The following is a 57,141-nucleotide window of genomic DNA, read 5'->3' as shown; positions in this document are numbered from 1 at the left end:
CGGCTGCTCCAGGCGGCGAGCGACATCTTCCTGGGCTGGATGACCGGCCCCCAGGGACGCGCCTACTACTGGCGGCAGCTGCGGGACATGAAGGGCTCCGCCGACGTCGCCGGCATGACCCCCCGCGACCTCACCGCCTACGCCCGGCTCTGCGGCACCGCCCTGGCCCGCGCCCACGCCCGCTCCGGCGACCGGATCGCCATCGCCGGCTACCTCGGCGGCACCGACACCTTCGAACGCGCCGTCGCCGACTTCGCCCTGTCCTACGCCGACCAGACCACCGCCGACCACGCGGTCCTGCGCGCGGCGGTCGCGGCCGGAGTGGTCACCGCGGCACCCGACGTGTGAGACGCCCGTGCTTTCGCCGACTGCGGAGGTGCTCCTCCTACGTCTGCGCGGGCGCGCACTCCATGGAGGAACCGGCCTCGAGCGCCGCACGGTCGGCGTCGCGGTCCCGGACGGCCTCGACGAGCCGGGCGTGGTCCTGGAACTGCTCGGGGCGCAGTGTGTCGCCGAAGTGGGCGAGGAGCGAGTCCCGGATCACCTCGCCGAGGTCCGCGTGCAGCTCGGCCAGGACCGTGTTGTGGGAGGCGGCGACGACGGCCAGGTGGAACGCCGCGTCCGCGTTCGCGAAACCGACCGGATCCCCGGCCGACCACGCCCGCTGCCGCTGCTCCAGGGCCAGGCCGAGCCGCTCCAGGTCCTCCGTGGTGCGGTGGGCGCAGGCCAGGCGCGCCGCACGGACCTCCAGGGCGGCGCGGACCTCGGTGACGTCCTCGGCCGGGGTGCCGGCGAACCGGGTCCGCATCACGCCGGCCAGCTCACTGGTGGCCCGCACGTAGGAGCCGGAGCCGTGGCGGATGTCCAGCAGGCCGGTGTGCGCCAGGGCCCTGACCGCTTCGCGCACGGTGTTGCGGGCCACGCCGAGCTGCTCGACCAGCTCCGTCTCGGTGGGGATGCGGGAGCCCACCGGCCAGGCCCCGGAGGTGATCTGCCGCCGCAGCCGGGCGATCACCTGGTCGGACAGGCCTTGACGGCGCACGGGGTCCAGAGTCACCCCATCAGTCTATGACATGGACCTCTGGACATAGAGTCATGGGATGAGTCTACGATTGGCTCATGCGATCTGTGGGGGAGAAGGAGCCGGCCCGGACCGTGCGCCCCGGCGCCTCCCCGCGGGCACGCCGGCTGGCGGTCGCGGCGCTCGTCCTCGCCGCGCTGAACCTGCGCCCGGGCGTCACCAGCCTCGGACCGGTCCTCGAAGAGGTCCGTGCCGGCCTGGCCATGAGCGGCACGCTCGCCGGACTCCTGACCTCCGTCCCCGCCGTCTGCTTCGCCCTGATCGGCTCGACGGCCCCGGCCCTCGCCCGCCGATTCGGCGCGGCCGGCACCGTCGCGGCCGCCGGCCTGGTCCTGACGGCCGGCCTCGCACTGCGCCCGTTCGCCGCCGACCCCGCCCTGTTCGTCGCGCTGACCGCCCTCGCCCTCGTCGGCATCGCCGTCACCAACGTGCTGCTCCCGGCGGTCGTCAAACAGCGCTTCCCCGACCGGGTGGGCACGATGACCGGGCTGTACTCCATGGCGCTGAACGCCGGGGCCTCGAGCGCCGCCGCCCTGACCGTCCCCCTGACCGAGGCGTTCGGCGGCGACTGGCGCTACGGCCTGGGCACCTGGTCCGTCCTGGCCGCCCTGTCGGTACCGCCCTGGCTGGCCCTCGCCCGCCGCCGGCCGGACGAACGCCCGGCGGTCTCCGACGCCGGCACCCCCCAGGACCGCCCCCGGGTCCGGCTCTCCCGCGACCGGACCGCCTGGGCGCTCGCCGCCTACTTCGGACTGCAGGCGAGCTCGGCGTACATCGTCATCGGCTGGCTGCCCCAGATCTTCCGCGACGCCGGACTGCCCGCCGCTGAGGCGGGCCTGCTGTTCTCCACGACCTCCCTGCTCGGCGTCCCGCTGTCGTTCGCCCTGTCGGCCATGGCGGGGAAGCTGCGCCACCAGAGCGGGATCGCGGCGGTGATCGGCGTGTGCGCCCTGGCCGGATTCGCGGGCCTGTGGGCCGACCCGGCCGCCGCGCCCTGGCTCTGGGCCGTCCTGCTGGGCGTCGCCAACTGCTCCTTCCCCCTCGCCCTGACCATGATCGGCATGCGGGGCCGCGACAGCGCCACCGTCGCCCGGCTCTCCGCCTTCGTGCAGAGCCTCGGCTATCTGCTGTCCATCCCCGGCCCCGTCGTCGTGGGCGTCCTCTACGACCGCGCCGACGGCTGGCGCCCGCCGCTGGCGTTCATCCTGCTGCTGGGTCTGGCCCAGATCGCGGCCGGCCTACGCGCGGGCCGCGACCGCCGGGTCGGCTGAGTACCGGAGGAAAAACAGATGCACGGGGAGTGACGGCATCCCTACCCTCGATGTCATGGGCACCATCGTCATCACCGGGACCTTCGTCCTGGTCGTCCTGGGATTCGGAAACCACCTGTACTGGCTCGCCGCGATCGCCGCGCTCTACCTCTACGTGCAGTACGGCAGCGGCTCGTCCTCCTCGTCCTCCTCGTCCTCCTCCACCCCCGGCTCCACCCCGGGCACGGGTCCGGCGCCGACGACGTACAAGGCCTACCGCGCACGCCGTGACCTGCAGGCCAAGTGGGAGCGCCGCTACGAGCGCGAGCGCGGCAAGTAGGCGCGGCTCCAGCGGCGCCTCGGCGCGGTCGGCGCGGTCGGCGCAGGCAGGCTCAGAGGCCCGGCGCCCCCCACAGCGGGAACCAGCGGCTCAGGTCCTGTTCGATCCGCAGGTCGTTCGCCAGGGCCGCCTTCACCTGGAGTTCCAGCGCGTTGTCGCGCCGCTGCCCCCGCTCGGGCAGCGGCGCGAACGGGTAGAAGGTGCCGCGCTTGTAGAGGTACACGAGGGCGAGGGGACGTCCGGCGGGGTTCTCGAACCCCGCCAGGGAGCACAGCAGCTGCGGCCCGAAGCCGTTGACCTCCATCGCGCTGTTCACCGCGTGCAGATCGTTGACCAGGGCGGACAGCTCGTCGGGGGCACGGCGGGAGAGCAGCCAGGAGTAGCCGTAGTCGTCGCGCAGAAGCTGCACCGGGGGACCGGTGCGCTCGGTGTCGGCGTCGAGGAGGGCCTGGACCTCGCGGTGCGTCTGCTCGAAGGCCGCGCCCTCGACGGTCGCGAAGCAGACGGCGCCCTGCCCGGTCGGGGTGAAACCGGCCGCCGCCTCCAGCGTCACCGCGGCCGACGGCAGCGCGAACAGTTGGTCGAGGTCCGGTACCACCGGTTTCGTCCGGCCGAGCAGGATGTCCAGCAGCCCCACGCGTCAGCCTTCCTTCCCGGGCCGGGCCGCCTCGCCCAGCTCGGCTGAGATCCGTCCCAGCTGGTCGAGCCGCTGCTCCAGGCTCGGGTGGGTGGAGAAGAGGGTGGCGAACGAGGGCTCGGAGCCCAGCGCCGGGGTGAAGTAGAAGGCGTTGAAGGCCTGCGCCGTCCGCAGGTCCTTCGTCGGGATCCGCGCGATGTCGCCGGAGACCTTCGTCAGCGCGGAGGCCAGCGCGGAGGGCCGCCCGGTGAGCAGCGCGGCCGCCCGGTCGGCGGCGAGCTCCCGGTACCGGGACAGCGCCCGGATGAGCAGGAAACTGATCGCGTACACGGCTGCCGACACCCCCATCACCGCGGCGAAGACGACGGCCGTGTTCTGGTCCCTGCGCCCGCCGCCGAACAGCTGGGAGTAGAAGGCGAACCGCACGATCAGCCCGGCGATCACCCCGAGGAACGACGCGACCGTGATCACGGCGACGTCCTTGTGCGCCACGTGCGACAGCTCGTGCGCGAGCACACCCTCCAGCTCCGCCGGTTCCAGCCGCCGCAGCAGTCCCGTCGTCACGCACACCACCGCGTTGTCGGGGTTGCGCCCGGTCGCGAACGCGTTGGGCATGTCCATCTCGGACACGGCGACGACCGGCTTGGGCATGTCCGAGATGGCGCAGAGCCGGTCCACGACGGCGTGCAGCTCGGGATACTCCTCCCGCTCCACGACCCGACCGCGCATCGCGAACAGCGCGATCCGGTCGGAGAACCAGAACTGCGCGACGAACATGACCGCCACGAGCGCCACGACCAGCAGCCAGGACTTCAGCAGCACGATCAGCGCGGCGACGAAGGCCACGTACAACAGTCCGAGCAGAAACAAGGTGACCGTCATCCGCACGGTCAGCCCCCGGTCGCTCCGGAATCGGCTCCGCATCTGCATCACCCCGCAGGCAGTCAGGCACTCGCCCCACTGCCAGTGTGCACCCGGGCCCACCCATGAAGCGGTCGTGATCGGCCCTAGGAGCAGCAAAGGCTCAGGACACCCGGGCGTCGAGCAGACGCCGTGCCCGCCCCAGCAGCTCGCCCACCTCCGCCGCCGCCCCGGGCGGCACGCCGACCGGGGCGTACCGGCTCCGCACGGACCGGCGGGCCCGGTCCCGGATCCGCTCGTCCGGGTCGTCGAGCGCCGCGACCGCCGCCCGCAGCCGGACCACCCCGCCCCGCGCGTCCAGCAGCCGGAACGCGGCGGCCCGCACATGCCGCGGCCGACTCCGCGGCCACCCCGCACCGAGCCGCTCGATCAGCTCCTCCTCGGGCACGGCCTCGGCCGAGGGCAGCAGCGCGGCAGTCACCTCACGCACCACACCGGGCGCCGGATCGTCCAGCAACGGTCGCAGCCGCCGTACGTCCGTCACGTCCAGGACCCGCAGCCCGGCGACGGCCCGCGCCCGCACCCCCTCCACGGGATGCCCGAGCAACGCCCACAACACCTCGGCGTCACCCCGCTCCCCGCACTCGGCCAGCCCGATCACGGCCCCCGGCGGCAACCCCTCGGGCTCGGCACACCGCTCCCGGTACCAGGGCAACGGATCCATCCCGCCCTGCCGCACGACATACCGCGCACAGGCCCGCACCAGCCCGGCCCGGTCCGCCAGGAACTCCACCGCCCGCGCCGCCCGTCCCGCCCGCCGCAGGGCGGTGACCCCGGCCGACCTGACCACCGGGCTGCGGGCGCCGAGCAGCGGTTCGAGTACGTCGTCGCAGGCGTCGTCCGGCACGGCGGCCAGGGCGGCGTCGGCGCACAGATTCTGGACGACCGTGTCGGCGTCGCCGGCGGCGGTACGGGCCAGCTCGGCGGGAGAGAGGAGCCGGTGTTCGACGGTCAGGTGGTAGGCGAACCGGCGTAGGGAGCGGTCGCTGCTCCGGAACAGGGTCGCGAGGTCGGCGCGGGGCGCCCGGGGCAGGACCCCGGCGAGCAGCTCGGCGGCGAAAGCCCCGCGGCCCCGGCGGCCGACCAGCAGGATCACCGGCGCGAGCGCGACGGCGTCGTCCGGCGTGAGCATCTCCCGGAGCAGGTCCCGGGCCCGCTCCCGCACCGGGTCCACCCAGTCGGCACAGCGGATGACGACCAGCGGCAGCAGCCGGGGGTACCGGGCCGCGCTCCGCAGCGCCAGCGCACGCGTCCGGCCGTCGCGGTGGCAGAGGGCGAGGGCCAGCCGGCCCTCGTCGAGCCGGCTCAGGTCGGCGGGCAGCGGCGCGCTGCGTTCCCACTCGGAGCGGGCCTGCTCCCGGTACCAGGACCAGCCCACTTCTCGCACCCCGATGTCCAGCGCGAGCCACGACCCGGGGTCGGCGAGGGCGAGCGCGGCCTCCAGGGGCGCACCCCCGGCCAGCCTGACCGCCGCCGCTGCCCCGTCCTGTGTGGTGACCGTGTTCATGTCTAGTACGGCTCTAGTACGGCGCCTGGAACCGGGCGTATCCCAGCACCAGGATCACCGCCGCCACGCACCCCAGTACGATCGTCGTCGACACCCATGACGACCTGCGCGGCGCGACCGGATCCGGGTCGCCCCGGAACGGCACCGGCTCCGGCGGGTTCTCCTTCCAGCGCGCGGCCAGCATCCGGGCCCGCGCCGAGGGCTCCTTGTGTTCGGCCCGGTCCGCCCACCTGAGGTCGAACTCCCGCTGGTCGTCGTCCTGTTCGGCCATCGCCGTATCCCCCGTCATCCGTTGTCGAACAGCTGTGCCGGAAACCATACGACGGCGCCCCCGCCCTGAGAAACAGGAAACGGGGGCGCCGGACGGCTCACGCGTGCTGCGCACGCGGTCCGATCACACGTCGAAGTAGAGCTCGAACTCGTGCGGGTGCGGACGCAGCTGCAGCGGGGCGATCTCGTTCGCGCGCTTGAAGTCGATCCAGGTCTCGATCAGGTCGGACGTGAAGACGTCGCCCGCGAGCAGGAACTCGTGGTCGCGCTCGAGGGAGTCGAGGACGGCCGGGAGCGAGGTCGGGACCTGCGCGACGTTCGCGTGCTCCTCGGGAGCCAGCTCGTAGAGGTCCTTGTCGATCGGCTCGGCCGGCTCGATCTTGTTCTTGATGCCGTCGAGGCCCGCGAGGAGCAGGGCCGAGAAGGCCAGGTAGGGGTTGCCGGAGGAGTCGGGCGCGCGGAACTCGACGCGCTTGGCCTTCGGGTTGGAACCCGTGATCGGGATACGCATGGCCGCGGAGCGGTTGCGCTGCGAGTACACCAGGTTGATCGGCGCCTCGAAGCCCGGGACCAGACGGTGGTAGGAGTTCACCGTCGGGTTGGTGAAGGCCAGCAGCGACGGGGCGTGCTTGAGGATGCCGCCGATGTAGTAGCGGGCCGTGTCCGACAGGCCCGCGTAGCCGGCCTCGTCGTAGAACAGCGGGTCGCCGTTGCTCCACAGCGACTGGTGCACGTGCATGCCCGAGCCGTTGTCACCGAAGATCGGCTTCGGCATGAAGGTCGCGGTCTTGCCGTTGCGCCAGGCCACGTTCTTCACGATGTACTTGAAGAGCTGCAGGTCGTCGGCGGCGGCGAGCAGGGTGTTGAACTTGTAGTTGATCTCCGCCTGGCCGGCGGTGCCCACCTCGTGGTGCTGGCGCTCGACCTGGAGACCGGACTTGGCCAGCTCCAGGGAGATCTCGGCGCGCAGGTCGGCGAAGTGGTCGACCGGCGGGACCGGGAAGTAGCCGCCCTTGTAGCGGACCTTGTAACCGCGGTTGTCCTCCAGCGCACCGGTGTTCCAGGCGCCGGCCTCGGAGTCGATGTGGTAGAAGGACTCGTTCGCCGAGGTGGCGAAACGGACGCTGTCGAAGACGTAGAACTCGGCCTCGGGACCGAAGTACGCGGTGTCCGCGATACCGGTCGACGCGAGGTAGGCCTCGGCCTTCTTGGCCACGTTGCGCGGGTCACGGGAGTACTGCTCGCCCGTGATCGGGTCGTGGATGAAGAAGTTGATGTTCAGCGTCTTGTCACGGCGGAACGGGTCCACCCGCGCGGTCGAGAGGTCGGCGCGCAGGGCCATGTCGGACTCGTGGATGGCCTGGAAACCACGGATCGACGAACCGTCGAACGCGAGCTCCTCGTCCGGGTCGAACGCCTCGACGGGCAGCGTGAAGTGCTGCATGACGCCCGGCAGGTCGCAGAACCGGACGTCGATGAACTTGACGTCCTTGTCCGCGATGAACTTCTTGGCCTCGTCGGCGTTCTGGAACATCCAGCTCCTCCTACTCCCGGCCGTTCCCGTGCCGGGGTGGTAGTTCGTTCGTGCGGCCAGTGCGGTGGCACACGCTCCCCCCGACCCTAGGGACGGGTGATTTCTCGGGCGTGACCCATTTGTTTCGCACAAGTTAACCGGACTCCGTCCGATTCACCCACCTGTCCGGATCGCGAAACGGGGGCAGTACCGTGGACGCGTGGACAAGAGGGAAGCAATCGGATCGTGGCTCTCGGGCCCCCGCGCGGCCGCAGAGGACGCCGGTGTCGACTTCGGATACAGGGGCGAACAGCTCGGCCTGCCCGAGGAGGGTCCGGGCTCGATCGCCCGCCCCGGCCGGCGGCTCGGAGCACTGGCCGTGGACTGGGGCCTGTGCCTCCTGATCGCATACAGCTTGATCACCGACGGCTACACCCCCTCCACCAGCAACTGGACCCTGCTGGTCTTCCTCGTGGTCAGCCTCCTCACGGTGGGTACGCTCGGCTTCACCCCCGGCAAGCGCCTCTTCGGCCTGCGGGTGGTGTCCCTGGAGACCGGCACCGTGCGGCCCCTGGGCTCGCTGATCCGCACGGTCCTGCTGTGCCTGGCGCTCCCGGCCCTGATCTGGGACCGCGACGGCCGGGGCCTGCACGACCGGCTGGCCCGCACGGTCGAGGTGCGGATGTAGAGCAGCTCCTATGCCTCTGTAGGGCAGCCCCTATGCCTCGCGATACGACGATGGGGGCGCCCGGAGATCTCCGGGCGCCCCCATCGTCGTATCCGTACGAGCGCGGTCAGCGCGCCTTCGGCCCGCCCTTCGGCAGGCGCATCCCCTTGGGCATGGGCCCCTTCGGGAGCGGCATGTTGCTCATCAGGTCGCCCATCGCGCGCAGCCGGTCGTTGGTCGCCGTGACCTGCGGGCCGGTGAGGACGCGGGGGAACTTCAGCAGGGTGGTCCGCAGCTTCTTCAGCTCGGTCTGGCCCTCGCCCGTGCCGACGATCACGTCGTGCACCGGGACGTCCGCGACGATGCGGTTCATCTTCTTCTTCTCGGCGGCCAGGAGGGTCTTCACCCGGTTCGGGTTGCCCTCGGCGACCAGCACGATGCCCGCCTTGCCGACGGCGCGGTGCACCACGTCCTGGCTACGGTTCATCGCCACCGCGGGGGTCGTCGTCCAGCCCCGGCCGACGTTGTCGAGCACGGCCGCGGCGGCGCCCGGCTGGCCCTCCATCTGGCCGAAGGCGGCCCGCTCGGCGCGGCGCCCGAACACGATCGCCGTCCCGAGGAAGGCGAGCAGGAAGCCCAGGATGCCCAGGTAGACCGGGTGGCCGATCAGGAAACCGATCGCGAGAAAGACACCGAAGATGAGGAGGAAGACACCCGCGAGCACCAGACCGATCGTCTTGTCGGCTTTGCGGGTCATCTTGTACGTCAGGGCGATCTGCTTCAGTCGCCCGGGGTTCGCGGCGTCCGCCGCGCTGTCACTTCTCGCCATGCCACGAAGTCTACGTGGCCCCGGAAGTGCCGACGACGGCAGTGTCCGGGGGGAGCGGTGGGGAGGGGTGTGGGGTGGGGAGCGGTCGAGCGGGTCGGTCAGGAGGAGCGGGCGGAGGTGACCGCTTCGAGCACGCGCTGCGCCTCGACACGGTCCTTGGCGCGACGGCGGTCCTCCAGCACGGAGGTCCAGGCGTTGCGGCGGGCGGTGCGCTGTCCGCTGCTCATGAGGAGCGACTCGACGGCGCGCAGGGCGGTGGTGAAGGACGGGATCGCGGTGGCGCGAACGGGCGCGGCCTGCATGGGAAGGTCCCCCTCGGGCGGCTTCGGATGGAGGTGTACGTGGTGTGATACCAGCGTCACTGTTCGGTGTTACCAGGGCGTGACCGACCGGTCAAACGCCAATGAAGCCTTGATGTGGGGCATTCGGGGGGCGTGAAACGCCGAAGCGGTCCCGACCGGGGCCCTCATCTGCGAGGACGGTCGGGACCGCGTCGTTTCGGCCGTTACTGGCCAGTAGCTCCTTGTGCGCGAGTTCACACGCTTGCCCCGCGCCCGTATGGCGCAAGGCGGTTGGCGGATGTCGCCCAGGTCACACGGCCTGCGAGGCCACGAAGGCGCCTCCCCGCTGCGGAGCAGCAGAATGTCGCTGCTCCACGGCCATCCGGTACAGCCGGCCGGCGCGGTACGAGGAGCGGACCAGCGGACCGGACATCACACCGGAGAAACCGATCTGCTCGGCCTCCTCCTTCAGCTCCACGAACTCCTGCGGCTTCACCCAGCGCTCGACGGGGTGGTGGCGCACGGAGGGGCGCAGGTACTGCGTGATGGTCACGAGCTCGCAGCCGGCCTCGTGCAGCTGCTTCAGCGCCTCGCTGACCTCCTCACGGGTCTCGCCCATGCCGAGGATCAGGTTGGACTTGGTGACCAGGCCGTAGTCGCGGGCCTCGGTGATGACCTTGAGCGAGCGCTCGTAGCGGAAGCCGGGGCGGATCCGCTTGAAGATCCGGGGGACCGTCTCGACGTTGTGCGCGAAGACCTCGGGGCGGGAGGCGAAGACCTCGGCCAGCAGCTCGGGGACCGCGTTGAAGTCGGGGGCGAGCAGCTCGACCTTGGTGCGGCCGGCCTCGCGGGAGGAGGTCTGCTCGTGGATCTGGCGGACCGTCTCCGCGTACAGCCAGGCGCCGCCGTCCTCCAGGTCGTCGCGGGCGACGCCGGTGATGGTGGCGTAGTTCAGGTCCATGGTGACCACGGACTCGCCGACCCGGCGCGGCTCGTCCCGGTCCAGCGCCTCGGGCTTGCCGGTGTCGATCTGACAGAAGTCGCAGCGCCGGGTGCACTGGTCGCCGCCGATGAGGAAGGTCGCCTCCCGGTCCTCCCAGCACTCGTAGATGTTGGGGCAGCCGGCTTCCTGGCACACGGTGTGCAGCCCCTCGCTCTTCACGAGGTTCTGCATCTTGGTGTACTCGGGGCCCATTTTCGCCCGGGTCTTGATCCACTCGGGCTTGCGCTCGATGGGGGTCTGGCTGTTGCGGACCTCCAGGCGCAGCATCTTGCGTCCGTCGGGTGCGACTGCGGACACGACCGGCTCCCTAGCGATTGATTCTTCGGCGTGCTCAAGGGTACGCCCGTTGATTTGAAAGCCCGCTGCCCGTGTCAGGCCGCCGGTGTCTTCTCGATCACCCTCGGCTTCAGCTCCGCGTTCTCCAGGATGTCCCGCAGATGCCGCTCCGCCACCGGCAGTACGTCGTCGATGGTGACGTCCCGCCCCAGCTCGCTTGCCAGGGAGGTGACGCCGGCGTCCCGGATGCCGCACGGGATGATCCGGTCGAACCACTTGGTGTCCGGGTTCACGTTCATCGCGAAGCCGTGCATCGTGACGCCCTTGGCCACCCGGATGCCGATCTGGGCCAGCTTGCGGTCCTCGCGGCGCTGCCCCGCGTTGGACGGCGCGTACTCGGGGCCGTTGAGCCGCGGGTCGAACTCCTCGTCGGTGAGCCGGGGGTCGAAGTCCAGGGAGAGTCCGCCGATCAGCGGCCGCTGCTCCACCGGGTCGCCCAGCACCCACACCCCGCTGCGCCCCTCGACCCGGGTGGTCCGCAGGCCGAACTCCGCGCAGGTGCGGATCAGCGCCTCCTCCAGCCGGCGTACGTGTGCGACGACGTCCACCGGGCGCGGCAGCTTCTGGATCGGGTAGCCCACCAGCTGGCCCGGCCCGTGCCAGGTGATCTTGCCGCCGCGGTCCACGTCGACGACCGGCGTGCCGTCGAGGGGGCGCTCGTTGTCGGCGGTGCGGCGGCCCGCCGTGTAGACCGGCGGGTGCTCCAGGAGCAGCAGGGTGTCGGGGATCTCGTCGGCGAACCGGGCCGCGTGCACCCGGCGCTGTTCGTCCCAGGCCTCCTGGTACTCCACGGCCTCGGCACCGAAACCCATACGGACGAACCGCAACTCACCCACGGCAAGCGCCTCCCTGGAAGGTCGTAAGGCACGAAACGCGCCCAAGCCACTGTACGTCCGCGCGCTCCGCGTCAGCCGCACGGGCAATCCTCACACGATCGGATGAATGAGCGTCGAGATGTGCGATCGGCTGCTTACGCTCCGCTACATTCGCGCCGTTCACGAGGCATCAGGCCTGATCACAGCACTCAGGGCACTTCATCCGGGCACGTCAGAGGCCCGGGAGGCAGGAGACCGCACCGCAGATGACGGAACGACCCGCGCAGCGCACCCCCAACCGCCAGCTCGCCGCGCTCATCTCAGAAGCAGGGTTCTCCAACGCGGGTCTGGCCCGTCGCGTCGATCAGCTGGGTCTCGAACACGGGCTGGATCTCAGATACGACAAGACCTCCGTCACCCGGTGGCTGCGCGGGCAGCAGCCCCGGGGCACCACCCCCGCCCTCATCGCCGAGGTCTTCACCCGCCGTCTGGGCCGCCGGCTGACCGCCCAGGACCTCGGCCTGGACGCCTGTGCGCCGGTCTACGCGGGCCTGGAGTTCGCCGGGACCCCCGAGGAGGCCATCGACATCGTCGGCGGGCTGTGGCGCAAGGACTCCGGCAGCCACGCCGAGCTGCGCAAGATCGCCTTCACGCCGGCGGGGCTCGTCGTCCCGAGCCGTGACTGGCTGATCGGGCGGGCCGACGAGAAGGTGGCCCGCGGCGAACAGACTCCCCGGGTGCCGGTCCAGAGCCGTCCGGCGCCGCCCCGGACGACGGGCCTGAAGACCGCCCCCGCGGTCCCGCTCGCCGTGCCCCGCCAGCGCGGCCAGGGCAGCGAACGCGGCCCCGGCCAGCGGGTCACCGGCGGCGACATCTCCGCGCTCCGCTCGGTGGGCGAGCTCTTCCGCAGCCTCGACAACATGTACGGCGGCGGCCACGCCCGCCAGGCGCTCGTGCGCTACCTGGAGCACGAGTGCGAGCCGATGCTGCGCGGCACGTACGGCGAACAGACCGGCCGCCGGCTCTTCGGCGCCGCCGCCGACCTCACCCGGCTGGCCGGCTGGACCTCCTTCGACATCGCCGCGCACGGCCTCGCCCAGCGCTACTTCGTGCAGTCCCTGCGCCTCGCCCAGGCGGCCGGGGACCGGGCGTACGGCTCCTTCGTCCTGGTCACCATGAGCCGCCAGGCCGTCTATCTGGGACACGGACGCGAGGCCGTCCAGCTCGCTCGGGTCGCCCAGCAGGGCGTCGGCACCGGCGCCCCGCCCGTCGTGCAGGCCCTGCTGCACGCGGCCGAGGCGCGCGGGCACGGCGTGCTCGGCGAGGTGCGGGCCTGCACGGCCGCCCTGGTGCGGGCCGAGCGGGCCCTGGAGGCGGCCAGGGCGGGCGACGAGGTGCCGTACTGGGCGCGGTTCTTCGACGAGGGGCAGCTGGCCGACGAGTTCGGGCACTGCCACCGCGACCTCCAGCAGTTCCGGGCCGCCGCGCAGCACGCCGAACGCTCCCTCCAGCTGCGTCCCGTCGCCTACGCCCGCAGCCGGCTCTTCTGCCGCGTCGTCCTCGCCTCCGCCCGCCTGGGCCTCGGCGAACTCGACCAGGCCTGCCAGCTGGCCGCCGAGGCGGCCGTGCAGGCGGCGGAGATGCGGTCGGTCCGGGCGGTGGAGTACGTCAAGGACTTCGAGCGCCGGCTGGAGCCGTACAAGGACGCGGCGCCGGTGAGGAGTTATCGCGACAAGGTATCGACGCTCGGCTGAGGCGCCCTGAAGGGGCGCGGGGAACTGCGCGACCAGCCACGACGGCGCCGCAGCCGAACCACGACGTCAGGCAGCCTGTGCAGCAGCACCTCGTACCGGATCCGCACGGTGCATGGATCCCCCCGCCCCCAGATCGGAGAGAATCGCCGCCGCCGCCCGGTGTGCCGAGTGCAGGGCGCCCTGGACGGTGCTGGTGTCGCGGTGGTCGCCGCACACGTACAGGCCCGCGAGGAGCCGTACCGCCCGCCGCAGATCGTGCGGCGGGCGCATCGCGGGAACCGCTTCGGTGGTGCGGTGGACGGCGAGGGTCTCCCAGCGGGCGGTGGCGGTGCCGTAGAGCCGGGCGAGGTGCATGCGTACGGCGGTGTCGACGTCGTCGGGCGGGGTGCCCAGGACCGTGGAGGAGATCAGGGCGCGGCCCTCGGGCGCGCGGGACGGGTCGACGGCGCTGACCACCGTGGTGTGTGCGACCGGACCGCCGCGGTCGGCGTCCAGCAGCAGGGACGCGCCGGTCGCCGGGGGCTCGTCCGTGGTGTGGTGGACGACCGTCACGGGGTGGAAGTCGGGCACGCGCAGGCCGGGCAGCAGTTCGGCGGCGGTGCGCGCGTCGGTGGCCACCAGGACCGCGCGGCAGCGGAACTCGCCGTGCTCGGCGGTGGTCACCGAGGTCGTGGAGACCGAGGTGACCCGGACGCCGGTGTGCACGGTGCCCGGCGGCAGGGTGCGCGCGAGCAGCTCCGGCAGCACCTCGGCGCCGCCCTCGGGTACGCACAGCCGGCCCGCCGCGAAGGCCCGCAGCGCGAGGTCCGCGCAGCGGCTGGAGGTGGTGAGGTCCGGGTCGCAGAGCAGGGCGGCGAGCAGCGGGCGCAGGAAGCCGTCGATCGTGCGGGCGGGCAGCCCGCGCGCGGCCAGCGCCTCGGCGGCCGCCGACTCCGGGCGGCGCAGCAGCCGTTCGGCGGGAGTGGCCGCGATCCGGGTGAGCGCGGCGCCCAGGCGGGCCTGGTCCACGGCGGTCCCCAGCGGGGCACCGGGCCGGACCCTGGGCGGCGGGACGGGCTGCCAGGGCGCGCCCGACCGGCCCCCGGGCAGGGACACACCCCGGCCCCCGGGCAGGGGCACGGCCCGGCCGCCCGGCAGCGGTACCGCCCGGGAGGCGCCCGTCCGCGGCCGGGGCAGCGCGCCCGGCCGAGGGGCGCTCGCCAGGGCGCGTACGGCGTGGAGTGCGCCCCTCGCGCTCCCCACGCCCGCCTGCGCGCCGGCGCGGTGGTGGCGCCCGTCGCTGTGCAGCAGGACGCCGGGGGCGAAGGGGCGCAGCACCAGCGCGTCGAGCCCCGGGGTCAGGCCCAGTTCGGGATACGCCGTGGACAGCAACTGCCCGATGCGGTCGAGCCGGAAGCCGTCGACCTTCTCGGTCGACATGCGGCCGCCCACGCCATGGGCGGCCTCCAGGACTGCGGTCGTTATTCCTGCGCTGGTCAGCCGATGTGCGGCGGAGAGTCCGGCGACTCCGGCTCCCACGACGACGACGTCTGCCTGGTACGCGGGCTCAAGCACGTGCCCCTCCTCGAGGATTGCGCGGCCGGTGGAGACGTCATGCCCCCAACTGGCGTCCGGGATACCCGAGTTCGGATCGAGGGTAGGGCCGTGATCGGTCAGGAACAGTCGCGCATGGACAGGGCACGGTCGCACAGCGGTCGCATACGGTCGCCGGGGGTGGGCACACCCGGTCGCACGCCCCCGTACGGGACCTCTCACGCCGCACACCCGGCGGCTCACGCCGCGCGGATGGCGTCCTCGATCCCGGGGAACGCGAACGTGAACCCGGACTCCAGCAGCCGCTTCGGCACCACCCGCGCACTGCCCAGCACGTCCCCGGCCATCTCGCCCAGCACCGTCCGCAGCACCGGTGCCGGCACCGCGAACAGCGTCGGACGGCGCAGCACCCGCCCCATCGCCTCGGTGATCTCACGGTTCGTCAGCGGCTCCGGCGCGGTCAGGTTGAACGGCCCCGACAGATCGTCACGGTCCATCAGATGCCGGATCGCCGCGACCTCGTCGTGCAGCGCGATGTAGGACCAGTACTGCCGCCCGTCGCCCATCCGCCCCCCGAGACCGGCCAGGAACAGCGGGAACAGCCTGCCCCAGGCCCCGCCCCCGCGCGCCACGACCAGACCGGTCCGGGGGAACACCGTCCGCACGCCGGCCTCCTCGGCGGGCGACGCGGCCGCCTCCCACTGCACGCACAGCTCCGGCAGGAAGCCGGTCCCGGCGGGAGCGCCCTCGTCCACGACCCGGTCGCCGGTCTCGCCGTAGATGCCCATGGCGCTGCCGTTCACGAACACCCGCGGCGGTTCGTCGAGCAAGGCGACCGCCTTCGCGAGACCCGCCGTGGCATGCACCCGGCTGTCGTGGATCCGCTTCTTGTACGCGTCCGACCACCGCCGGTCCCCGACCCCCGCGCCCGCCAGGTTGACCACGGCGTCGCACCCCGCGAGCCCCGCCGCGTCCACCCGCCCGCGCTCCGGATCCCACCGCACCTCGTCCGCGCCCCGGGGCGCACGGCGCACCAGCCGGACCACCTCGTGCCCGTCGGCGGTCAGGGACCGCACCAGGGCGCTGCCGATGAGACCGGAGGCGCCGGCCACCGCGACGCGCGTTCGTTCCTGTTCCATGAGGTCATCCTGCCGCGCGCCGGGATAAAACCCCCGTCGGGTCGCGGTCCCCGCGCCTTAGGGTGACGCCCATGCCCGAGCCCGATGAATTCCGTATCCGTACCGCCCGGTCCGCCGACGACGAGGCGCTCGCCCTCATCGACCGGCTCACCTGGTCGCACCTGCACGCCGTCATGCCCCGGCCGGCGCCCGACGAGCCCTTCTTCGACGAGCGGCACCTCCCCGAGGACTACCTGGTCGCCGAGCTCGGCGACCGTGTCGTCGGCTATGTCCGCCTGGTACCCCCCACCTCACTCGCCGCCACCGCGCACGTCCGCCAGATACAGGGCCTCGCCGTCGCCGACGAGGCACGCGGCAAGGGCCTCGGACGGGCGCTGCTCCGGGCCGCCGTCGAGGAGACACGCAGGGTGGGCGCGCGCCGCATCACGCTGCGCGTCCTCGGCCACAACACCCCGGCCCGCAAGCTGTACGAGTCCGAGGGGTTCGTGGTGGAGGGGATCCTGCCGGAGGAGTTGCTGCTGGGCGGTGAGTACGTGGACGACGTCCTCATGGGGCGCCCGGTGTGACGGTCAGGAACTGGTGAGCTCGCCCGTGTCCACCGGCGCCGTCGCCTTCGCCGCCCGCGCGGCGTCGCCGGCCACCTCGGTCGCCGTCAGCACATAGCCCGTCTCGTCGTCGGAGGTGGAACGGGCGAAGACGACGCCGTACACCTCGCCGCCGGTGGTCAGCAGCGGACCGCCGGAGTTGCCGGGGCGGACCGTGGAGCGGATCGAGTAGATCTCGCGGGTGACGGTCGAGTCGTTGTAGATGTTCCGCCCGGTCGCCTTCACCTTGTTCGCGACCGTGGCGGCCTGGAGGTTGAGGTCGCCGTCCTGCGGATAGCCCGCGACGACCGCCTCGTCGCCCCGCTTCGCGGAGTCGTCGAACCGCAGCACGGGGGCGCGCAGCTGGGGCACGTACAGCACGGCCACGTCCTTGTCCGGGTCGAAGAGCACCACCGTGGCCTCGTACGAGGTCCCCACGCCGCCGACGCGCACACTCGGGTGGTCGATGCCCGCCACCACATGGGCGTTGGTCATCACATGCTCGTGCGCGTACACGAACCCGCTGCCCTCGCGGCCCTGGTCGCCCGTGGAGCCCTCGATCTTCACCGTGCTCAGCTTGGCCGCGTTGGTCGCGCTCGTCGTCACGCTGTCGCCGCTGGGCTTGGCGACCTGCGCCGTCGACTCGTTCTCGAACGGGTTGAAGACCTGCGGGAAGCCCGCCGCGGTCAGCGCGGAGGTGGCGTTGGAGAACCAGGCCGGAGTGGTGTCCGGCATGGCGTCCTGCACCGCCCCGAGCAGCTTGGAGTCCCGGATCGCCGAGGTCACCACCGGCGACGAGGACGCGGCCAGCACGCTCGCCGCCACCCACGCCACGATCAGCACCGCCACCGCGTTCGCCGCCGCCCCGCCGACCCCGTCGGCCACCCTGAGCGGCCCCCGGTCCAGTTCCCGCCGCAGCCGCAGCGCCAGGCGTCCCGCCAGCTCGTGTCCGAACGCCGCCGGGACCAGGACCGTGAACACCGCGGTCAGCGTCGCCGCCGTGGTCCCCGGCGTCACCAGGTTCATCAGCCACGGCAGCGCCCACACGCCGATCACCGCGCCGCCCACGAACCCGGCCAGCGAGACACATCCGGCCACCAGTCCACGCCGGTAGCCGGAACCGGCGTAGGCCAGGATCACCAGCACCAGCAGGATGTCGAGCAGGTCCACAGAGCCGCCTTTCTCTAGGACCCTTCAGTACGTGGGGGACGGGCCCAGTGATCAGCCGCACGCACCGCGCCTGAACGCAATCGGCCACGCGCATGCACCCTGGAAAACGCCCTGGACCGGGACGATGGTTCCACCAGGTGGCACAGCACACATCGCGGGCCGGGCGGAACCGGCCGACAGTGGGTGCATGTGTGCCCTCCGACCGGGCCCCCACCGGGCCCGGGGAACGCGAAGAGCGAGGCGCCCGGCGCGTATACCGGGCCCGCTCCTCGTGTTTCTGGGCTGCCTGCCCGGGTTCGCCGCCGTCGCCGCCCTGGCGCTGTGCGCGAGCGGCGTCGACCAGACCACCTCGACCCATCTGGCCACGCGCGCCGGCCACCCCACCCCGGCCCGCACGGTGACCTCCGCGTACACCGCGCCCCGGCCGCACATCGTGCCCCGGTCGGCCTGGCTCGACGCCCGCAGCCGGCGCGCCCAGCCGCCGCCGCGCTACGACGACGAGGTCCTCGCCGTCTTCGTCCACCACACCGACTCGCCCAACGGCTACGACTGCGCCGACGCGCCCCGCATCATCCGCTATCTGTACGCCGGTCAGACCGGCGCCCGCGACTGGGACGACATCGGCTACAACTTCCTCGTCGACCGCTGCGGCACCATCTACGAGGGCCGTGCGGGCGGCATCGACCGTCCCGTCACCGGCGCCCACACCCAGGGCTTCAACCACCGCACGGCCGGCATCGCCGCCCTCGGCACGTTCACCGCCGGCGTGCCCGTCCCGCAGGCGATGCTCGACGCGATCGCCGCCCTGACCGCCTGGAAGCTCGGCCCCGCCGGCGTCGACCCGCGCGACATGGTCCGCCTCACCTCCAGCAACAGCCTCAGCCGGTACGCCGCCGGGGTCACCGCCACCCTGCCCGCCCTGGCCGGCCACAACGACGGCTACATGACGAGCTGCCCCGGCGCCGCCCTCACCGCCCGCCTCCCCGAGATCCGCGCGAAGGCCGCCCACCTCCAGGGCCGCACAGCCGCCACAGCACCCTCAGGAACGCTCACAGGAACGCCTTAGGCAGGATTCAGAGTTCTCCCATGCCCACGTCCTACGGTCATGAACAACACAAGCCGACCGGAGGTGGGGACGATGAACAGCAGCCACAGCACGCACGACGGCGGTCACGGCACCGAGGCCACGGCCGCCGGGTGGACCCGGGCCGCCCGCAGCCCGTGGACGGTCCTGTGCGCCGTCGCCGCGGTCGTCCTGGGCCCGGCCGCGGTCACCGCGTCCGCCCTCGAACAGGCCAACAAGGCGCCCCTGCACCACGCCGTGCGCGCCGACCAGACGCAGGCGTACATCCCGACGGACAGCACCCGCCGCAAGCTCGCGGTCTGAGGCCCGGGACGGCGGCTCACTCCTTGAAGCGCGCCCACAGCCGGGGGTACCGCTCGGCGAGCGCCCCCTCGCTCTCGAAGTCGACGGGCGTGCCCTCGGGTTCGGACGGCGCGGGCGGAATGCCCAGGTCCGGGGCGACCGTCCCGGTGAGCTGCTCGTAGGCCTCGTCGGCCGCGTACCCGAGTTCCTCCCCGTCCCCGTCGATCTCCTCGTCGAACTCGTCCAGCAGATCGGCGAGCGTGTCCGGTGCGTGCACCGCGCCCTCGAACGTCTCCCGGCCCTGCCCGATCAGCCAGCACCGGAAGAAGTCGAACGCGTCGTCGCTGGCCCCGTCGAGCAGCACCCACGCGGCGCCCCACAGCTCCCAGGTGTAGGCGCGGTTGTAGCGGGACTCGAAGTGCCGGGCGAAGTCGAGCACGGACTCCGGGTCCAGTCGGAGCAGCCGCTCCACGAGCAGGTCGGCCTGCTCCTCCGGGTCACCCTCGGCGGCATCGCGAGAGGCGTCCACCAGCTCCCAGAACTCCAACTCGTCCATCACGCGTCCAAGCATCGTGCCTGGAGGTGTGCGGCGCACCCGGAGTGCGGGGGATTGTCACTCCCCTCGGTACAACTCCGCCAGCCGGTCCGCCTCCTCGGCGAACCGCCGGCGCAGCGACTCGGGGCGGACCACCTCGGCCTCGGCGCCGAGCGCCGTGAGCTGGGTGTGCGCCACGGGCTCCGACTCCACCCGCAGCGTGACCGTCACCCACCCCTGCCGGTCCGGTTCCCCGGCCGTCGCGAGCGCGTCCCGGGCGGCCACCGGGTCCACGGCGTGCGGCAGTCGTCGCACCCCCGCCTCCGACAGCCGTACGACGACCTCGGCCCGCAGGATCGACCGCGCGAACCGCTCCGCCTGTTCACCCCAGTAGCCGGGCAGATCGAACCCCTCGACTCTGCTGAAACGATCCTTCAGGTACTCGACCCCGACGAACCGGTCGATCCGGTACGTCCGGAAGGACCCGCCCTCGCACACCCGGGCGCACAGGTACCAGACCCCCGCCTTGAGCACGAGCCCGTACGGCTCCAGCTCCCGCTCGACCTCACCCTCGCCCCGCCGGTACCGAGCCCGCACACACCGGTCGTCCCACACCGCGTCCGCGACCACCGCCAGCGCCTGAGGCGTCCGCGGCTCCTGGAACCACGCGGGCGCGTCCAGATGGAACCGCTGCGCCGCCGCCCGCGGCGCGTCCCGCAGCGAGGGCAGCAACGCGGCCGACACCTTCAGCCGGGCCGCCGAGGCCGCGTCCTCGAGCCCCATCTCCCGCAGCGCACCCGGCACCCCGCTCAGGAACAGCGCCTCGGCCTCGCCCCGGGCCAGCCCGGTCAGCCCCGTCCGGTACCCCCCGACCAGCCGGTACCCGCCGGCCCGCCCCCGTTCCGCGTACACCGGCACGCCCGCCTCCGACAGCGCCTGCGCGTCCCGGGTGACGGTCCGCTCGGACACCTCCAGCTCCCGCGCCAGCTCGGCGCCGGTCATGGCGGGGCGGGACTGCAGAAGCAGCACCATCTTGATGAGGCGGGCAGCGCGCATACGGTCATGATGCCGGGGCGCACCGACGGGGAAGGGGGGTACGGCAACCGCCGTACCCCCCTTCCCCGAACCGTGACCTTGGGCCTCTCCGGCGGATCACGCCGCAGACGCGGGGCTCAGGTTGGCTGACCAGTCGTCGCTGCTTCCCTGCGACCTGATCCGCCGGACAGGCCCTACAGGCCGTAGCGCTCGCGCGCCTCCTTCACCGCGGTCGCCTTGACCTCGCCGCGCCGGGCCAGCTGGGCCAGGGCCGCGACGACCACCGACCGCGCGTCGACGCCGAAGTGGCGGCGGGCCGCCTCACGGGTGTCGGAGAGACCGAAGCCGTCCGCGCCCAGCGAGGACCAGTCCTGCTCGACCCACTGCGCGATCTGGTCCGGGACCTGGCGCATGTAGTCGGAGACCGCGAGGACCGGGCCCTCGGCACCCTGCAGCGCCTGACGGACGTACGGCACCCGCTCCTCGCCGCGCAGCAGGCCCGCGTCGGCCTCCAGCGCGTCCCGGCGCAGCTCGGACCAGGAGGTCGCGGACCACACGTCGGCGGCCACGCCCCACTCCTCGGCGAGCAGCTTCTGCGCCTCGAGCACCCAGTGGATGGCCGTACCGGAGCCGAGCAGCTGGATGCGCGGGGCGTTGGCGACCGGGGAGAGCCCGGCCGACTCCGCCGTGTTGAAGCGGTACAGGCCCTTGACGATGCCCTCGTCGATGCCGAGGCCGGCCGGCTTGGCGGGCTGCGGCATCGGCTCGTTGTAGACCGTCAGGTAGTAGAAGACGTTCGGGTCCTCACCCGGGGCGGCCTCGCCGTACATCCGGCGCAGACCGTCCTTGACGATCGTCGCGATCTCGTACGCGAACGCCGGGTCGTACGTCAGCGCGGCCGGGTTGGTCGCGGCGATGACCGGGGAGTGGCCGTCGGCGTGCTGCAGGCCCTCGCCCGTCAGCGTCGTACGGCCCGCCGTGGCGCCCACGAGGAAGCCGCGGCCGAGCTGGTCGCCGAGCTGCCACATCTGGTCGGCCGTGCGCTGCCAGCCGAACATCGAGTAGAAGATGTAGAACGGGATCATCGCCTCGCCGTGCGTCGCGTACGACGTCGAAGCGGCGATGAAGTCGGCCATCGAACCGGCCTCGGTGATCCCCTCGTTGAGGATCTGGCCGTTCTTGGCCTCCTTGTAGTACATCAGCTGGTCGCGGTCGACCGGCTCGTACGTCTGGCCCTTGGGGGAGTAGATCCCGAGCGACGGGAACAGCGACTCCATGCCGAAGGTGCGCGCCTCGTCGGGCACGATCGGCACCCAGCGCTTCCCGGTCTCCTTGTCGCGGACCAGGTCCTTGATCAGGCGGACGAAGGCCATCGTGGTCGCCACGTTCTGCGTGCCGGAGCCCTTGTCGAAGGAGGCGAACGCCTTCTCGGCGGGGGCCGGCAGCGGGGCCGGCGCGTGCGTACGGCGTGCCGGGGCCGGGCCGCCGAGGGCCGCGCGGCGCTCCTGGAGGTAGCGGACCTCGGGGGAGTCGGCGCCCGGGTGGCCGTAGGGGACCACACCGTCGACGAAGTCGCTGTCCTTGATGGGCAGTTCGAGCAGGTCGCGCATCGCCTTGAACTCGTCCACCGTCAGCTTCTTCATCTGGTGGTTGGCGTTCTTCGACGCGAAGCCCTCGCCCAGGGTGTGGCCCTTGACGGTCTGGGCCAGGATCACGGTCGGCGCGCCCTTGAACTCGACGGCGGCCTTGTAGGCGGCGTACACCTTGCGCGCCTCGTGACCACCGCGCGAGAAGTGGAAGCACTCCAGGATCTTGTCGTCGGACAGCAGCTTGGCCATCTCGGCCAGCGCCGGGTCCTTGCCGAAGAAGTCCTGGCGGATGTAGGCGGCGTCACGGGTCTGGTACGTCTGCACCTGGGCGTCCGGTACCTCGCGCAGGCGGCGTACGAGCGCGCCGGTCGTGTCGAGCTGGAACAGCTCGTCCCAGGCGGAGCCCCAGAGGGTCTTGACGACGTTCCAGCCCGCGCCGCGGAACTGGGCCTCCAGCTCCTGCACGATCTTGAAGTTGGCGCGGACCGGACCGTCGAGGCGCTGCAGGTTGCAGTTGATGACGAAGGTCAGGTTGTCGAGACCCTCGCGGGAGGCGAGCGCGAGTGCGGCGGTCGACTCCGGCTCGTCCATCTCGCCGTCGCCGAGGAAGGCCCACACGTGGGACGCGGAGACGTCCTTGATGCCGCGGTTGGTCAGGTACCGGTTGAAGCGGGCCTGGTAGATGGCGGAGAGCGGACCGAGACCCATGGAGACGGTCGGGAACTCCCACAGCCAGGGCAGGCGGCGCGGGTGCGGGTAGGAGGGCAGGCCGTTGCCGGCGGACTCGCGGCGGAAGTTGTCCAGGTGGGACTCGTTCAGCCGGCCGTCGAGGAAGGCGCGGGCGTAGATGCCGGGGGAGGCGTGGCCCTGGATGTAGAGCTGGTCGCCCGAGCCGTCGGCCTCCTTGCCCTTGAAGAAGTGGTTGAAGCCGGTCTCGTAGAGCCAGGCCGCGGAGGCGAAGGTGGCGATGTGGCCGCCGACGCCGTACTTGGAGCCGCGGGTGACCATCGCGGCCGCGTTCCAGCGGTTCCACGCGGTGATCTTCCGCTCCATCTCCTCGTCACCGGGCGCGGACGGCTCGGCGGCGGTGGGGATGGTGTTGACGTAGTCGGTCTCGAGGAGCTTGGGCAGCGCGATGCCGTTGCCCTCCGCCCTCTCCAGCGTGCGGCGCATCAGATACGCGGCACGGTGCGGGCCGGCCGCCTGGGCGACCGCGTCCAGCGAGGCCTGCCATTCGGCGGTCTCCTCCGGGTCGCGGTCCGGGAGCTGGTCGAGCTCGCTCGGCTGGATGGCGTTGGGGTCGGTCATGTCGCCGCCTTCCTCAGTCGAAGGGGGTTCCCTCATCGGTAAGGGGTTCGGGGGTGCCCTTGGTCTTTGGCAGGACAGGGCTGGGGCTCTTGTGGGAGCCCGTCGGCGACTGTAACTCCCTGATCGATGATCGATCAAAGGTTCTCGGGCAAAAACTGTCGGTCTCGGAGAAATTGGCATGCGGTGCCAGCGATCCGGGCACGCGGTGCCGCGTTTTGCCTGCTCGGATGAGGGATGAGGGGTGTGAGTGTGCGCCGCTGCCTAGGTCATCGCTCCCTGGGCCGGCTTGGGGGATTCCATGCGGCCGGGCTCGGTGGCGGGCCGCTCACGCTGCTCGCCCCGCTCCTGTGTCCCGCGCTGCTGCCGCTGCTCGCGCGTGATCACCTCGGTGGCGGCACCGACGGCCAGCGCGACCGGCCACTCCAGGACCTCCAGGGCGGCCATGCCGCCGAGGGCCCCGTAGAAGGCCATCTTGCGCAGCGAAGGGAGCTTCGAGGGGAGCATCGAGGTCGCCGAGCGGGCGCCGGTGAACATGTCGCCGGGGGTCACGTACGGGATGGGAACCCGCGGATGCGCGGTGTGCATGTGCAGCACCCTGCCGGCCGCGTGCTTCTCCTGGTCCTGTGTGCCGGACTCCTGCTGGGGCATGGGCTGAGTCTGCGGAGAAGTCATCTCCGTCCTCCCTCGGGATGGGAACGGATCTCTCTCCATGCCGCCTTCCATCCCCCGGCGCGGATAAACGGCGCAATCAGCGCCAATCAGGCGTAGTTGGCTGCGGGTGCCACGGGACGTCCGGCTGCGACGAACGACTTCCAGAGCATGACCGACAGACGTATCAGGGCCGCCTCGAGCAGGGCGATCGCCACGTTGGTCAGGGCGGTGGTGAGGATGTGCGGCATGGTGCGGCCGCCTTTCGTGCGCAACGTGCGGGGACGGCTCCCTTTGTCCGCTCTCATCCCGTCTGCGGGGCGGCGGCCAGGTGTCCTTCAGGTGAACTCTGGCTTGCCGCGCGGAGGCGCTGCACCAGGACGGGCACCACGACGGACGCCACCGCCGACGCCACCGCGATCGTCCAGGCCACGGGCCCCAGGGGCCGGCTGCCGAAGAAGTGGCTGAGACCCGGCACCGTCACCACCACGACGAGCGTCACCAGCGACCCCACCACGGCCGCGGCGACCAGGGGATCGCGGCCCGCGTCCTGCAGCGTCTGCAGCAGCTGGGAGGAGACGAGCGCGACCAGGGACACGGTGTCCGCGCGCCCCCGGGTCCCGGTCGCCCGGGCGAGGATCCAGGCGCCGGCGGCGGCCGCCGTGGTGACGACGGCCCGCAGCCGCATGTGCCGGGTCAGGGCAGCCCCGAGCGACGCCTCCGGGCCCTCCGCGAGCAGCCGGTCGGGGTCGTCGGCCGGCGGCCGGGCGGCGATCGCCATGGCCGGCAGCATGTCCGTGAGCAGGTTGACCAGAAGCAGCTGACGCGCGTTGAGCGCGCTGCCGCCGGTCAGCAGACCGGTCGCCAGGGTGAACACGATCTCCCCGACGTTGCCGCCGAGCAGGATGCCCAGCGCCTTGCGCACCGACGCCCACATGGCCCGGCCCTCCACGATCGCGTCGACGATCGTCTCGATGCGGTCGTCGGTGACCACCACGTCGGCGGCGGAGCGGGCCGCCGGCGTCGCCCGCGAGCCGAGGGCGATGCCGACGTCGGCGATCCGGATGGCGGGCGCGTCGTTGGCGCCGTCGCCGGTGACCGCCACGATCCGGCCGGTCGAGCGCAGCGCGCCGACGATACGGACCTTGTGCGCCGGGGTGACCCGGGCGAACACCGTGACGTCCGGCAGCGCCCCGGCGAGCGCGTCGTCGTCGAGGTCGTCCAGCTCCGCTCCCGTCATCAGCCGCGGTTCCTCGCCCGGTCGCAGCTCCCGGGCGATCGCGGCGGCGGTACTCGGATGGTCGCCGGTGACCATGACGATCCGCACCCCGGCCCGGGCCAGCCGGTTCACGCTCTCGGCGGCGGTGGTCCGCACCGGGTCGGCGAGCCCCAGCAGGCCCAGCAGACACAGGCCGTCGAGGTTCTCGTCGCTGAGGTCCGCGGCCTCGGCGAGCTCGCCGTCGTCCCGCGGCGCGTCCGGCGCCAGGACGTGCTCGGCGACCGCGAGCACCCGCAGGCCCTGCCGGGCCAGCCGGTCGACCTCCGCCTCGGTCTCCTCCCGCGCCCGGTCGCCGAACGGCTCGTCGTCGCCGTCGCGGCGCACCCGGTCGCAGCGGGCCAGGACGACCTCCGGCGCGCCCTTGACCACGATCCGTGCCCGGCCGCCCGAGCGCCCCAGCACGGCATGGAACCCGCGCCCCGGCTCGAACGGCAGCTCCGTGACCCGCTCCCAGGTGTCCGAGCCATGCCCCGCGGCCCGCGCCGGGGCCTCGCCGAGCAGCTCGGCCGCGGCCGCGATCGCCCGGTCGGTGGGATGGGTGAGCCCCGAAGCCGGACCCGGCGGACCCGCCAGGGCCGCCGTGGCCACCACCCGCCGCAGCGCCGGGCCGAAACCGTCCGGATGCCGGCTCTCCCGCCCGTCGGACACCTGCTGCAGGGTGATCCTGCCCTCGGTGAGCGTGCCGGTCTTGTCGAAGCACAGCACATCGGTGCGCCCCAGCGCCTCGATCGTGGACGCGCCGCGCACGAGGGTGTCCCGGGCGGACAGCCGACGGGCCGCCGCCAGCTCCGCGACCGTCGCGACGAACGGCAGCCCCTCCGGTACGGCGGCCACGCACAGGCTCACCGCGGAGCCCAGGGCGGCGCCCAGCGGCCGGCTGCGCACCAGGTCGACGGCGAACAGCGCGACGCCCGCCGCCACCGACATCGGCAGGAACCACCGCCCCAGTGCCTTGAGCCGCCGCTCCACGCCGCTCTCCGGCGGCCCGTCCTCGGGACCCGCCTGGGCGGCGCTGCCCGCCTCGGTGGCGGCCCCGGTGGCGACGACCACGGCGAGCGCGTGCCCCGCCGCCACCGTCGTCCCCTCGTAGAGCATGGACATCCGGTCCGCCACCGCCCGGGCCGCGTTCGGCGCCGAGTCCTTGGCGACCGGCAGCGACTCACCGGTGAGGCTGGACTCGTCGGCCTCCAGCCCCCTCGCCCGCACCACCCGGCAGTCCGCCGGCACCGAGTCGCCGGCCCGCAGATCGACCACATCACCGCGCACCAGCAGCTCGGCGGGCACCTCGACCGGCTCGCCCCCGGCGCCCCGGCGCACCCGCGCCTGCACCGAGGTCGCCTCGACCAGCCGCTCCGCCTCCTCGTCGGCCCGCTGCCGCTGCACCCCGCCGACCAGCGCGTCCACCCCGAGGACACCGCCGATCAGCATGGCGTCGACGACCGAGCCGAGCGCCGCCGAGATGCCGCCGCCGATTGCCAGGACGGGGGTGAGCGGATTCGCCAGCTCCTCCACGATCCGGCCGGCCAGCGTCATCGGACCGGCGTGCGGGCCACGCCCCTCGGAGTGCCGCCGCCGGGCCGCCTCCGCCTCGTCCAGGCCCCGCGAGGAGGTGCCGAGCCGGCCCATCACCTGACGTACCGTCATGGCGTGCCAGGGCGTGCGTTCGGTGGCCGCCGGCGCCGGACGGGCGTGCAGCCGACGGGCCGCCCAGAAACCCGCCGTGATCCCGGAGACGGTCACCCCGTCGGACACCAGCCGCGCCCGCGCCCAGGCACCCGGGCGGGGGACGAGCAGACCGAGCGCTGATGCCACGAGAGCGCCCGCGCCCTCCACACGGGCGCACAGCACGGCGAGCCGCCGGGCCTCCGGCAGCGCCGTCAGCAGCAGATGGGCGACCTCCGGCGGGGCCGCCACATCCGCGCCCCACGGCACCCGCCGGGTACCGGTGAGCACGCCGACGCCCAGGTCCGCGCGGGTGAAGGCCCGTCCGGCCCGGGCCGTCACCACCGCGACACCGTGCCCCTCCGCCTGGAGGGAACGGACCAGCGCGGCCGTACGACGATGTCCGGTGGGCGTCGCCTCGTCGAGCCCGAACCGGCGGTGCAGCCCGGGCGGCCCGCCGACCAGACGCACCTGTCCGCACTCCGCCGCCGCACGCACCAAGTGACCGGCCAGCGGATGCAGTTGGGGCACCAGAGCGGCCACCGCGACCGGGCTGCCCGCCCGTTCGACGACCAGGACCCGCGCCCCCTCCTCGGCCCACCGCGCCGCGCGGGCCGCCAGCTCCTCGGCCGGCCCGACGCTCTTCAGCCGCCCGTCCGCCGCCCCGGCCTCCGCCTCCGGGAACGGCCGCAGCGCCCACCCGGAGCGCCGCCGCCCGGGCTTCCCGGCACGCCGCTGTCCCCGCTCGGGCACCCCGCCCGCCTCGACCAGCTCATGGATCCGCGCATGGATCTCGTCGTCGTCCGGCATCTCCCCCGGCCGGTCCTCGCCCGCCGGGGCCGGCCGGACCATGTGCTCGACCGTCCAGCCGCCACCGGTCAGGAGCCGCGCGTCGAGGAGGACGGTGTCGATCCGGTCGAGGCGGCGCAGCGCCTCCGGACGCAGCACCAGGGCTCCCCGGTCGCCCAGCGTCCGGGCCAGCGAGGACGCGAACGCCTCACGGCCGTACCGGGGCCCTCGCGGGGTCCCGGCGGTCAGCAGCGCCAGCCCCCGGTCATGGTTGAGGGTGCCGAGCGAGGTGAGCCCGTACGCCGCCACGGACGTCGGCACCGCGAGGTTGGCGTACCGCTCGCCGGGCCCCGGCGGCAGCGGGGCGGGCCGTCGGTGGGCGGGCACCGCGTCATGCCGGTACGACCCCTCGTGCGCGGCCAGCCGGGGCGCCCAGTCCCCCCAGGCCCGGCGGCGGGCCCGCACCTCCGCGTACCGGGCCCCGGCCATCACGGTGCTCACCGCGACGCCGAGCGGCCGGAACGTCAACGTGTTCAGCAACAGGTTCGCCGTGGACCACGCGTACTCGGCCGCCGTGTCGCCGACCCGGTCCGCGATGCCCTCGCGCACCCGGGGCGTGGCCTCCAGCAGTTGCAGTGCCGAGAGGACGACCGGCGGGAGCCCCCGCAGCCGCAGCACCCCGCCCACCGACGACACCCCCACCGCCACCACACCCGCACCGAGTTGCACGGCCGCGCCGAGCGCCGAACCGGCCGCCCCCGGGAACCCGACCGGCCCCGGCGTCCGCCGCATCCCGCTCTCCGGCTCCCCCCGCTCCTCGGCGCCCTCGGCGCTCTCGGAGGCGGACGGCTCGGGCGCGCCGGCGTCGGCTTCGGCGACCAGGGCGAGCACGCGCTCCAGGTCGGTCTCCGGCTCGCAGCCGACGTAGACACAGCCCAGCACGCCGTTCACCTCGGCGCGGCGCACACCGGGCAGGTCCCGCAGGGCGCGTTCCACGGCCCGGGCGGCGGGGGCCGTGCCGGGGCGTCCCAGGCGCCGTACCTCGATCTGCACGCCGCCCGCGACCGGCCAGTGCCGCAGCGTCCGGGACGGAAGGAGGGGCGACCGCTCGGCCACCGCCCGCAGGGCCCCCGACAGGGCGGAACCCACCGCAGCGGAGGCCGACGCGAGGGAACGCGAGAGGGCGGAGGGGGAGAGCACGGGCCAGATCACTCCGCCTCCATCGGCCGACGAGGTCGTGGTCGGCGTCCCGAAGAACGCGCGGTTCGCACCAGTATGTGCACACCGCGACGGCCTCGTCCTGGCCGACCGGGCCGGGAGATGCCCCGGAGGAAGGAGTCCGGGAGGAAGGATTCCGGGAGGTGTCAGACGACGGGCTCGGCGGCGCGCGGAGCGCAGCCGAGGACATGCGCCTTCACCAGCTCCGCGATCCTCGGGTCCCGGCGCCGGAACGCCTGCACCAGTTCCTCGTGCTCCTCGGCGTACGACTGCTGCCGCGTCCCCAGCCAGCGGATGGACAGGGCCGTGAACACCTCGATGCCGAGCCCCTCCCAGGTGTGCAGCAGCACGGAGTTGCCGGCCGCCCGGACCAGCTCCCGGTGGAAGCCGACGGTGTGCCGCACCTGAGCGGTGCCGTCGGCGTTGCGGTCGGCCTCGTACAGCGCGGCGACATGCGGCTCGAGGGCGGAGCAGTCCTCGGCGAGCCCGGCGGCGGCCAGCTCCGCGGCGATGGCCTCCAGACCGGCCCGCACCGGGTAGCTCTCCTCCAGGTCGGCCGCGGTCAGGTTGCGCACGCGTACGCCCTTGTTCGGCGCGGACTCGATCAGCCGCAGCGACTCCAGCTCGCGCAGCGCCTCCCGCACCGGTGTCTGACTGACCTCCAGCTCGGTGGCGATCCGCCGCTCCACGATCCGCTCGCCCGGCTTCCAGCGCCCGCTGACGATCCCCTCCACGATGTGCTCGCGGATCTGTTCGCGCAGCGAGTGGACGACGGGCGCGGTCATGAGTGCTCCTTAGGGAGGGGCCGCCCATGGGCCCCGGGGCGTTTGACGTTTAGACAATACGGCTGGATCGCTCCACGGGGAGGGCGCGTGGGGGCGCTTTTACGCAGGTGAGACGAGACTTACATGTGTGTATACGTCGGTGCCCCCACCCGGAGACTCCGGGCGGGGGCACCGACGTGAGCGCCGAAGGCGCGTTACAGACCGAGCTCGACCTCGAACTCGCCCGCCTCCAGGATGGCCTTGACGGCCGTGAGGTAACGGGCCGCGTCGGCACCGTCGACCAGGCGGTGGTCGTAGGACAGGGTCAGGTACGTCATGTCGCGGACGCCGATGACCGTGCCCTCCTCCGTCTCGATGACGGCCGGGCGCTTGACCGTGGCACCGATGCCGAGGATCGCGACCTGGCCCGGCGGCACGATGATCGTGTCGAAGAGCGCACCGCGCGAACCGGTGTTGGAGATGGTGAAGGTCCCGCCGGACAGCTCGTCCGGGGTGATCTTGTTGCCGCGGACCTTGCCGGCCAGGTCGGCCGTGGCCTTGGCGATACCGGCGATGTTGAGGTCGCCGGCGCCCTTGATGACCGGGGTCATCAGGCCCTTCTCCGAGTCCACCGCGATACCGACGTTCTCGGTGTCGAAGTAGGTGATCGTGCCCTCGGCCTCGTTGATCTTGGCGTTGATGACCGGGTGGGCCTTCAGCGCCTGGGCCGCCGCCTTCACGAAGAACGGCATCGGGGAGAGCTTGACGCCCTCACGGGCCGCGAAGGAGTCCTTCGCCTTGGCGCGCAGCTTCATCAGCCGCGTGACGTCGACCTCGACGACCGACGACAGCTGGGCCTGCTCGTGCAGCGCCTTGACCATGTTGTCGCCGATGACCTTGCGGATGCGCGGCATCTTGATGGTCTGGCCACGGAGGGGGGAGACCTCCAGCGCCGGGGCCTTCTTGGCGGCGGCCGGAGCAGCCGCGGCGGGGGCCGGAGCGGCGGCGGCGGCCTTCGCGGCCTCGGCCGCGGCGATGACGTCCTGCTTGCGGATACGACCGCCGACGCCGGTGCCCTTGACGGAGCCCAGGTCGACGCCGTTCTCGGCGGCGAGCTTGCGCACCAGCGGGGTGACGTACGCACCCTCGTCGGTGGGCTGGGCGGCGGCGGGCGCGGCCGGAGCCGGGGTGACCGGAGCCGGAGCGACCGGCGCGGGGGCCGGAGCGGCGGCGACCGGAGCCGGAGCCGGGGTGGGCGCCGGGGCCGGAGCGGCAGGCGCCGGGGCCGGAGCCGCGGGGGCGGCCGGGGCGGCGGCGACCGGAGCCGGAGCCGGGGCGGCCGGAGCCGGAGCGGCGACCGGAGCCGGAGCCGCGCCCGGGGCGCCGATGACGGCGAGCTTGGCGCCGACCTCGGCGGTCTCGTCCTCGCCGACCACGATCTCGAGCAGCACACCGGAGGTGGGCGCCGGGATCTCGGTGTCGACCTTGTCGGTGGAGACCTCGAGCAGCGGCTCGTCGGCCTCGACGCTGTCGCCGACCGACTTCAGCCAGCGGGTGACGGTGCCCTCGGTGACGGACTCACCGAGCGCGGGCAGGACGACGTCCGTGCCGGTGGCGCCACCGGCCGGAGCCGCGGCGGGGGCCTCGGCGACCGGGGCCGGGGCGGCCGGGGCCTCGGCCACGGGGGCCGGAGCGGGCTCCGCGACGGGCTCGGCGGCCGGGGCGGGGGCGGCAGCGGGAGCGCCGGTGCCGTCGTCGATGATCGCCAGCTCGGCGCCCACCTCGACGGTCTCGTCCTCGGCGACCTTGATGGAGGCCAGGATGCCCGCGGCGGGCGCGGGGATCTCGGTGTCGACCTTGTCGGTGGAGACCTCGAGCAGCGGCTCGTCGGCCTCGACACGCTCACCCTCGGCCTTCAGCCAGCGGGTGACGGTGCCCTCGGTGACGCTCTCGCCGAGCGCCGGAAGGGTTACGGAAACCGCCATGGTTTCGGTTGCTCCTTACGAGTTGCGGAAGTCTGTGTCGTCGCTTCGTCGACCGAGGGGTCAGTCGTGCGCGTGCAGCGGCTTGCCCGCGAGGGCCAGGTGGGCCTCGCCGAGCGCCTCGTTCTGCGTCGGGTGGGCGTGGATGAGCTGGGCGACCTCGGCCGGCAGCGCCTCCCAGTTGTAGATCAGCTGGGCCTCGCCGACCTGCTCGCCCATGCGGTCGCCGACCATGTGGACGCCGACCACGGCACCGTCCTTGACCTGGACGAGCTTGATCTCGCCCGCGGTGTTGAGGATCTTGCTCTTGCCGTTGCCCGCGAGGTTGTACTTCAGAGCGACGACCTTGTCCGCGCCGTAGATCTCCTTGGCCTTGGCCTCGGTGATGCCCACGGAGGCGACCTCGGGGTGGCAGTACGTCACCCGGGGGACACCGTCGTAATCGATCGGGACGGTCTTCAGACCGGCCAGACGCTCCGCCACCAGGATGCCCTCGGCGAAGCCGACGTGCGCGAGCTGGAGGGTCGGGACGAGGTCACCGACGGCGGAGATGGTGGGGACGTTCGTCCGCATGTACTCGTCGACCAGGACGTAGCCGCGGTCCATCGCGACGCCCTGCTCCTCGTAGCCGAGACCGGCGGAGACCGGGCCGCGGCCGACCGCGACCAGCAGGACCTCGGCCTCGAACTCCTTGCCGTCGGCCAGGGTGACCTTGACGCCGTCGGCGGTGTACTCGGCCTTCGAGAAGAAGGTGCCGAGGTTGAACTTGATCCCGCGCTTGCGGAACGCGCGCTCCAGGAGCTTGGAGCTGTTCTCGTCCTCGACCGGGACGAGGTGCTTCAGACCCTCGATGACGGTGACGTCCGCGCCGAACGACTTCCACGCCGAGGCGAACTCGACGCCGATGACACCGCCGCCCAGGATGATCGCGGACTTCGGCACGCGGTCCAGGACGAGGGCGTGGTCGGAGGAGATGATCCGGTCGCCGTCGATCTCCAGGCCCGGCAGCGACTTCGGCACGGAGCCGGTCGCCAGCAGGACGTGACGGCCCTGGACGCGCTGGCCGTTGACGTCGACGGAGGTCGGGGAGGAGAGACGCCCCTCACCCTCGATGTAGGTCACCTTGCGGGAGGCGACCAGCCCCTGGAGCCCCTTGTACAGGCCGGAGATGACACCGTCCTTGTACTTGTGGACCCCGGCGATGTCGATGCCCTCGAAGGTGGCCTTGACGCCGAACTGGGCGCTCTCGCGCGCCTGGTCGGCGATCTCGCCCGCGTGCAGCAGGGCCTTGGTGGGGATGCAACCCCGGTGCAGGCAGGTGCCGCCGACCTTGTCCTTCTCGATCAGGGCGACGTCCAGGCCCAGCTGCGCCCCGCGCAGGGCCGCGGCGTAACCGCCACTACCACCGCCGAGGATCACTAGGTCGAAAACGGTGCTGGCGTCGTTCGCCACGTCACGTCCTCCATGCATGTGCGCCGTGCGCCGGTCGTCGCTGACCGGTCGGCGGCTGGTGTCCGGCCGCTCTTTCTTCGGCCCTGTGGTGGGGGCCCTGTCCTGCCGAGCCCCATCCTCGCACTTGTCGGAGGCCAACGAGACACGGGGCCGGGGTGTGAGACGTCCCACGTTCAGATGAGCGCCCCAAAAGGGGCGCGGGGAACTGCGCGACCAGCCCCCACGCCCCTGCAGTCGCTATGCGACGGAATGGACCGAGTTGTAAAGCGAACTCAGCCCAGTTCACCCGCGGCGGTCAGCTCCGCGAGCCGCACGAGGGTCCGCACCGCGGTCCCCGTACCGCCCTTCGGCGTGTACCCGAAGGGACCGCCTTCGTTGAACGCCGGCCCGGCGATGTCCAGGTGCGCCCAGGTGATCCCCTCGCCCACGAACTCCCGCAGGAAGAGCCCGGCCACCAGCCCGCCGCCCATCCGCTCACCCATGTTCGCGATGTCGGCGGTGGCGGAGTCCATGCCCTTGCGCAGGTGCTCCGGCAGCGGCATCGGCCACGCCGGCTCCCCGACCTCCTCGGCGGCCTCGTACACCGCCGTACGGAACGCCTCGTCGTTGGCCATGACGCCGAACGTCCGGCTGCCCAGCGCCAGCATCATCGCGCCGGTCAGGGTCGCCACGTCCACGATCGCGTCGGGCTTCTCCTGGGAGGCCGCCCACAGCGCGTCCGCGAGGACCAGCCGGCCCTCGGCGTCGGTGTTGAGCACCTCCACGGTCTTGCCGCTGTACATGCGCAGCACGTCACCCGGGCGGGTGGCGGTGCCCGACGGCATGTTCTCGGCGAGCGCCAGCCAGCCGGTGACGTTGACCTCGAGACCCAGCCGTGCGGCGGCGACCACGGCGGCGAAGACCGCCGCCGCGCCGCTCATGTCGCACTTCATCGTCTCGTTGTGACCGGCCGGCTTCAGCGAGATGCCGCCCGAGTCGTAGGTGATGCCCTTGCCGACGAAGGCGAGGTGCTTGTCCGCCTTCGAGGAGGTGTACGACAGCTTGACCAGGCGCGGGGCCGAGGCGGAGCCGCCGCCGACGCCCAGGATGCCGCCGTAGCCGCCCTTGGCCAGGGCCTTCTCGTCGAGGACCTGGACCTTGATGCCGTGCTCCTTGGCCGCGGTCTGCGCCAGGGCGGCGAACGCCTCGGGGTTGAGGTCGTTCGGCGGCATGTTGATCAGGTCGCGGGCCCGGTTGAGCTCCTCGCCGACGGCGGCGGCACGGGCGAGCGCGGCCTTGTGGGCGGCGTCGCGCGGCTTCCCGCCGAGCAGGGCGGCCTCGGCGAGCGGCGCCTTGGCGTTCTTGGCCTTGGCATCGTTGCCGTTCTGCTTGTAGGCGTCGAAGGAGTACGCGCCCAGCACCACGCCCTCGGCGACGGCGCCGACGTCGCCGGCGTCCGTGAGGGGCAGGGCGAAGGCGGCCTTCTTGGAGCCGGTGAGGGTGCGGGCGGCCACGCCGGCCGCCCTGCGGAGCGCCTCGGAGTCGAAGGAGGCGTCCTTCTCGGGCTCGGCGCCCAGCCCCACCGCGAGCACGAGCGGTGCCTTGAAGCCGGCCGGGGCGGGCAGCTTCGTCACCTCGCCCTCGGCGCCGGTGGCACCGAGGGTTTCCAGCACGCCGGCGAGGCGGCCGTCGTAGGCCAGGTCGACGGGCTCGGCGCCCGGGGCAACGATCGGGCCCTTGGCGCCCTTGGCGACACCGATCACGATCGCGTCGGCCCGGAGGCCGGGCGCCGCGGCGGTGCTGAGAGTGAGAGCAGTCACGGTGGTGAAATCTCGCTTCCGATGTGAAGTTGCTGTGGCCGGAATGTGTGGGTCGACCGGGCCCGGCAGCAGACCCTAGATCTCGGCCGGAGGAGCGGTCGCATCCGGGGTCGGTCCCACCGGCGCGGCGAACCGGCGTGACGAACCCCGCAACGAGCGTACGCGTGCCTGCGCATTCGCTCATGCACGCGAGCGTTCACCTGTCGGTGGCGTCGTAGCCACTTCTGGATCCTCGCACTCCATGAGCTGGGTCACACTCTTCGAGTTCCGGCGAGGAGATCACTTCGCCGCTTCGCACGATTTCCACGGATCCTCCGCCGTATCGGCACAGCCATGCCCGCGCGCGGAGATCCATCTCTGGGGGAGGACACACCATGGCGCACCGTGCGCGCATGTGGAGAACCACCAAAAACGCCGCCGCTTTCCTGGCGGCCGCGGGACTGACGGCGCTGAGTCTGGGGGCGGCACCCGGCGCCGCCGCGGCAGGGGAGCCGCGGATCGACCTGAGGGTCCTGGTGGTGGACAACGGGGACAGCCCCGTGCAGGCGATCACCGCCCAGCTCAAGAGCACCGGCATCCCGTACACGGTCGTGGACCTGAACTCCGTGAGCCGTCCGACCATCACGGCGGCCTTCCTGGCCGACACCGTCAACGGGACGCCGAGGGCGAGGTTCCAGGGCGTGGTGCTGCCCAACGAGGCACCGTTCGGGGCCGGTTCGGCCGAGCAGACCGCCCTGGAGACGTACGAGAAGACGTACGGCATCCCGCAGGTCGACGCCTACACCTGGGCGCACCCGGAGGTCGGCCTGGAGTACGCGTCCTACGCGGGCTCCCTCGACGGACAGCAGGCGTCCGTCACCACGGCCGGCAAGTCGGGCTGGTTCGGCTACCTCGACGGCGGCTTCACCTTCGAGGACAACTCGCCGACGATCGGCGAGAGCTACGGCTACCTGGCGGCACCCCGCACCGGCTACACCAGCTACGTCGACGCACCCCTGCCCGGGGGCGGCGGCACCGGCAGTCTGGTCGGCGAGTACACCCACGACGGACGCCGCGAGCTGGTCGTGACGTTCGCCTACAACCAGTACCAGCAGCAGTTCCGGCTGCTGGCCCGGGGCATCGTCGAGTGGCTCACCCAGGGCATCCACCTGGGCCAGGCCCGCAACTACTTCGCGGTGCACGTCGACGACGTGTTCGCGCCCGACGCCCGCTGGGACGCCGAGCGCAACTGCACGCCCGGCGACATCGACTGCGTGGGCGGTGGCGACGAGGGCACGCCGATCCGGATGACGGAGGCCGACGCGGCCTACGCCGCCCAGTGGCAGCAGGAGCACGGCTTCACCATGGACATGGTGTACAACGCCGGCGCCGGCGAGGACTGGAAGGCGGAGAACGGCGGCACCGACGCGATGGCCGACCGGCTGCTCGCCGACAAGGCCAAGTACCGCTGGATCAACCACACCTACAAGCACCCGTTCCTCGGCTGCGTCCAGGACACCTCCACCGTGCCGTGGACCTGCGCGAAGAACGCCGACGGCTCGACGCAGTACATGAGCCGCGCCGAGATCTCCGCGCAGATCCGCGACAACAACAACTGGGCCGCCGCCAAGGGCCTGCCGATCGACCGGACCGAGCTGGTCACCGGTGAGCACTCGGGCCTCAAGACGCTGCCGCAGCAGCCGAACGACAACCCGAACCTGGCCGGCGCCCTCTCCGACAACGGCGTCAAGTGGATCGCCTCGGACAACTCGCGCGAGCCCGAGCAGCGCGCGGTGGGCAAGGCGCTGACCGTGCCGCGCTACCCGATGAACGTGTACTACAACACGGGCACCAAGGCCGAGATGGCCGACGAGTACAACTGGATCTACGCCTCCCAGGCCGACGGCGGCAGCGGCATCTGCGAGAACAACGCGGCCTCCACCTGCCTGACCGAGCCGCTGGACACGGCCACCGGCTACGACGAGTACATCGTCCCGCAGGAGGCCCGCACCGACCTGGGCCACGCCATCAGCAACGACCCGCGGCCGCACTACGCGCACCAGTCCAACCTGGCCGAGGACCGTCTGCTGTACCCGGTCATGGAGAAGGTGCTGAGCGACTACAAGGCCCTCTTCGCGGACAACACCCCGCTGGAGAACCTCCGCCAGAGCGCCATCGGCACCGAACTCCAGCGCCGCGCCGCCTGGCAGGCTGCCGTCGCCAACAACAAGGTGACCGCGTACCGCATCGGCAACACGGTCACCATCACCGCGCCGAACGGCACACAGATCCCGGTCACCGCCCCGGAGGGCACGAAGAAGCAGCAGCTCATCGGCAGCTCCGTCTTCGGCACCCCCTACGCGGGCCACCGCTCGGACTGGACCACCCCGAACGGCCTGCAGACCGCGGTAACCCTGAAGCTGCCGTAAACAACAACACCCCGTAAGGGGACATCGTCGCCCCAAAGGGGCGCGGGGCTGTATCGATCTGCGGCTCCGCCGCGTGGGCGCGACCAGGTACGACGGTTGCGCTCACGCGAGACATCACCGGCAGAACAAGCGCCCCAAAGGGGCGCGGGGCTGTGTCGATCTGCGGCTCCGCCGTGTGGGCGCGACCAGGTACGACGGTTGCGCTCACGCAAGACATCACCGGCAGAACAAGCGCCCCAAAGGGGCGCGGGGAACTGCGCGACCAGCCACACCAGACCAGCACCCGGCATCCGGTCCGCAGTTCCCCCCACACCATCCGCACAACACCGGGGGAGCCGCGCAGCGCATGCGCACAGGCCGTCACGTCACCATGCTCACCGAAGGAACCTACCCACTCGTCCACGGCGGGGTCAGCACCTGGTGCGACCAGCTCGTCAAGGGCATGCCGGAGGTGGAGTTCCACATCGTCTCGCTCTCCGGCAGCGGCCGCGAACCCGTGACCTGGGAGCTGCCGTCCAACGTCCGCCGCCACACCTCCGTGCCGACCTGGGGCCCGCGCCCCGGCCGCGACCGGCCGCCGTACGGCAGGGACCTGCGCCGCTTCATCGACTCCTACGAGCGTTTCCTGCTGTCCTTCCTCGACCCCGAGCCGCCCTGCGACTTCGGCGAGAGCCTCTACGAACTGGCCGAACTCGCCCGCGAGGGACGTCTGTCGGCGGCTCTGCGCAGTGAGACCGCACTGCGCTCCCTGATGTGGATATGGACGATGCCGCACATCCCCACGGCGGCCGCGAACCCGACCGTGTACGACGCGCTCACCGCCACCGACCTGCTGGAACACGCCCTGCGCCCGCTCGGCGTCCGCATCGCGCAGCCTTGCGACGGTACGGCGGGCACCGTCGCGCACGCCGTCAGCAACGGCCTCGCCACCCTCCCCGCGCTCACCGCCCGCCACTTCGACGGGGTGCCCTTCCTCCTCACCGAGCACGGCATCTACCTGCGCGAGCGCTACCTCGGCAGCCGCCGCGAGGCACAACGCTGGCCGGTGAAGGCCTTCATGCTCGGCTTCCACCGCGCCCTCAACTCCCTCGGCTACCGGACGGCCGACCTCATCACCCCCTGCAACCGGTACAACCGCCGCTGGGAGGAACGCGGCGGCGCCGACCCCGGGAAGATCCGCACCGTCTACAACGGCGTCGACCCGCACGCCTTCCCGCACGCCGGACCCGAGCCCGACGTCCCCACCCTGAGCTGGTGCGGCCGCGTCGACCCCATCAAGGACCTCGAAACCCTGCTGCGCGCCTACGCCCTCGTCCGCGCCGAACTCCCCGACACCCGCCTGCGGTTGTTCGGCCCGGTGCCGCCCGGCTGCGAGGAGTACGCCACCCGCCTGGAGAAGCTCGCCGCCGAACTCGGCGTCACCGACGGCCTCACCTTCGAGGGCCGCGTCACCGAGGTCTGGCGCGCCTACGCCGCCGGCCACGTCGTGATGCTGTCGTCGATCTCCGAGGGCTTCCCGTTCTCCCTCATCGAGGCCATGTCCTGCGGCCGTACGACGGTGTCGACCGACGTCGGCGGAGTGCGCGAGGCCGTCGGCGACACCGGTCTGGTCGTCCCGCCGCGCGAGCCGGAGAAGATGGCCGCGGCCGCACTGACCCTGCTCAAGGACGACGAACAACGCCTGAAACTCGGCGAGTTGTCCCGCCAACGGGTCATCGACCGCTTCACGCTCCGCCGCTCGGTCGACAACTTCCGCACGATCTACCAGGAACTCGCCGGGCTGCCCGAGGTCTACGAGCCCGCCGTCGAGACGGTCGACGACTGGACCGAGGAACTGCGCGACCCCTGGTACCGGGCCGTCGCGACGGACGGGACCGACTGGTGAACCAGAACAGGACCGGGCTGCCCGCCATCCCCCGGCAGCGCACGGCGACGCCCTCCTGGGCCGCCCCCGACCCCGTCGACCGACTCGCCGAACAGTGCGGCGACTTCGTGGCCGCCGCCGTCCACCCGGACGAGATAGCCGCCCTGCTGGAGTCCGACGGCCTCTCCGACGAACAGATCCGCGAACGCTACGGCGTGCGGAACTCCTTCGCGCTCGCCGAGGAGCTCTACGCCCGTGTCCCGCGCCGCCACCAGGAACCCGACGGCCCGCTCCACGACCCCTGGCGGGTGAGCCTGCGGGCCTGTCTGCTGCGCGGCCTGGTCTTCGCCCTGCCCGGCTTCGCGTACGTGCTCGGCGCCCCCCTGCTGACCGGCCCGCCCGGCGCCCTCGGGCTCCCCGCGGGCACGGTCCCGCTGCTGGCCGGCGCCCTGTTCGGCTGGACCTGGAACCAGGGGCTGTCGCACCGGGCGTACGCCTGGCTGGGGCTGGGAGACCGCCCGGCCGCCCGCCGCTGTCTCCTCGTGGGCGCCCCGGCCGGCGCCCTGCTCGGCGCGCTGACCGCGCTGGCCGTGGCCGGGCCCGCCGACGGGACGGCCGTGGCCTTCGCCGCCGGCCAGTCCTGCTACCTCGGCGCCTCCACCACCCTGCTCGTCCTGGGCCGCGAACGCGCCCTCCTGGCCGCGCTGGCACCCATGACGGCGGGCGCCCTGTCGGCGTTGGCCCACCCCCTCCCGGACCCGGCCGGCCCGATCCTGCTGCTGGGCTCACTGGCCGCCGTGATGCTGCTCGGCCTACGCGAAGTGGCGCCCTCACTGAGGGAGTTGAACCTGCTCTCCGGAGCCGGTGCCGTTGACGCACCCCGGCTGACCGGCTCCCTCCCGTACGCCCTCTTCGGCCTCGGTACGGGCGCCCTCGTCCTCTACGCGGCCCTCGGAGACGTGCCGGCGGGGGAGGAGCACAGCGCGCTCGCCGCGCCCGCCGCCGTGGCGCTCACCCTCAGCATGGGCCCCGCCGAATGGCTGCTGTACCGCTTCCGCAGCGGCAGCCTGGCCGGACTGCGCACCACCGGCACCCCGGGCGCCTTCCGGCGGGCCACGCTCCGCACGGGCGCCGAGTGCCTCGCCGCCTACCTGCTGGTCCTGCTCTCCCTCGGCCTGATCGCCACGGCCCTGTGGCCGGACGCGCCCGGCCTCACCGCCGTACGCCTCGCGGACGTGCTCCTGCTGGGCGTGGTCCTGTGGACCGGGCTGCTGCTTCAGTCCTTCGGCGCGGTCCTCGGCACGGCCGCCGTCTGCTGCGCGGCCGCCCTCGCCCAGACCCTCGCCCTGCTCACCCACGTGGCGGACCCGCACGGGGTGGCCCTTACGGTGTACGCAACGGCGGCCGCCGTCCAGGCGCTGCTGGTCCGCACACTCCTGGGAAGGGCAACAGCCCACCGATGAACACGCGATCCCTCCTCGCGACCGCGTCCCTCCTCCTGCTGCTCACCGGCTGCACGGCGGCCTCCGACGACGAGCCGGAGAGCGGCGGCGGGACGGAGACGTCCGGCGAACGCTGGCAGCCCCGGCCCGGCACCGACTGGCAGTGGCAGCTCAGCGGCAAGCTGGACACCTCGGTGGACGTCCCGGTGTACGACATCGACGGCTTCGACCACACCGAGGAGACCGTCGACGAGCTCCACGCGGACGGCCGCAAGGTCATCTGCTACCTCTCCACCGGCGCCTGGGAGGACTGGCGCCCCGACGCCGACGACTTCCCGAAGTCGGTGATAGGCAAGGGCAACGGCTGGGAGGGCGAGCAGTGGCTCGACATCCGCAAGGTCGACGTCCTCGAACCCCTGATGGCGGCCCGCCTCGACATGTGCCGTGACAAGGGCTTCGACGCGGTCGAGCCGGACAACATGGACGGCTACAAGAACACCACCGGCTTCCCGCTGAAGGCGGCCGACCAGCTCCGCTACAACCGCCTGATCGCCCGCCTCGCCCACGACCGCGGCCTGTCCGTCGGTCTGAAGAACGACCTCGACCAGATCCCCGAGCTCGTCGACGACTTCGACTTCGCGGTCAACGAGCAGTGCGCCCAGTACGACGAGTGCGAGGACATGACCCCCTTCATCGAGGCGGACAAGGCCGTCTTCCACGTCGAGTACGAACTCCCCACCAGTGACTTCTGCGCCGAGTCCAAGCGTCTGAAGCTGAGTTCCCTGCTGAAGAAGTACGAACTGGGCGCCTGGCGCAAGGCCTGTTAGCCACCCAGGGTCAGCAGCACGAGGGCGGCTGTCGCCGCCGTCTCCGCCAGCCCGCCGAACACGTCCCCGGTGACCCCGCCGAAACGGCGTGTGCAGTGGCGCAGCAGGAGTTCGGCGGCGGCGAGCGCCAGGACGACCGCGACGGCCGTACGGACACCGTCGTACACCCCGGTCACACCGCCCAAGGCCGCCGCGCCGAGGGTGAACGCGGCCGTCACCGCCAGTGCGCCCGGTACTGGAACCACTCCCGCGACGGCCGCGCCCAGCCCCTCCGGCCGGGCGGCCGGGACGCCGGCGCGGGCGGCCAGGGTGAGCGCCAGCCGGGCCGCCACGGCCGCGGTGACGGCGGCGACGGCACCCCGGGCCCAGGAGTCGTCGTAGAGCCGCGCCAGCGCGGCCACCTGCGCGAGCAGCACGAAGACGAGCGTGAGCACGCCGAACGGTCCGATGTCCGACTGCTTCATGATCCGCAGCGCGTCCTCGGCGGGCTTGCCGCTGCCGAGGCCGTCCGCGGTGTCGGCCAGCCCGTCGAGGTGCAGACCACGGGTGAGGACGGCGGGTACGGCGGCGGAGGCGACGGCGGCGAGCAGCGGGCCCGCGCCCAGGAACAGCAGCAGCAGACCTAGCCCGGCCGCGCAGCCCCCGACGACCAGCCCCACCACGGGGGCGCTCAGCATGCCGCCGCGCGCCGCCTCCCGGTCCCAGCGGGTCACCTCGACGGGGAGCACGGTGAGGGTGCCGAAGGCGAAGCGGAGACCGTCGAGGGAGCGGGGCGTGGACATTCCGGCAGACTAGCCCGGGCACCGTGCCCGCAAGGCGGCGCACCCCGCTCGCCGCGAGACTGGGGACATGGGCCAGTGGCTGCAGCGCAACATCGTCGAACCGGGGAAACTCCCCCTGCTCCTCGCCCTGACCGCGTTCGTCCTCACCTTCCTGATCACCCGGGTCATCACCCGGCTCATCCGGGCGGGCAGGGGGCCCTTCGGGAACATCAGCTCCGGCGGGGTGCACATCCACCACGTGGTCCCCGGGGTCGTGCTGACCCTCGCGGGCGGCTTCGGCGCGGTGGCGAGCGGGGCCCGTGGCTTCGGCTCGGGCGTCTTCGCGGTGGTCTTCGGTATCGGTGCCGGGCTCGTCCTCGACGAGTTCGCGCTGATCCTGCACCTCGACGACGTGTACTGGACGGAGGCGGGGCGCAAGAGTGTGGAGGCCGTCGTGCTGACGGCCGCCCTCGTCGGGCTGCTGCTGGTGGGGTCCGCGCCGTTCGGCGTCAACGACATGAGCGACGACGAGCTCCAGGACCGGGGGACCGTCGCCCTGACCGTCGGCGTGAACTTCCTCCTCTCGCTGGCCGTGCTGTTCAAGGGCAAGATCAAGATGGCCGTGTTCAGCGTGCTCATCCCGTTCGTCGGGTTGATCGGTCTGATACGGGTGGCGCGGCCCGGTTCGCCGTGGGCCCGCCGGTTCTACCGGCGGCGGCCGCGGGCCCGGGCGAAGGCGGTGTTGCGGGCCTATCGGCACGATCGGCGGTGGGCTCGGCCGGGGCGGGTGCTGGGGGACTGGTTGGGGGGCAAGACGAACGCGGAGCTGGGGAGGAAGGGCGCCTGAGGGGGTGGGGGGTGGTGGTTGTGCTTGCCGCGCACAGGAGAGCCACCCCCGCGATCGCCGCCAGGTGTTCCTTGCCTGCCAGGTTGTTCTTCAGCAGGACCTCCACGATCATCGCGAGGATCACGAGAGCCGTTGTCGTGTACGCCCGGTAGCGCCGGCCCAGGAACACCGCCAGGCCCACCACCGCCGCCGACGGGCCGGTGTCGACGACCACGGCGTCGGAGGCGGGGAGCCAGTCGAGGGCGATGCCGGCGCGGGCGTACAGGGTGCCGGCGAGGGTCGCGGCGTAGGCGACGGCCAGGGTGCGCCACCAGCCCAGGCAGAGCTCCGCGAGGCCGAACACCAGCAGGATCTGGGCGAGGGCGCCCCAGACGGGGAGGTCCAGCGCCGGGACGAAGAGGGAGAGCGGGGTGCGCAGGAGGGCGAGCTCCAGGGGGTCCTGGGCCCGGATCGCGCCCAGACATTGGACCGGACGGTAGCCCCAGGACTGGTTCTGCACGATCTGCAGGACCGACGTCAGACACACGGCCGTCGCCGTCATCGGCACCGCCCGCCAACGCCGCTCCACCAGTGGCGCGCGTACGGCCTCGTACAGCGGCCCCCATTCGGCGCGGGCCCAGCGGCCGACCTGGCTCATCGACGGGTCTCGTTCATCGATGGGTTTCCAGGTGAGCACGGTGCAGCCACTTCGGCAGCCCGGGCGCCTCCAGGAAGCCTTCTGCCCGTGCCGACGCGAGGCCGATGCGGGGCAGGTCCGCGCTCTTCTCGAAGAGGAGGAAGCGGGGTTCCCAGATGGGCCGGTACTTGGCGTTGGCGCGGTACAGCGACTCGATCTGCCACCAGCGGGAGAAGAAGCTGAGGAGCGACCGCCACAGCCTCAGGACCGGCCCGGCGCCCAGACGTGCGCCGCGTTCGAAGACCGAGCGGAACATGGCGAAGTTGAGCGAGACCTGGGTGATCCCGATCTCCCGGGCGCCCGTGAGGAGGTCGATCACCATGAACTCGATCAGACCGTTGTCGGAGTCCCGGTCCCGCCGCATCAGGTCCAGGGACAGCCCGTGCGGGCCCCACGGCACGAAGGAGAGCAGCGCTCTGAGCCGCCCCTCGGCGTCGCGGCACTCCAGCATCACGCAGCGCCCGTCCTCCGGGTCCCCGAGCCGCCCCAGCGCCATGCTGAACCCGCGCTCGGTGGCCCCGTCCCGCCAGTCGTCGGCGCGGCGCAGCAGGTACGCCATCTCGTCGGCCGGGATCTCCTCGTGCCGCCGTACCCGCACGGTGTAGCCGGCCCGGCGCACCCGGTTGTACGCCTGCCGGACGGTCCGCATGGCGCGGCCCTCCAGGGTGAACTCGGCGACCTCGACGATCGCCTCGTCACCGAGTTCGAGGGCGTCGAGCCCATGCCGCGCGTACACGGTCCCGGCCTCCTCGCCGGCCCCCATCACCGCCGGGATCCACCCGTGCGCCCGCGCCTCGGCGAGCCACGGCTCGATCGCCCCCGGCCAGGCCTCCGGGTCCCCGAGCGGATCCCCGGACGCGAGGGACACCCCGCCCACCACCCGGTAGGCGACGGCCGCCTTCCCGGTCGGCGACCAGCGCACGCTCTTCTCCCGGCGCAGCGCGAAGTACCCGAGCGAGTCCCGCTCGCCGTGCCGGTCGAGCAACTCCCGCAGCCGCTTCTCGTCGTCCTCGGTGAGCGGGTCGACGGCCCGCCGGGAGCGGAAGGCCGCGTACAGGACGGCGAGGACGAGGAGCGTGCTGAGCACGTTGACCGTCACGTCCACCCAGTTCGGCGTGGCGATGCCGGGGGAGCGGAAGTCGGAGATGGAGACCAGCCGGAGGGTCCCGTACCGCCAGCGTTCGGCGAAGGTGGAGTGCCCCTGCGCCTGGTTGGTGGCCGTGACCAGCAGCGCGGCGAACAGCGAGGCGCCGAGCAGCCCGCCGACGCCGACGGCCGCGGCGAGCCGGGGATTGGCGCGGTCGCCCTTGGCGTAGAACTCCCGCCGCCCGAGCACCAGCGCCCCCACGAAGGCGGCGGTCAGTGCCAGCGAGACCCAGTTCTGCGGGTGCCGCCGGATCTCCGGGAACACCATGGCGAAGGCGAGCAGCGCGAGGAACGCCCCGCCGAGCCCGAGGTTCAGGATCCACGCGGCACGTTTGCGGCGCCGCATGGTGATCGCCAGAAACGCCGTGAACACACCGGAGGCGAAGCCGGCGGTCAGCAGATACGGCGTGAACAGGTCCTCCTGGTTGTGCCGCCGCACGTCCTGCCCCAGGGAAACCCACACCGCGCTGAGGAAGTTGACGAAGGCGACGGCACGCAGATACCAGACGGCGAGGACGGCGGCGACCCGGGCGTTTCCCATGAGCGGTGATCATATGGGTGGACTTCCGGGAAACCGATCTTTTGGGGCCGCCTGTCCCTTCCTGTCCGCAGCTGTCCGGTTACGTCGCCTCGTTGCTCCACTCCTGCTCCGGCTCCGCGGCCTGCTCCTTCGCGGACGCCTCGGACGCCTCGGGCTTCTCGGGCTTCTCGGGCTTCTCGGGAAGCTCCGCCGCCAGGGCCGCCGCGGCCTGCACCAGCGGCAGCGCCAGCAGCGCCCCGGCGCCCTCGCCGACCTTCACGCCCTGGTCGAGCAGCGGCTCCAGCGCCATCCGGTCCAGCGCCTTCGCCTGCCCCGGCTCACCGCTCTTGCTCGCCGCCAGCCACCAGTCCGGCGCCCGGAACGCGATCCGCTGCCCGACGAGAGCGCAGGCGGCGGCCACGACACCGTCGAGCACGACCGGCAACTTCCGTACGGCGCACTGCAGCAGAAAGCCCGTCATCGCGGCGAGGTCGGCGCCGCCCACGGTCGCCAGCAGCTGCAACTGCTCCCCGAGCACCGGCCGCGCCCGGCGCAGCGCGTCCCGGATCGCCGCGCACTTGCGCATCCACGCCAGGTCGTCGATGCCCTCGCCGCCCCGACCGGTCACCACGGAGGCGTCGGTCCCGCACAGCGCGGCCACCAGCACCCCGGCGGCCGTCGTCCCGCCGACGCTCACATCGCCGAGGACGACCAGATCCGTACCGGAGTCGGCCTCCTCGTCCGCGACCGCCATGCCCGCCCGGAAGGCAGCCTCGGCCTCCTCCACGGTCAGCGCGTCCTCGATGTCGATACGACCGCTGCCGCGCCGCACCCGGTGCCGTACGACGTCCTCCGGGAACAGAGCCGGGTCGCAGTCCAGCGCCATGTCCACGATCCGCACGGGTACGTCGAGCCGGCGGGCGAGCACCGAGACCGGGCGGGCGCCCTCCAGGATCTCCCGCACCAGCTCCGAGGCGGTGCCCGCCGGCCGGGTCGAGACGTCGAGCTCGGCGACACCGTGGTCGCCGGCGAACAGCACCACCCGCGGCCGTACGACCGGCCGCACGGGCACCGAGCCCTGCGCCGCCGCCAGCCACTCACCCAGGTCGTCCAGGCGCCCCAGTGATCCGGGCGGCACGATCTGACGTTCCCGGCGGGCCTCCGCGTCGCGGCGCACTCCGCCGTCGGGGCGCTCGATCAGATCGGTGAAGTCGTCGAGATTAAGCGAGCTCATTCGCCGAACAGTACCGGCACCGGCTGGGCGGTCCGGCGCCACATCGTCACCACACCCCCACGACGTCTTTGCACCCAAGATCGGTATCCCATACGTTCCTTTTGCCGCTGAATGTCGCGGATCCTGTTCTCTGTTCCCCGGAGCCGCTCATGTCCCCCAGGCCCAGGACCGTGCCCCGACCCGTCCACGATCCGCGCCGCGACGACTGCCCCTGGTGCGGTTCGACACGCCTGCGCACCCGACTGCGCGCACCGGACCTGCGGCATCGCAGACCGGGCACCTTCGTGGTCGACGAGTGCCGGGACTGCGCCCACGCCTTCCAGAACCCCCGCCTCACGCCCGAGGGACTGGCGCTGTACGACGCCCGGGGGGACGAGCGGTTCAGCCGCGGGCACCTGAGGCGGACGGCCCGCGCGATGCTTGCCTTCCCCGAGCCGGAGAGCTGGCTGGACGTGGGGACCGGGGACGCGGCCTTCCCGCTGACGGCGAAGGAACTGTTCATGTACACGGCCTTCGACGGGCTGGACCCCACCCCGCGCGTGCGGCGGGCGAGAGCGGCGGGCCGCCTGGACGAGGCCCACATGGGCCACCTCACGGCCCCGGACGTCCTGTCCCGCCTGCGCGGCCGCTACGACGTCGTCAGCATGCTCCACCACCTGGAACACACCCGGGACCCGCGGGAGGAACTCACGGCGGCCCTCACGGTCCTGCGCCCCGGCGGCCACCTCCTCCTGGAACTCGCCGACCCCGCCAGCGCGTCCGCCGCCGTCCTGGGCAAGTGGTGGCACTCCCACGACCAGCCCCGCCACCTCCACCTGATCCCCCTGCCCAACCTCCGCACGGAGCTGGAGTCCCAGGGCTGCGACATCGTCACCACGGACCGCAGATCCCCCCACACCCCCCACGACCTCTCCGTGGCCGCCTTCCGCTCCCTGAACCGCACCCGCCTCCACCGCGCCGCCCTCCCCGCGGCAGCCCTCGCAGCAGCCCTGGACCACACCCTCTCCCCCCTCCTCAGCCGCACCCGCTTCTCCAACGCGTACCGACTGATCGCCCGCAAGAGGTAGCCGCGGCACGTCGGCGAAGTGCGGGCGGTGGGTGGCTGGTCGCGCAGTTCCCCGCGCCCCTTGACTTGCGCAGCCGCGCGCAGCCGCGCGCAGCCGCGCGCAGTCGTGTCGCCCGAGCAGCCGCAGTCTCCGCAGCCACGGGCACTCGCGCCGCGCGCGAGAGTGCAGTTTCCGCGGCTGCGGCCAGGCGCGCCGCCGGGCCTGTGCCGACCCGGCAGCGGCCGTCGTCCTTCCTGGCTGCGGGCAGTCGTGCCGCTGGGGCGATGGGGGTCCCCCCGCTCGAGCGAAGCCGAGAGTGGGGGAGGGTGGGCGCAGCGGCACCCCGCGAGCGCCGGGCTGCGCGACCCACCCCCGCCCAGCACCCACCCCGGGCAACCCGTCAGCCACGCCCGCCTCACCCCCGTAGCACCACCGCCTGGCCCGCCACCACCAGCACGACCTCCTCGCACTCACCTGCCACAGCGGCGTTCAACCGCCCCAACTCGTCCCGATACCGCCGCCCGGAGGCAGTGGCGGGCACGATCCCCGAGCCCACCTCGTTCGACACCAGCACCACCGTCCGCCGAGCCCCCCGCACAGCCGCCGCCAGCTCCGCCACCCGCGCCCGCAACGCCCGCTCACCCCCGTCCGCCCACTCCGCGTCGTCCCACGCCCCGACGGAGTCCATCGCGTCCGTCAGCCACAACGACAGACAGTCGATCAGCAACGGCGCCCCGTCCTGCGCCAGCAGCGGCACGAGGTCGCACGTCTCCGTCGTACGCCACGACCCCGGCCGCCGCTCCCGGTGCGCCGCCACCCGTGCCGCCCACTCGGTGTCCCCGCCCCGCGACCCGCCCGTGGCCACGTACAGCACATCGGGGAACGACTCCAGCCGCCGCTCCGCCTCCACCGACTTCCCCGACCGCGCCCCGCCCAGCACCAGCGTCCGCCGCGGCACGTCCGGCACGTCCTCGTACACCCCCACCACCAGCGTCGCCCCGTCCGGCACCGCCCGCGCCCCCGCCGCCGCGAGCCGCCGCGTCAACTCCGCGCCCGCCGGCACGTCATGGTCCAGGTGTACGGCGACGACGTCCGTCGTCGGCCCCACCGCCCCCACCGCCCGCAGCTTCGCCAGCGCGTCCGGCCGCCCCACGAGATCCGCGAGGACCATGTCGTACCGCTCGGCGTGCTCCGACCCCTCCTCCAGACCGGCCGGCGCACCCCCCGGCGGCAGATACAGCAGCCGATGCCCGTCGGGCCCGGTCACCGCGTACCCGGTCCCCGGCGCGTCCATCGCCACCGCCCGCACCCGATGCCCCGTCAGCAGCGCCAGCTCCCGCCCGTCCGGCACCCGCCCGGGCTGCGGCAGCCCCGCCGGCACCTCCACGGGCGGCCCGTCGTGCGGATGCGACAACAGCACCTGCCGTACGCCGCCCAGCGAGTGCCCCACCCGGGCAGCCGCGAACGCCACACCCGGCGTCAGATCGAGCAGCAGCGCCCCGTCCACGAGCAACGCGGTCGCCGCACGCGCGTGCGGGCCCAGCGAGGTCGCGCACACCGCGCAGGGGCAGTCGGGGCGGGGCAGTCCCGCGGGGGCACCGGTACCGAGCAGAGTCACTTCCACAAAGCTGATTTTCGCGTCTCTGACCTGGTCTTGCGCATCCGACTAGGCTGCTCGGCAGGAGCCGGACCAAGATCCGGCTTCTGCTCTGCACGTGTTCATATCAGGGAGGCGTACATGGCGGCATGGACGTGGCGGTTCGAGAAGGCCGACGGGACGGAGGTCCAGCCCGCAGTGGAGCCGGAGGAGTTCACCACCCAGGGGGACGCCGAGTCCTGGATCGGGGAACAGTGGAAGGCCCTGCTCGAAGGCGGCGCGGACCAGGTGCGGCTCTTCGAGGACTCCACCGAGATCTACGGCCCCATGAGCCTGCACGCGAACGAGTCCTAGCCACGCGACCGTAGAACCGGGGGCACCGCCGTGACACCACGGCGGTGCCCCCGTCTCACTGCTCGCCCAACGTCACGTCCGTCTTCTTCTCGCTCCCGTCGCGGGTGAACGTCACCGTCGTGCGCGCCCCCGGCCTCTCCTCGGCCAGCGCCTCCGTCAGCGAGGTGATGGTGGTGATGTCCGTGTCGCCCAGCCCGGTGATGACGTCCCCGGCCCGCAGGCCCGCCTTGTCGGCCGCACCCCCTTCCCGCACCTCCACGACCGCGACCCCCGCCGGCTGGTAGCCCGCGTCGACGTAGGTGCGCCCGGTGATGCCGAGCGCCGCCCGGCCCGAGTCGGTGACCCTGCCGTCCCGGACGATCTGGTCGGCGACGGTCCGCACCATCGACGCCGGGATCGCGAACCCGATGCCCGCCGCGGCGCCGCCGAGGTCCGGGTCGGTCGCGGCGAGCGTCGGAATGCCGATGACCCGCCCGTCCAGGTCGACCAGCGCACCCCCGCTGTTGCCCGGGTTGATGGGCGCGGACGTCTGCACCATGTTCGCGAAGGTGGCCCCCGGCCCGCCGTCCTCGTCACCCGCGCTGACGGTCCGTCCGGTCGCCGAGACGATGCCCTGCGTCACGCTCGACGACAGCCCGAGAGGCGAGCCCATGGCCAGCACGATCTGCCCGACCTCGACCTTCGAGGAGTCGCCGAACGCGGCCGCCCTCAGCCCGCCCGGCACCTTGTCGAGCTTGACGACGGCCAGGTCCTGCTGCGGATAGGAGAAGACGAGGGTGGCCGTCAGCGGCTCCTCACTGGTGGCCGTCGTGACCTGGAAGGTCCGCCCGTCACCGACGACGTGCGCGTTGGTGACGATGTGCCCCTTGCCGTCGTAGACGACCCCCGACCCCAGCCCGTCGTCGGACTGCACCTGCACGACCGAGGGCAGGACGTCCTTGATCACCCGCTGGTAGTCGCTCTGCAGATCGGTGCCGTCCCGGGGGGTCGGCGTCGCCCGCGGCGCGGCCTGGGTGGTCGTGGCCCTCGTCGTCACCGGCGAACCGACCCCGGAACACCCGGCGAGCAGCGCAAGGGAGCATGCGAGCACGGCGAGCCCCGAGGCACGACTACGGCAAGCGTCCATGCCCCGAGTCTCACGGCGGGGCGAGGACAGGGCTTCCCCAACTCACCCGAACGAGGGAAACAAGCGCCCACGGCAGCACACCCAGGGGCGCGGGCCGTGTCGATCTGCGGCTCCGTCGCGTGGGCGCGACCAGCCCCCACCGGCCGGCACATCCCCTACGACCTCAAGCCCCCCGAACCCCACAAAGATGCAACAGTGCCGCCACGCCCCGGTAGGGATCCGTCCGCCCCGCCCGCTCCTCGGCCGCCAGCAACGCCTCCGCCTCCGCGGGATCGTCCGGAGCCGTGGTCCCGTCCGCCGCCGTGTCGGTGAACACCCGCACCCCGTACCAGGCCTGCAGCGGCGCCCCGATCCCGGCCAGCGTGTCCGTCAGCGTGGCCAGCCGGTCCGCGCGCACGTCCAGGCCCAGCCGGTTCGTGTAGGCGACCGTGTCGAAGGCGGCCAGCGCGCCCGCCCAGTCGCCGCTCAGCCCCGGCCGCATGGCCAGCGCGTCCGCGTTGCGCACGAGCAGCGACAGCAGCCCGCCCGGGGCCAGCATCCGCGCCAGCCCCGCCAGCAGTGCGTCCGGCTCCTCGACGTACATCAGCACGCCGTGGCACAGCACCACGTCGAAGCTGCCGGGCAGGAAGTGCACGCCCGTGTCCCGGCCGTCGCCCTCGATGATCCGCATCCGCTCCCGGATGCCCTCCGGCTCCCCGGACAGGGCCCGGCGGGCCGCGGCGCACATGGTGGCGTCCTGTTCGAGTCCGGTCACCTGGTGGCCGAGGCGGGCGAGCCGCAGCGCCTGCGTGCCCTGGCCCATCCCCACGTCGAGCACCCGCAGCCGCTGTCCGACCGGGTACCGGCCCGCGATCTGCTCGTCGAGCTGGCGGGCCACCAGCTCCTGCCGTACGACATCACGCAGCCCACCCAGCTTGTTCAGCCAGGCCTCGGCCGCTCCCCCGGAGAAAGACGTCGTGCTCAGGGCCGCTCTCCGCGCTTGACCTGCGGCTTGGGCAGCCGGAGCCGGCGCATCTGCAGGGAGCGCATGAGCGCGTAGGCGATCGCGCCACGGCGGCTCTGGTCGGGGAAGCGCTCCGCGAGCCGCTTGCGCAGCCGGAAGCCGGTGACGATCGAGTCGAGCACGATCAGCACGATCACGACCAGCCACAGCAGCAGCGCCATGGTCTGCAGCGAGGCCACCCGGACCAGGCTCAGCAGGAGGATGACCACGGCCATGGGCAGGAAGAACTCCGCCACGTTGAACCGGGAGTCGATGAAGTCGCGGGCGAACTTGCGGACCGGGCCCTTGTCACGGGCCGGCAGGTACCGCTCGTCGCCGCCCGCCAGCGCCTGGCGCTGGCGCTCCAGCTGGGAGCGGCGCTCGTCGCGCTGGCGCTTCGCCGCCTCCTTGCGGGTGGTCGGCGTGTTGGCGACGCTGCGGCGCTGGGACTGGGCCTCGGCGCGCTTGGGCGTCGGTCGGCCCTTGGGGGCCTGCGGGTCACGGGTCTGCTTGGAGTCGGTCACCGCCGCCTTGTCGGCGGGGGCCTTCTCTTCCTTGGCACGGCTACGGAACACAAAACCCAAGGGTAAGCGCTCGCGGGCATGGACCCCAGCCCGGCGGGGAACGATCCGGCAACACCAGTCGTCTGTAGTGGAGACGGACCGGGACGGATCGGGGAAAACCTCGGGAAGAGGGGACGTAGGGGTGAGCCGGCGTCGACCCTGAAGGTCACCTACTCCTTACGCCGGAGCAAGGTCTCGGTCAGTCGTCCTTGGGGAGGAGCACATCCGTCCCCGAACAGTGCGTCAATGGATGCAGGGCCCGTACTGTGGGTTCTGTCGCAGAGCTGGAGCTGGACGTCAGAAGGGGGCGCGCGAAGCCCATGAGCGGTGTCATGAAGCGTATGGGGATGATCTTCCGCGCGAAGGCGAACAAGGCCCTTGACCGGGCCGAGGACCCGCGCGAGACCCTCGATTACTCGTACCAGAAGCAGCTGGAGCTCCTGCAGAAGGTCCGCCGCGGCGTCGCCGACGTGGCCACCTCGCGCAAGCGTCTGGAGCTGCAGCTCAACCAGTTGCAGTCGCAGTCCTCCAAGCTGGAGGACCAGGGCCGCAAGGCACTCGCGCTCGGCCGTGAGGATCTCGCCCGCGAGGCCCTCTCCCGCCGGGCCGCCCTCCAGCAGCAGGTCAGCGACCTGGAGACGCAGCACGCGACGCTCCAGGGCGAGGAGGAGAAGCTCACCCTCGCCGCCCAGCGCCTCCAGGCCAAGGTCGACGCCTTCCGTACGAAGAAGGAGACCATCAAGGCCACCTACACCGCGGCCCAGGCCCAGACCCGCATCGGCGAGGCCTTCTCCGGCATCTCCGAGGAGATGGGTGACGTCGGCCTGGCCATCCAGCGCGCCGAGGACAAGACCGCCCAGCTCCAGGCCCGGGCCGGCGCCCTCGACGAGCTGCTCGCCTCCGGTGCCCTCGACGACCCGACCGGCCTGGCGAAGGACGACATCCAGAGCGAGCTGGACCGGCTCTCCGGTGGTACGGATGTAGAGCTGGAACTGCAGCGCATGAAGGCCGAGCTCGCCGGAGGCACCTCCTCGGGCCAGCAGGCCATCGAAGGTGGCACCAACCAGTCGCAGCCCCAGCAGCAGCCGCAGGACACCCCGCGCTTCGACAAGCAGTAGGGCCCACGCCGAGGGAGGCGACATGATCGTACGGATCATGGGGGAGGGGCAGGTGAGGCTGGACGACGGCCACCTCGCCGAACTGAACAAGCTGGACGACGAACTCCTCGCGGAGCTGGAGGGCGGCGACGCGGACGGGTTCCGCCGCACCCTCGGCGCCCTTCTGGGCGCCGTCCGCCGCCTGGGCACCCCCCTCCCCGACGACTCCCTCGAACCGTCGGAACTGATCCTTCCGTCCCCGGACGCGACGCTGGAGGAGGTCCGGGAGATGCTGAGCGACGACGGTTTGATCCCAGGGTGAGATCGATCAGCCCGTCTGGGGGTGCCCCCTCTGGGGGAGTTTGAGGACGAGGCCCGTTCAGGGCCGAAGCGGGGGTCCGGGGGCGGCAGCCCCCAGCTACGGCAGGGAAAGCGACGGTAACCAGCAAAGTGACCCCCCTCGGCCGAGCCCAACGCCAGCTGCAGGCTCACCCCCTGGCCCTGGACGCGACTCTCGCCGCAGGCGTCCTGCTCTGCATGCTCGCCGGCTCCTTCGTCGACCCCCACAGCGGCCACAGCGTCAGCTGGAGCATCCGCAGCCCCGACCCCCTCAGCCTCCTGCTGATGACCCTCGGCGCCATCGCCCTGATCTTCCGCCGCAGCGCCCCCATGACGGTCCTCGCCGTCACCGGCACCCTCTCGGTCGTCGAGTGCGTCACCGGCGACCCCCGCGCTCCCGTCGCGATGTCCGCCGTCGTCGCCCTCTTCACCGTCGCCGCCACCACCGACCGCCCCACCACCCTGCGCGCCGGCCTGATCACGATGACGGCTCTCACCAGCGCGGCGATGCTCGCGGGCCCGCTGCCCTGGTACGCCCAGGAAAACCTCGGCATCCTCGCCTGGACCGGCATCGGCGCCACCGCCGGGGACGCCGTCCGCAGCCGCAGGGCCGTCGTCCAGGCCATCCGCGAGCGCGCCGAGCGGGCCGAGCGCACCCGAGAGGAGGAGGCCCGCCGCCGCGTCGCCGAGGAGCGGCTGCGCATCGCCCGCGATCTGCACGACGTGGTCGCGCACCACATCGCCCTGGTCAACGTGCAGGCCGGAGTCGCCGCGCACGTCATGGACAAGCGCCCCGACCAGGCCAAGGAGGCCCTCGCCCACGTCCGCGAGGCCAGCCGCTCCGCGCTCAACGAGCTGCGCGCCACCGTCGGTCTGCTGCGCCAGTCCGGAGACCCGGAGGCCCCCACCGAACCGGCGCCCGGCCTGGACCGCCTCGACGAGCTGGCCGGCACCTTCCGCAGCGCGGGCCTGCTGGTCGAGGTTGCCCGCACGGACCACGACACCAAGCTGCCCGCCGCCGTCGACCTGGCCGCCTACCGGGTCATCCAGGAGGCCCTCACCAATGTGCAGAAGCACGCGGGACCGGACGCGAAGGCCGAGGTCAGCGTCGTACGGGTGGGGCCGCACATCGAGATAACGGTCCTCGACGACGGCCGCCCGGAGGCCGAGGAGAGCCCGGTGACCGGCGGCGGGCACGGTCTCCTCGGCATGCGTGAGCGGGTCACCGCCCTGCGCGGCACCCTCACCACCGGTCCCCGCTACGGAGGCGGCTTCCGCGTGCATGCGATCCTGCCGGTCAAGACCCGTACCCGCCCAGCCGAGGACCCCGCATGAGCATCCGTGTCCTGCTCGCCGACGACCAGGCGCTGCTTCGCAGCGCGTTCCGGGTGCTCGTCGACTCCGAGTCCGACATGGAGGTGGTCGGCGAGGCGTCCGACGGGGCGGAGGCGGTCCGGCTGGCGAAGGAGGAGCGCGCCGACGTCGTCCTGATGGACATCCGCATGCCCGGCACCGACGGTCTCGCCGCGACCCGGCAGATCAGCGCCGACCCCGACCTCGCGCACGTCCGGGTGGTCATCCTGACGACCTTCGAGGTCGACGACTACGTGGTGCAGTCGCTGCGCGCGGGCGCCTCCGGCTTCCTCGGCAAGGGCAGCGAGCCGGAGGAGCTCCTCAACGCGATCCGGATCGCCGCCGGCGGCGACGCCCTGCTCTCCCCGGCCGCCACCAAGGGCCTCATCGCCCGCTTCCTCGCCCAGGGCGACGCGCTGGGCGACGACCGCGACCCGGCCAGGGAGGAGCGCCTCGCGGCACTCACCGTGCGCGAGCGCGAGGTCCTCGTGCAGGTCGCCGGCGGCCACTCCAACGACGAGATCGCCGAACGCCTGGAGGTCAGCCCGCTGACCGTGAAGACGCACGTCAACCGGGCCATGGCCAAGCTGGGCGCGCGCGACCGGGCACAGCTCGTGGTGATCGCGTACGAGTCCGGGCTGGTACGCCCAAGGGTGGAGTGAGCCCCACCCGCTCGTACTGCGGGCGGAGTATGAGCCGCATAAGGAAATGGACCAGGGGCTTACGGATCGGGGCCGGGCCATGGCTCAGGGTGTAGGGGTCGGCGCTCATATGTGCCCTCACACCGCTTCTGCCGCTCACAGAAGAGAGACCCGTAACCCATGTCCTGGCTGTCCAGGTTCAGCCTCGCCCAACGGGCCCTGATAGGCCTGATGTCCATCGTCGCGCTCGTCTTCGGCGCGATCGCCGTCCCGCAGCTCAAACAGCAGCTGCTGCCCACCATCGAACTGCCGATGGTGTCCGTGCTCGCGCCCTACCAGGGCGCCTCCCCGGACGTCGTCGAGAAGCAGGTGATCGAGCCGATCGAGGACCAGCTGGAGGGTGTCGACGGCATCACCGGCGTCACCTCCACCGCGAGCGAGGGCAACGCCGTCATCGTGGCGTCCTTCGACTACGGCAACGACACCAAGCAGCTGGTCGCCGACGTCCAGCTGGCCGTCAACCGGGCCGGCGTCCAGCTCCCGGACGCCGTGGACCCGCAGGTCGTCGCCGGTTCCACGGACGACATGCCGACCGTGGTCCTCGCGGTCACCTCCGACAAGGACCAGCAGGCCCTCGCCGACCAGCTCGACACGACCGTGGTGCCTGCCCTGAAGGACGTCGACGGCGTCGGCCAGGTCACCGTCACCGGCGTCCGCGACCTCCAGGTCACCGTCACCCCGGCCGACGCGAAGCTCGCCAAGGCCGGGCTGACCACGCAGTCGCTCGCCCAGGCCCTGCAGGCGGGCGGCGCGACCGTCCCGGCCGGCGCCTTCGACGAGGACGGCAGCAACCGCACGGTCCGCGTCGGCGGCGGCTACACCTCCGTCCAGCAGATCGAGGACCTGCGGATCCCCGGTGTCGGCGGCAAGAAGCCGGTCCGTCTCGGTGACGTGGCCACGGTGAAGCAGGAGGAGGCCCCGGCCGACTCCATCACCCGCACCGACGGCAGGCCCAGCCTCGCGGTCATGGTCACCATGGACCACGACGGCAGCGCGGTCGCGATCTCGAACGCCGTCGAGGACAAGCTGCCGAGCCTGCGCGAGGACCTCGGCTCCGGCGCCACGATCACCGTCGTCAGCGACCAGGGCCCGGCCGTGTCGAAGGCCATCGAGGGCCTGACGACCGAGGGCGCGCTCGGTCTGCTCTTCGCGGTCCTGGTCATCCTGGTCTTCCTGGCGTCGGTCCGCTCGACGCTGGTCAC

General features: G+C 72.5%; 50 protein-coding genes (2 of these 50 only partly in view). 20 read left to right on the top strand and 30 right to left on the bottom strand.

Annotated elements, in window-relative coordinates:
- A protein-coding gene (locus ACIRF9_RS06915; protein ID WP_403817467.1) for a DUF2252 domain-containing protein crosses the window boundary here: on the top strand, positions 1-348 show its 3' end. The gene continues 1,065 nt to the left of window position 1, outside the view; 348 of the gene's 1,413 nt are visible here — the last part of the coding sequence; its start codon lies off the left edge, out of view; its stop codon occupies positions 346-348.
- 37 nt (positions 349-385) lie between these two features.
- Here ACIRF9_RS06915 and ACIRF9_RS06910 read toward each other — a convergent pair whose 3' ends face one another.
- A complete protein-coding gene (locus ACIRF9_RS06910; protein WP_403817464.1) occupies positions 386-1,057 on the bottom strand; it encodes a FadR/GntR family transcriptional regulator in 672 nt (223 codons plus the stop codon).
- 62 nt (positions 1,058-1,119) lie between these two features.
- Here ACIRF9_RS06910 and ACIRF9_RS06905 point away from each other — a divergent pair, with 62 nt between their 5' ends.
- Both ACIRF9_RS06905 and ACIRF9_RS06900 read left to right on the top strand, forming a co-directional pair.
- Positions 1,120-2,352, top strand: coding sequence for a CynX/NimT family MFS transporter (locus tag ACIRF9_RS06905; protein ID WP_403817461.1), 1,233 nt, complete (start codon positions 1,120-1,122; stop codon positions 2,350-2,352).
- Positions 2,353-2,407: 55 nt separating this feature from the next.
- A complete protein-coding gene (locus ACIRF9_RS06900; RefSeq protein WP_403817458.1) occupies positions 2,408-2,671 on the top strand; it encodes a hypothetical protein in 264 nt (87 codons plus the stop codon).
- A 52-nt stretch (positions 2,672-2,723) separates the two neighbouring features.
- Here the strand turns inward: ACIRF9_RS06900 and ACIRF9_RS06895 are convergent, their stop codons facing one another.
- From ACIRF9_RS06895 to glnA, 5 genes are all read right to left on the bottom strand, one after another.
- Positions 2,724-3,308 (bottom strand): hypothetical protein, encoded by a 585-nt coding sequence (locus tag ACIRF9_RS06895; RefSeq protein ID WP_403817455.1) that lies wholly within the window; start codon positions 3,306-3,308, stop codon positions 2,724-2,726.
- A 3-nt stretch (positions 3,309-3,311) separates the two neighbouring features.
- Entirely contained in the window at positions 3,312-4,232 is a 921-nt protein-coding gene (gene htpX, locus ACIRF9_RS06890; RefSeq protein WP_403817453.1) for a zinc metalloprotease HtpX, read from the bottom strand.
- Between the two features lie 100 nt (positions 4,233-4,332).
- Positions 4,333-5,736 (bottom strand): hypothetical protein, encoded by a 1,404-nt coding sequence (locus ACIRF9_RS06885; RefSeq protein WP_403817450.1) that lies wholly within the window; start codon positions 5,734-5,736, stop codon positions 4,333-4,335.
- A 13-nt stretch (positions 5,737-5,749) separates the two neighbouring features.
- Positions 5,750-6,007 (bottom strand): hypothetical protein, encoded by a 258-nt coding sequence (locus ACIRF9_RS06880; RefSeq protein ID WP_403817447.1) that lies wholly within the window; start codon positions 6,005-6,007, stop codon positions 5,750-5,752.
- A gap of 123 nt (positions 6,008-6,130) precedes the next feature.
- Positions 6,131-7,540, bottom strand: a complete 1,410-nt coding sequence (gene glnA / locus ACIRF9_RS06875) for a type I glutamate--ammonia ligase (RefSeq protein WP_403817445.1) — start codon at positions 7,538-7,540, stop codon at positions 6,131-6,133.
- A 199-nt stretch (positions 7,541-7,739) separates the two neighbouring features.
- Between glnA and ACIRF9_RS06870 the strand changes: the two genes are divergently transcribed.
- Complete coding sequence (locus ACIRF9_RS06870; RefSeq protein ID WP_403817443.1) at positions 7,740-8,207, top strand: RDD family protein; 468 nt, start codon at positions 7,740-7,742, stop codon at positions 8,205-8,207.
- Between the two features lie 106 nt (positions 8,208-8,313).
- Here ACIRF9_RS06870 and ACIRF9_RS06865 read toward each other — a convergent pair whose 3' ends face one another.
- The 4 genes from ACIRF9_RS06865 to lipB form a co-directional block, all read right to left on the bottom strand.
- The gene (locus ACIRF9_RS06865) at positions 8,314-9,015 is read right to left on the bottom strand and encodes a DUF4191 domain-containing protein (protein ID WP_403817440.1); all 702 of its coding nucleotides are present in this window, start codon (positions 9,013-9,015) and stop codon (positions 8,314-8,316) included.
- 98 nt (positions 9,016-9,113) lie between these two features.
- Positions 9,114-9,317: a hypothetical protein gene (locus ACIRF9_RS06860; RefSeq protein ID WP_403817438.1), complete on the bottom strand. Its 204-nt coding sequence runs from the start codon at positions 9,315-9,317 to the stop codon at positions 9,114-9,116.
- A 289-nt stretch (positions 9,318-9,606) separates the two neighbouring features.
- Entirely contained in the window at positions 9,607-10,596 is a 990-nt protein-coding gene (gene lipA, locus ACIRF9_RS06855; RefSeq protein WP_403817435.1) for a lipoyl synthase, read from the bottom strand.
- A gap of 74 nt (positions 10,597-10,670) precedes the next feature.
- Positions 10,671-11,471, bottom strand: a complete 801-nt coding sequence (gene lipB / locus ACIRF9_RS06850; RefSeq protein ID WP_403817433.1) for a lipoyl(octanoyl) transferase LipB — start codon at positions 11,469-11,471, stop codon at positions 10,671-10,673.
- Between the two features lie 245 nt (positions 11,472-11,716).
- Between lipB and ACIRF9_RS06845 the strand changes: the two genes are divergently transcribed.
- On the top strand, positions 11,717-13,204 hold the full coding sequence (locus ACIRF9_RS06845) for a regulator (protein ID WP_403817430.1): 1,488 nt from the start codon (positions 11,717-11,719) through the stop codon (positions 13,202-13,204).
- Positions 13,205-13,270: 66 nt separating this feature from the next.
- Here the strand turns inward: ACIRF9_RS06845 and ACIRF9_RS06840 are convergent, their stop codons facing one another.
- Both ACIRF9_RS06840 and ACIRF9_RS06835 read right to left on the bottom strand, forming a co-directional pair.
- The gene (locus ACIRF9_RS06840) at positions 13,271-14,758 is read right to left on the bottom strand and encodes an NAD(P)/FAD-dependent oxidoreductase (protein ID WP_403817428.1); all 1,488 of its coding nucleotides are present in this window, start codon (positions 14,756-14,758) and stop codon (positions 13,271-13,273) included.
- A gap of 218 nt (positions 14,759-14,976) precedes the next feature.
- Positions 14,977-15,876, bottom strand: coding sequence for a TIGR01777 family oxidoreductase (locus tag ACIRF9_RS06835; protein WP_403817425.1), 900 nt, complete (start codon positions 15,874-15,876; stop codon positions 14,977-14,979).
- 71 nt (positions 15,877-15,947) lie between these two features.
- Between ACIRF9_RS06835 and ACIRF9_RS06830 the strand changes: the two genes are divergently transcribed.
- On the top strand, positions 15,948-16,442 hold the full coding sequence (locus ACIRF9_RS06830; RefSeq protein ID WP_403817422.1) for a GNAT family N-acetyltransferase: 495 nt from the start codon (positions 15,948-15,950) through the stop codon (positions 16,440-16,442).
- A 3-nt stretch (positions 16,443-16,445) separates the two neighbouring features.
- Here the strand turns inward: ACIRF9_RS06830 and ACIRF9_RS06825 are convergent, their stop codons facing one another.
- Complete coding sequence (locus tag ACIRF9_RS06825; RefSeq protein WP_403817419.1) at positions 16,446-17,630, bottom strand: MarP family serine protease; 1,185 nt, start codon at positions 17,628-17,630, stop codon at positions 16,446-16,448.
- A gap of 271 nt (positions 17,631-17,901) precedes the next feature.
- Between ACIRF9_RS06825 and ACIRF9_RS06820 the strand changes: the two genes are divergently transcribed.
- Both ACIRF9_RS06820 and ACIRF9_RS06815 read left to right on the top strand, forming a co-directional pair.
- Positions 17,902-18,696: a peptidoglycan recognition protein gene (locus ACIRF9_RS06820; protein ID WP_403817416.1), complete on the top strand. Its 795-nt coding sequence runs from the start codon at positions 17,902-17,904 to the stop codon at positions 18,694-18,696.
- 72 nt (positions 18,697-18,768) lie between these two features.
- Entirely contained in the window at positions 18,769-19,017 is a 249-nt protein-coding gene (locus tag ACIRF9_RS06815) for a hypothetical protein (RefSeq protein ID WP_403817412.1), read from the top strand.
- A 16-nt stretch (positions 19,018-19,033) separates the two neighbouring features.
- On the opposite strand, the gene ACIRF9_RS06810 is transcribed toward ACIRF9_RS06815, so the two are convergent.
- The 10 genes from ACIRF9_RS06810 to ACIRF9_RS06765 form a co-directional block, all read right to left on the bottom strand.
- Positions 19,034-19,552, bottom strand: coding sequence for a DUF4240 domain-containing protein (locus ACIRF9_RS06810; RefSeq protein WP_403817963.1), 519 nt, complete (start codon positions 19,550-19,552; stop codon positions 19,034-19,036).
- A gap of 57 nt (positions 19,553-19,609) precedes the next feature.
- Complete coding sequence (locus ACIRF9_RS06805) at positions 19,610-20,587, bottom strand: helix-turn-helix transcriptional regulator (RefSeq protein WP_403817409.1); 978 nt, start codon at positions 20,585-20,587, stop codon at positions 19,610-19,612.
- A 173-nt stretch (positions 20,588-20,760) separates the two neighbouring features.
- Positions 20,761-23,463, bottom strand: a complete 2,703-nt coding sequence (gene aceE / locus ACIRF9_RS06800) for a pyruvate dehydrogenase (acetyl-transferring), homodimeric type (protein WP_403817407.1) — start codon at positions 23,461-23,463, stop codon at positions 20,761-20,763.
- Positions 23,464-23,724: 261 nt separating this feature from the next.
- Positions 23,725-24,111 carry a hypothetical protein gene (locus ACIRF9_RS06795; protein WP_403817404.1) on the bottom strand — a complete coding sequence of 129 codons (387 nt, stop codon included), beginning with the start codon at positions 24,109-24,111 and terminating at the stop codon, positions 23,725-23,727.
- A 110-nt stretch (positions 24,112-24,221) separates the two neighbouring features.
- Positions 24,222-24,362, bottom strand: coding sequence for a hypothetical protein (locus tag ACIRF9_RS06790; protein WP_403817401.1), 141 nt, complete (start codon positions 24,360-24,362; stop codon positions 24,222-24,224).
- Between the two features lie 53 nt (positions 24,363-24,415).
- On the bottom strand, positions 24,416-29,053 hold the full coding sequence (locus tag ACIRF9_RS06785) for an HAD-IC family P-type ATPase (protein ID WP_403817398.1): 4,638 nt from the start codon (positions 29,051-29,053) through the stop codon (positions 24,416-24,418).
- A 152-nt stretch (positions 29,054-29,205) separates the two neighbouring features.
- A complete protein-coding gene (locus tag ACIRF9_RS06780; protein WP_403817395.1) occupies positions 29,206-29,844 on the bottom strand; it encodes a GntR family transcriptional regulator in 639 nt (212 codons plus the stop codon).
- A gap of 194 nt (positions 29,845-30,038) precedes the next feature.
- Positions 30,039-31,808, bottom strand: coding sequence for a 2-oxoglutarate dehydrogenase, E2 component, dihydrolipoamide succinyltransferase (sucB, locus tag ACIRF9_RS06775; RefSeq protein ID WP_403817393.1), 1,770 nt, complete (start codon positions 31,806-31,808; stop codon positions 30,039-30,041).
- Between the two features lie 60 nt (positions 31,809-31,868).
- A complete protein-coding gene (gene lpdA, locus ACIRF9_RS06770) occupies positions 31,869-33,257 on the bottom strand; it encodes a dihydrolipoyl dehydrogenase (RefSeq protein ID WP_403817390.1) in 1,389 nt (462 codons plus the stop codon).
- A 272-nt stretch (positions 33,258-33,529) separates the two neighbouring features.
- Positions 33,530-35,056, bottom strand: coding sequence for a leucyl aminopeptidase (locus ACIRF9_RS06765; RefSeq protein WP_403817387.1), 1,527 nt, complete (start codon positions 35,054-35,056; stop codon positions 33,530-33,532).
- Between the two features lie 392 nt (positions 35,057-35,448).
- Between ACIRF9_RS06765 and ACIRF9_RS06760 the strand changes: the two genes are divergently transcribed.
- The 4 genes from ACIRF9_RS06760 (at position 35,449) to ACIRF9_RS06745 (ending at position 41,597) form a co-directional block, all read left to right on the top strand.
- Positions 35,449-37,464 (top strand): hypothetical protein, encoded by a 2,016-nt coding sequence (locus ACIRF9_RS06760; RefSeq protein ID WP_403817384.1) that lies wholly within the window; start codon positions 35,449-35,451, stop codon positions 37,462-37,464.
- 346 nt (positions 37,465-37,810) lie between these two features.
- The gene (gene pelF, locus ACIRF9_RS06755; RefSeq protein ID WP_403817381.1) at positions 37,811-39,349 is read left to right on the top strand and encodes a GT4 family glycosyltransferase PelF; all 1,539 of its coding nucleotides are present in this window, start codon (positions 37,811-37,813) and stop codon (positions 39,347-39,349) included.
- Complete coding sequence (locus ACIRF9_RS06750) at positions 39,346-40,791, top strand: hypothetical protein (protein WP_403817378.1); 1,446 nt, start codon at positions 39,346-39,348, stop codon at positions 40,789-40,791. Before pelF ends, ACIRF9_RS06750 begins: the two co-directional genes overlap by 4 nt.
- Complete coding sequence (locus ACIRF9_RS06745; protein WP_403817376.1) at positions 40,788-41,597, top strand: endo alpha-1,4 polygalactosaminidase; 810 nt, start codon at positions 40,788-40,790, stop codon at positions 41,595-41,597. The genes ACIRF9_RS06750 and ACIRF9_RS06745 overlap by 4 nt, the downstream gene beginning before the upstream one ends.
- On the opposite strand, the gene ACIRF9_RS06740 is transcribed toward ACIRF9_RS06745, so the two are convergent.
- Complete coding sequence (locus ACIRF9_RS06740) at positions 41,594-42,379, bottom strand: adenosylcobinamide-GDP ribazoletransferase (protein ID WP_403817374.1); 786 nt, start codon at positions 42,377-42,379, stop codon at positions 41,594-41,596. The genes ACIRF9_RS06745 and ACIRF9_RS06740 overlap by 4 nt on opposite strands.
- 67 nt (positions 42,380-42,446) lie before the next feature.
- On the opposite strand from ACIRF9_RS06740, the gene ACIRF9_RS06735 reads away from it, so the two are divergent.
- Positions 42,447-43,205 carry a hypothetical protein gene (locus tag ACIRF9_RS06735; RefSeq protein WP_403817372.1) on the top strand — a complete coding sequence of 253 codons (759 nt, stop codon included), beginning with the start codon at positions 42,447-42,449 and terminating at the stop codon, positions 43,203-43,205.
- Between the two features lie 650 nt (positions 43,206-43,855).
- On the opposite strand, the gene ACIRF9_RS06730 is transcribed toward ACIRF9_RS06735, so the two are convergent.
- Positions 43,856-45,568 (bottom strand): phosphatidylglycerol lysyltransferase domain-containing protein, encoded by a 1,713-nt coding sequence (locus tag ACIRF9_RS06730; RefSeq protein ID WP_403817369.1) that lies wholly within the window; start codon positions 45,566-45,568, stop codon positions 43,856-43,858.
- Positions 45,569-45,647: 79 nt separating this feature from the next.
- Positions 45,648-46,781, bottom strand: a complete 1,134-nt coding sequence (gene cobT / locus ACIRF9_RS06725) for a nicotinate-nucleotide--dimethylbenzimidazole phosphoribosyltransferase (RefSeq protein ID WP_403817366.1) — start codon at positions 46,779-46,781, stop codon at positions 45,648-45,650.
- A gap of 149 nt (positions 46,782-46,930) precedes the next feature.
- On the opposite strand from cobT, the gene ACIRF9_RS06720 reads away from it, so the two are divergent.
- A complete protein-coding gene (locus ACIRF9_RS06720; RefSeq protein WP_403817363.1) occupies positions 46,931-47,848 on the top strand; it encodes a class I SAM-dependent methyltransferase in 918 nt (305 codons plus the stop codon).
- A gap of 394 nt (positions 47,849-48,242) precedes the next feature.
- Here the strand turns inward: ACIRF9_RS06720 and ACIRF9_RS06715 are convergent, their stop codons facing one another.
- On the bottom strand, positions 48,243-49,451 hold the full coding sequence (locus ACIRF9_RS06715; protein ID WP_403817360.1) for a bifunctional adenosylcobinamide kinase/adenosylcobinamide-phosphate guanylyltransferase: 1,209 nt from the start codon (positions 49,449-49,451) through the stop codon (positions 48,243-48,245).
- Positions 49,452-49,565: 114 nt separating this feature from the next.
- On the opposite strand from ACIRF9_RS06715, the gene ACIRF9_RS06710 reads away from it, so the two are divergent.
- A complete protein-coding gene (locus tag ACIRF9_RS06710) occupies positions 49,566-49,778 on the top strand; it encodes a hypothetical protein (protein WP_403817357.1) in 213 nt (70 codons plus the stop codon).
- A 55-nt stretch (positions 49,779-49,833) separates the two neighbouring features.
- Here the strand turns inward: ACIRF9_RS06710 and ACIRF9_RS06705 are convergent, their stop codons facing one another.
- The 3 genes from ACIRF9_RS06705 to ACIRF9_RS06695 form a co-directional block, all read right to left on the bottom strand.
- Positions 49,834-50,904 carry a S1C family serine protease gene (locus ACIRF9_RS06705; protein ID WP_403817354.1) on the bottom strand — a complete coding sequence of 357 codons (1,071 nt, stop codon included), beginning with the start codon at positions 50,902-50,904 and terminating at the stop codon, positions 49,834-49,836.
- Between the two features lie 163 nt (positions 50,905-51,067).
- The gene (locus tag ACIRF9_RS06700; protein ID WP_403817351.1) at positions 51,068-51,781 is read right to left on the bottom strand and encodes a class I SAM-dependent methyltransferase; all 714 of its coding nucleotides are present in this window, start codon (positions 51,779-51,781) and stop codon (positions 51,068-51,070) included.
- Positions 51,782-51,864: 83 nt separating this feature from the next.
- A complete protein-coding gene (locus tag ACIRF9_RS06695) occupies positions 51,865-52,461 on the bottom strand; it encodes a DUF3043 domain-containing protein (RefSeq protein ID WP_403817348.1) in 597 nt (198 codons plus the stop codon).
- Between the two features lie 308 nt (positions 52,462-52,769).
- Between ACIRF9_RS06695 and ACIRF9_RS06690 the strand changes: the two genes are divergently transcribed.
- The 5 genes from ACIRF9_RS06690 to ACIRF9_RS06670 all read left to right on the top strand — a co-directional run.
- Positions 52,770-53,567: a PspA/IM30 family protein gene (locus tag ACIRF9_RS06690; RefSeq protein WP_403817346.1), complete on the top strand. Its 798-nt coding sequence runs from the start codon at positions 52,770-52,772 to the stop codon at positions 53,565-53,567.
- A 22-nt stretch (positions 53,568-53,589) separates the two neighbouring features.
- Positions 53,590-53,868 (top strand): hypothetical protein, encoded by a 279-nt coding sequence (locus ACIRF9_RS06685; RefSeq protein ID WP_403817343.1) that lies wholly within the window; start codon positions 53,590-53,592, stop codon positions 53,866-53,868.
- A 128-nt stretch (positions 53,869-53,996) separates the two neighbouring features.
- The gene (locus ACIRF9_RS06680; RefSeq protein WP_403817340.1) at positions 53,997-55,220 is read left to right on the top strand and encodes a sensor histidine kinase; all 1,224 of its coding nucleotides are present in this window, start codon (positions 53,997-53,999) and stop codon (positions 55,218-55,220) included.
- Entirely contained in the window at positions 55,217-55,900 is a 684-nt protein-coding gene (locus tag ACIRF9_RS06675) for a response regulator (RefSeq protein WP_403817337.1), read from the top strand. Before ACIRF9_RS06680 ends, ACIRF9_RS06675 begins: the two co-directional genes overlap by 4 nt.
- A gap of 159 nt (positions 55,901-56,059) precedes the next feature.
- Positions 56,060-57,141, top strand: the 5' end (the start) of a protein-coding gene (locus ACIRF9_RS06670; RefSeq protein WP_403817334.1) for an efflux RND transporter permease subunit. 2,023 nt of this gene lie beyond the right edge of the window; 1,082 of the gene's 3,105 nt are visible here — the first part of the coding sequence; it begins with the start codon at positions 56,060-56,062; its stop codon lies off the right edge, out of view.

The sequence above is a fragment of the Streptomyces sp. NPDC096132 genome, assembly GCF_044763345.1.
In the GTDB taxonomy this organism is placed as follows: domain Bacteria; phylum Actinomycetota; class Actinomycetes; order Streptomycetales; family Streptomycetaceae; genus Streptomyces.
This window is presented reverse-complemented; position numbering and strand designations above follow the sequence as displayed.

Bases quoted from the DNA above. Each gene is read 5' to 3' on its own strand.
- ACIRF9_RS06835 (WP_403817425.1), bottom strand. From the start codon at position 15,876: ATGGAACAGGAACGAACGCGCGTCGCGGTGGCCGGCGCCTCCGGTCTC.
- ACIRF9_RS06760 (WP_403817384.1), top strand. From the start codon at position 35,449: ATGTGGAGAACCACCAAAAACGCCGCCGCTTTCCTGGCGGCCGCGGGA.
- ACIRF9_RS06675 (WP_403817337.1), top strand. From the start codon at position 55,217: ATGAGCATCCGTGTCCTGCTCGCCGACGACCAGGCGCTGCTTCGCAGC.
- ACIRF9_RS06865 (WP_403817440.1), bottom strand. From the start codon at position 9,015: ATGGCGAGAAGTGACAGCGCGGCGGACGCCGCGAACCCCGGGCGACTG.
- ACIRF9_RS06705 (WP_403817354.1), bottom strand. From the start codon at position 50,904: ATGGACGCTTGCCGTAGTCGTGCCTCGGGGCTCGCCGTGCTCGCATGC.
- ACIRF9_RS06745 (WP_403817376.1), top strand. From the start codon at position 40,788: ATGAACACGCGATCCCTCCTCGCGACCGCGTCCCTCCTCCTGCTGCTC.
- ACIRF9_RS06885 (WP_403817450.1), bottom strand. From the start codon at position 5,736: ATGAACACGGTCACCACACAGGACGGGGCAGCGGCGGCGGTCAGGCTG.
- cobT (WP_403817366.1), bottom strand. From the start codon at position 46,781: ATGAGCTCGCTTAATCTCGACGACTTCACCGATCTGATCGAGCGCCCC.
- ACIRF9_RS06780 (WP_403817395.1), bottom strand. From the start codon at position 29,844: ATGACCGCGCCCGTCGTCCACTCGCTGCGCGAACAGATCCGCGAGCAC.
- ACIRF9_RS06710 (WP_403817357.1), top strand. From the start codon at position 49,566: ATGGCGGCATGGACGTGGCGGTTCGAGAAGGCCGACGGGACGGAGGTC.
- aceE (WP_403817407.1), bottom strand. From the start codon at position 23,463: ATGACCGACCCCAACGCCATCCAGCCGAGCGAGCTCGACCAGCTCCCG.
- ACIRF9_RS06805 (WP_403817409.1), bottom strand. From the start codon at position 20,587: ATGCGCGCTGCCCGCCTCATCAAGATGGTGCTGCTTCTGCAGTCCCGC.
- ACIRF9_RS06880 (WP_403817447.1), bottom strand. From the start codon at position 6,007: ATGGCCGAACAGGACGACGACCAGCGGGAGTTCGACCTCAGGTGGGCG.
- ACIRF9_RS06790 (WP_403817401.1), bottom strand. From the start codon at position 24,362: ATGCCGCACATCCTCACCACCGCCCTGACCAACGTGGCGATCGCCCTG.
- ACIRF9_RS06730 (WP_403817369.1), bottom strand. From the start codon at position 45,568: ATGGGAAACGCCCGGGTCGCCGCCGTCCTCGCCGTCTGGTATCTGCGT.
- ACIRF9_RS06830 (WP_403817422.1), top strand. From the start codon at position 15,948: ATGCCCGAGCCCGATGAATTCCGTATCCGTACCGCCCGGTCCGCCGAC.
- ACIRF9_RS06810 (WP_403817963.1), bottom strand. From the start codon at position 19,552: ATGGACGAGTTGGAGTTCTGGGAGCTGGTGGACGCCTCTCGCGATGCC.
- ACIRF9_RS06740 (WP_403817374.1), bottom strand. From the start codon at position 42,379: ATGTCCACGCCCCGCTCCCTCGACGGTCTCCGCTTCGCCTTCGGCACC.
- ACIRF9_RS06690 (WP_403817346.1), top strand. From the start codon at position 52,770: ATGAGCGGTGTCATGAAGCGTATGGGGATGATCTTCCGCGCGAAGGCG.
- ACIRF9_RS06815 (WP_403817412.1), top strand. From the start codon at position 18,769: ATGAACAGCAGCCACAGCACGCACGACGGCGGTCACGGCACCGAGGCC.
- ACIRF9_RS06735 (WP_403817372.1), top strand. From the start codon at position 42,447: ATGGGCCAGTGGCTGCAGCGCAACATCGTCGAACCGGGGAAACTCCCC.
- ACIRF9_RS06720 (WP_403817363.1), top strand. From the start codon at position 46,931: ATGTCCCCCAGGCCCAGGACCGTGCCCCGACCCGTCCACGATCCGCGC.
- sucB (WP_403817393.1), bottom strand. From the start codon at position 31,808: ATGGCGGTTTCCGTAACCCTTCCGGCGCTCGGCGAGAGCGTCACCGAG.
- ACIRF9_RS06845 (WP_403817430.1), top strand. From the start codon at position 11,717: ATGACGGAACGACCCGCGCAGCGCACCCCCAACCGCCAGCTCGCCGCG.
- pelF (WP_403817381.1), top strand. From the start codon at position 37,811: ATGCGCACAGGCCGTCACGTCACCATGCTCACCGAAGGAACCTACCCA.
- ACIRF9_RS06860 (WP_403817438.1), bottom strand. From the start codon at position 9,317: ATGCAGGCCGCGCCCGTTCGCGCCACCGCGATCCCGTCCTTCACCACC.
- ACIRF9_RS06685 (WP_403817343.1), top strand. From the start codon at position 53,590: ATGATCGTACGGATCATGGGGGAGGGGCAGGTGAGGCTGGACGACGGC.
- glnA (WP_403817445.1), bottom strand. From the start codon at position 7,540: ATGTTCCAGAACGCCGACGAGGCCAAGAAGTTCATCGCGGACAAGGAC.
- htpX (WP_403817453.1), bottom strand. From the start codon at position 4,232: ATGCGGAGCCGATTCCGGAGCGACCGGGGGCTGACCGTGCGGATGACG.
- ACIRF9_RS06905 (WP_403817461.1), top strand. From the start codon at position 1,120: ATGCGATCTGTGGGGGAGAAGGAGCCGGCCCGGACCGTGCGCCCCGGC.
- ACIRF9_RS06795 (WP_403817404.1), bottom strand. From the start codon at position 24,111: ATGCCCCAGCAGGAGTCCGGCACACAGGACCAGGAGAAGCACGCGGCC.
- ACIRF9_RS06900 (WP_403817458.1), top strand. From the start codon at position 2,408: ATGGGCACCATCGTCATCACCGGGACCTTCGTCCTGGTCGTCCTGGGA.